Source organism: Anabaena lutea FACHB-196, from assembly GCF_014698305.1.
GTDB classification, from domain to species: Bacteria; Cyanobacteriota; Cyanobacteriia; order Cyanobacteriales; family Nostocaceae; genus Anabaena; species Anabaena lutea.
In genome coordinates, this window is record NZ_JACJST010000027.1 from 1 (window position 1) to 57,671 (window position 57,671).

A 57,671-nucleotide genomic window follows, 5' to 3' on the forward strand; every position below is an offset into this window, starting at 1 on the left:
GGTTTACTACGGTACGAAAGATGAACAGGGTAAATTTAAAATCAAAACAATCCGAACAACTAAAGATGAAGTAATTGGTATTCTGCCAGGAGTGCCATCACGGGAAATTGCAATCCAAATGATAAACATAGTGGCTTTGAAAGAATCGCCGCTGACAACTTTACAGGTCGGGGATGAGGTGGTAATTTTCACTGGGAAGAAGAAAGGACAGAAAGGCGTAGTCGAGCGAATCGACCTCTGCTGTTGGGTGAAGTTTCCGAAGGCAACAGTTGCTATTAGTTTCTACTCTCATCATTTGAGAAAGGTTAGTTAGATGAGCATAGAACAGAGAATCAAAGAAGCTAATGGTAGGTTGAAAGCTAATCATTGTGGGGTAAACATTGAGCAAATAGGAGGTAAATTATATTTACGTGCCGTGCTACCTCCCAAACCGGAATCTAAGCATACAAAGCCTCATCAGCAAAGGATAAGTATTGCACCCGCTAATTTTGAAGGAGTAAAACTGGCGGAACGTGAAGCCAAAAAAATTAGTGTGGACCTTACTGACAATACTTTTAAATGGGGTAATTATCTTGAAGAGGAAATTAAACCACCTGAAACAATTGGTGATTGGATAATAAGATTTGAGGAAGATTATTTTAACAGAAGAGAAAGAACCCTGAAAACAGAAACGACCTGGAAGGTTGAATATAAAACAGTATTCAAAGTCCTTCCCAGGGATGAAATTATTAGTAGTGAAATTTTAAAACAGGCAATTTTAAAAACCAACCCAGACACCAGAACTAGAAAAAGATTCTGCTTAGTAACTGGACTACTTGCTAATTTTGCTGGGTTGGATTTTGAAGCTTCCATTTATTCGGGAAACTATAGCTCTAAGAGAAGGAAACCGCGTGATTTACCAACAGATAAAAAAATTGCCGAATGGTATCTCAAAATTGAAAATCACAAGTGGCGCTGGGTATTTGGGATGCTGGCTACTTACGGGTTGAGAAATCATGAGGTATTTTTCCTGGACCTGGATCAACTAAGAGAAGGCAACCAAGTAGTCACGGTCTTAGACGGTAAAACAGGATATCGGCGCGTGTGGCCTTTTCATCCTGAGTGGTTCACTGAATTTGACTTGGCATCGGTCAAACTTCCCGAAATAAATCTAGACCGGAATAACTCAGCAATTGGCGGGACTGTTAGCCAACATTTCAGACGTAACCAGGAGATACCCTTTAAAGTTTATGATTTGCGCCATTGTTGGGCTATTCGTACCCTGGAATATGGAATTGATATTTCACTGGCAGCGCAACAGATGGGGCATTCTTTAAACGTTCATTCGACGCTTTACCATACCTGGATAACCAGCCGAATTCACCAACAGGCTTTTGATTTGGCCATGAGTAAAAGCGATCGCCCCAAGCCGCCAAAGTTTAACAAGTAATTATTAATTAATAATTCTTAACTCCAGCAAGATGCTTGCTGGCTTTTCTGTTGAAAAAGTAGTGTAAGGATGTCTCTTAATCAATTGGTTGCGGGTTCGATTCCCTCCTCACCCACTAGCTTTCAGGTTTTCTAAATACTGGCTTTGACTAATTCTTGCCTAATTTACAGGAATACCCCCTCATAAATCCTGGATTTACAAGGGCAGTGGAAATTATTATTAGACGGATTTTTAGTCCTATAAGCTTCACGATAAATCAGTCCAGGTTATAGAAAGCGATCGCCGTATCCGACGTGCCATTTCGATAATCACCTTCTTACTGCACGGTATATCCTCCGTCGATCATCATGTTATGCCCCGTAACGAAGGAAGCCGCGTCCGAGCATAACCACACTACAGCTTCTGCGACTTCCTCCGGCTTACCAACACGCCCTATGGGATGCCTTGCCTTGATTTGAGGAAGCATATCTGCGGGAACAGTAGCCAGCATATCGGTCTCAATAAAAGCAGGACTCACAACATTGATACGAAGGCCGAATTGGGCATATTCCAATGCTGCCGCTCGGGTTAAGGCGATGACCCCACCTTTACTAGCACAGTAGCTGGTATAACCGGCGCAACCAACGACACCACCGATGGAAGCCATGTTGACTATTGTGCCGACACCTTGTTTGAGCATTGCTTTGATCTCGTACTTGAGAGAAAGCCACACTCCTTTCAGGTTCACATCGATCATGTAATCCCAGTCCTCTTCCGACATATCACAGAGTGGACTGAAAGTTGCAATTCCAGCGTTGTTGAAAGCGCAGTCAAGACGACCATAAGTATCTATGGCCTTGTTAACCAGCATCTCCATTTCCGCCTCTTTTGACACATCTGTCTTGACGAAAATAGCCTCACCTCCTGCCTCTTGTATATACCGTACCGTCTCCTCGCCTTCAATGACGCGACGGCTGGCAGCTATGACCTTCGCTCCACTACGTGCAAATGCGATCGCTGTTGCCCTACCAATTCCAGAAGAAGCTCCAGTGACAAGTCCGACTTTTCCATCCAATTGCCGTGTCATACGTTTGCTCCCTTTTTTTAACTTTTGAGACTACACCTTGAGGGGGCGTTCTTATATCAAGCCCCTATCTTGAGATATGGGATTCTTTGCCAAACAGTAGCGGGACGGTTGCTAACTCTTTAAGAAGCTCATGTTAAGTTCTCCGTAAACTTCGGGCTTATCAATTAATGTTACTGTGCAGCCGTAAGCTCTATACGAAATGTCTTCAATGATCGCACTGACAAATTATTTTGCCAGCACGGTTTTTCATCTACTGCACGAATATGAGAAAAGCGCCGCAATAACTCAGTGAAAACAATCTCCCCTTCCATGTTGGCAAGGGAAGCTCCTGGACATTTATGGATGTAAAAGCCGAAGGCTAATTGCTTATCGTTATTCCTTGTGATATTAAATGTATCTGGATCGGAAAAGACTTCTGGATCGCGATTGGCCGATCCAATCAGCAGAAAGATCAAATCACCTTTTTTGATTTTTTGGCCTTGAAACTCGATATCTTCAAGCGCCATACGTGATAGTCGTTGGACAGGTGACTCATAACGCAACATTTCCCTCACTGCAAGAGGGATTAGTTTAGGATTTCGTCTGATGTCCTCCATGACATTTTGGTATCGCAAAAGCGTTAAAAGTCCGTTACCTAAAAGGTTCATAGTAGTCTCGAACCCGGCAAAAATTATCATAATACAAGTGGCGAGTATCTCCTCTTCACTCATCATCTGTCCCGCAGTCTCTGCCTTGAGAAATGCACTGAGGAAATCATTCTGAGAGTGGCTTCTCCTACAGTGCAGAATGCCACGCAGGTACTCGGTCATCTCATCAACATGCACTTTAGCATTTTCCAGCCTTTCAATATAGCTATTAGGCGATGTTCCCACAAAGTTGACAATAGCTTCAGCGCAAAGTTTTGCTTTGTACCAACCAACTTCTGGGATACCCAATATCGTCGATACAACATAAAGTGGTAATGGGGAAGCAAGATCAGCCATGAAATCCATGCTCCCCCCATTTTTGTAGTCCTTGAGCATCTCGTCAACCAAGCGAGTAATGCTCGACTGAAAACTAAACACGACACTACTATCCAGCGCAGAACTTACTAATCGTCTGAGTCGAGAGTGTTCAGGTTTGTCCAAAAGCAGCATCCACATTTTCATTCTTTCGGCGAATGTTTTGTAGCGTTTCTGTTCAGCCTCTGGTAGTTGCAGAAAGCGTGGCGTGATTCGATCTGCTGCTATTTGATCAGATGCAAGAGCTTTAGTCACATCATCATATCGTGACACTACCCATGCCTGAAGTTCCTCGCTCCAATACACGGGAGCGTTTTCACGCAACCAACAGTACGTTGGATAAGGATTATTCAAGAACTCTTCAGAAACAAAACTATAGGGCATTATGTTTGGCTTTTGTTGACTAATCTCCATATTTCTTTCCTGTTTAAAAACGAATTTATAAGGCTTATTCTTTTTCGTTCATTAGGCCAATCATCTTGTCAGAAAAACTTACATGATACTGATACAAGGTAAGAACTTCGATTTCCGATATCTTGCTCAAGGAGGTTGCAGAGTATTTTATGACTCAAAGCTTGTAGAAATACTGTAACTCTCTATCCTTCCATTTCTGGCTTTAAATATGCTGCCAAATCAAATAGTTAGTCTGCTGCTTACCTTCTATTAACATTGGCTCTGTACTCAATATCATTTGATTGTCTTGATTAAATTCAAAAAAGCGTTCCTGAGCAGTACCAACCCAATTTGGAAATAAGCTACTTTCGACGTAATGAATAACACTCTTTTCCTTAACTTCGTACTTACTGCAATACGAAAAGTAAGTCTTAGCTGCCCTTACCTGTTCCTCTATAATTCCCCCAAGCAAATCAAAAGCAGTAAAATTGGGGCGGTTAGCTGTTGCTAAACTTGAAGACATATATCCATCTTCGGTATATATCAGCAAGCCGTAAGCATCTTTACCAAAGGGGTAAGCCACATTACCATTTTCATCTCGGATTTCCCAGGATACTAGTTTCCAAGTTCCTAAAAATTTTTCTTTTGTCATAAATTGGGTGGGTATAAAGTACTAAGAGATTGTGAACAAAAGTTATACATAGATCGATACTTTCGCCAAAAACAGGTATAAAAGATAGGGCGCTCCGTAGTAAAGTTATTATCTCTCACAACGATAACTCAAAAGCTACAATTTGCCCATTTTCGACATTTTCTCCATGTATATACAATAAGTAATCAATCTTCTGACTCCTGACCATCTCCAAACCCTTGACGAGCAAAGATTTCAATCATCTCGCTGCGGGTCAGATTATTTGCTTGGGCTAATTCATCCAATTTTGCCCAAGCCGTATCTGTGAGCCGGATAGAACGCAGCTTTTTAGACTCATCACCATAATCAGCCTGAAATCTACCCCCAGTTGTGCGCTTACGTCTGGGTGATTTATGCCTTGTTCCTGAATACTTACCACCATGTATATCTATTTTATTACTAGTGATTAAATTAACTAGATTATCAATCAAGCGATCGCTCTCCATTGGTAAAATCTCACGACCATGCAACATATCCTGAGTAATCGTAAAATACACCAAAGTCCCCAAAAAAACTCGTGCTGCTACTGATGCATCAGGTAATTGCAATTCTGGATGCGCTGCAAAATATTGAGTAATAACATCTAAACTAGTTTTATCTACATTGCGAACAAAAACTTGAGCTAATGACGGAAAACGCCCAGATTCAGCAATAATCAACCGCACAAAACTTAATAACTCCTGTGAACAAGCAATGTTATCTAAAATACTATTGGCGATGCGACGCAGAACTATCTCCGGTTCTCCTGCGAGAAATTGCGGATCTTCAGGATTAAAAATCTCCAAATATTTTTTCTGCGCTAATTTTTCAATCAGTGCAGTGAATAATCCTTCCTTATCCAGAAAGTAGCTGTATACCGTTGTTTTCGATACACCTGCGGCTGCTGTCACCTTATCCATTGTTGTCGCAGCGTAGCCCTGTGCTAAAAATTCTTGCATTGCACCAGCCAAGATAGCATCAACTTTCTCCACTAACAGCGATTGCCTTTGGCACTGCACTCCGCGCGATCGCTCTACCGGACTTTCTTCTACTTCGGTTTTCTTTTTTCGCATATGAATTAATTATTTTTGCAGTAACTCTTGACAAGATTGTAATGGACGGTTTAGTTTAGTTACAACTAAACTAATTAGTTTACTTCCCATCTTAAATCATAGGGGAAAACTTATGGTGCGTGATGTAACAACTAAAAATTCCGCATTTTTAAAACCGACTTCCCGTCAACTGATATTGCTGACAACAGCTTTATTGATGGCAACTCTGGGAATTAAAGGATATAAAATTTTACAAGCTAATTCCAAAACCACTGTAATCCAAGCTGCCCAAATAACTACACCGCAAATCAAGACGGTGACAGCATTAGGGAGAATTGAACCCAAGGGCAAAGTAATTAAACTTTCCGCACCTACATCTAGTCAAGGTAGCCGAGTAGAGACACTTTTGGTTAAAGAAGGGGATAAAGTCAAAACAGGGCAAGTAATAGCCATTTTAGATAATCGTCCCCGTCTCCAAGCCGCTTACCAAGAAGCACAAGCAGCCGTAAAAGTTGCCCAGGTAAACTTAGAGAAAGTACAAGCAGGTGCGAAATTAGGCGAAATAGAAGCACAAAAAGCTGATATTGCCAGAATAGAGGCGCAAAAGCTCGGAGATGAAACCGGACAAAGACAAGCAGTTGCCAGATTAGAAGCGCAATGGCAAGGTGAGACAAGCGCACAACAAGCAACAATTAATAGACTACAAGCCGAACTCAAAAATGCTCAAGTAGAACTGCAACGGTATCAGCAACTTTATCAAGATGGGGCAATTTCTCAGTCTTTATTTGATACAAAACTGCTCAGTTTTGATACCATCACCCAACAGTTAAGTGAAGCTAGAGCAAACCTCAACCGGATTGATAGCACAGGACGCAAGCAAATTAGTGAAGCCAAAACTGCCCTAACCCGGATTAACGCCACTGGTAGCAAACAAGTTACTTCTGCCAAAGCCACCTTAAACCAAATAGCCGAAGTTCGTCCGGTAGACGTAGCAGCAGCCAAAGCCGAAGTCAGCCGTACCATAGCTGCCGCACAACAGGCCAAAGCTAATTTAGACCAAGTTTATGTGAAATCACCCCAAGATGGTGTAATATTTGACATTTATACCCGTTCCGGTGAAGTTGTATCCAATGACGGAATTGTGGAAATTGGGCAAACCAACCAGATGTATGCAGTTCTGGAAGTTTACCAAAATGATGTCAGTAAAATACGTCCCCAACAACAGGTAAAAATATCTAGCAACTCCCTAGCAGGTGAATTACACGGAACAGTAGATTGGGTTGGCTGGAAAGTACAACGGCAAAATGTGATCAACTCTGACCCCAGTGAAAATATTGATTCTAGAGTTGTAGAAGTTCATGTACAGCTAGATAAAGAATCAAGTAATAAAGCCGCAAAATTTACAAATTTACAAATCAAGGCAGTAATTTCACTATGATAGGATTCATTCAAAGACTCCAACGACGCACACCTTTGGGATGGTTGCAACTCAACCACCATAAAAGTCGGCTGTTAGTTGCTTTATCTGGGATTGCTTTTGCTGATGTCCTCATTTTCATGCAGCTTGGCTTTCAGAACGCCTTGTATGACAGCAACACTACCTTAAATCGTGCAGTGCTTGCAGACATCGTTTTGATCAGTCCGCAAAGCCGGAATATGCAAAATATGTCCACCTTTTCCCGAAGACGGCTGTTTCAAGCTGCTGATGTACCCGGTGTGAAATCAGCCCAAGCCATGTATATCGGTTTAGTCACCTGGAAAAATCCCCAAACACGTCGCAAGACTTCAGTACAAGCAATTGGCTTTAATCCTGAGCAACCTGCATTAGATATACCAGAAATCAACGCTCAATTAGATAAACTTAAATTAGCAGATAACTTTCTTTTTGACCGTGGTGCTAGAGGTGAATATGATCAGGTTTTTAGCAAAATTGATGCAGGTCAAAGTGTCCCTACAGAAATAGAAAAACGGACAATTAATATTAGTGGATTATTTAAATTAGGAGCATCCTTTGGGGCTGATGGGACGTTAATTTCTAGCGATGAAAACTTTTTACGCATCTTTCCCAAACGAAAGGTAGGAAGCATCGATCTTGGATTAATTTCCATTCAACCAGGTTATGAACCAGAACAGGTAGCAGCAGCATTAAAATCACACCTTAAAGATAATGAAGATGTGAAAGTTTTCACTAAACAAGAATTTATCAAATTTGAAGAAGATTATTGGAAAAAAGAAAGTCCCATCGGCTTTATATTTACTGTAGGTGTATCTATGGGATTTATTGTCGGTGTGATTATTGTTTATCAAGTTCTTTCCACAGATGTAAATGCCCATATTAAAGAATACGCCACATTTAAAGCAATGGGATATCAGAACGCATACCTATTAGGCGTAATTTTTGAAGAAGCAATTATTTTAGCAGCATTGGGTTTTATTCCTGGATTTATAGTACCTTTAGGACTTTATCAACTGACTAGAAACGCTACAAATTTACCGATATACATGACTTTAACAAGAGCATTGATAGTTTTTCTATTGACAATCATCATGTGTGCAATTTCCGGCACAATAGCAACTAGTAAACTACAATCAGCCGATCCTGCGGATATGTTTTAAATACATCAAAATTACTCTCTGCGCCTCTGCCTGAAAAACCTCTTTTAAACCTTAATTATGCAAACTATTAATTCTCCCAAACCAGTAATATCTATCCAAAACCTTGACCATTATTTTGGAACTGGACAACTCAAAAAACAAGTATTATTTAATATCAACCTCACCATTAACACAGGTGAAATTGTCATTATGACCGGACCATCTGGTTCTGGTAAAACGACATTATTAACCTTAGCTGGTGGGTTACGTTCTGCTCAATCTGGAAGTTTGCAAATATTAGGTAATGAACTCTGTAACGCTAATGCTAAACAACTCACCCAAGCGCGACGAAATAACGGTTATATTTTCCAAGCTCACAATTTACACGGTAGCTTAACTGCAATTCAAAATGTGAGAATGGGTTTAGAATTACATCCGAAAATCTCAACTCAAGAAATGCTCAATCGTTCAAAAGCAATGCTGGAAGAGGTAGGATTAGGAAATCGAATTGATTACTATCCAGATAGTTTATCAGGTGGACAAAAACAACGAGTAGCTATTGCTCGCGCATTAGTCAGTCAACCGAAAATTGTCCTAGCAGATGAACCCACAGCCGCACTGGATAAGCAATCGGGACGGGATGTGGTAGAATTAATGCAGAAATTAGCGAAAGAGCATGGTTGTACAATTCTGCTAGTTACCCACGATAATCGCATTTTAGATATAGCAGACCGCATTGTTTATATGGAAGATGGTCATCTGGTTAGGGATGGTGTAAGTGCTATGACTGCATGAAAGTGAAATTACAAGGATAAAAATTAGGAATTTAATTAATCAGGTAAAAAGTCTTGATTTAGACATTCATCTGTATTAAAAGGAGATTCCACAGGAAAAATATCTAACTCTAAACCAGTTTCTATAGATGCTTGTTGACGTGCATCTTCATAACATTCTGCAAATGTTTCTAAAAAATATTTTTTGAGACTAGGACTATCTTGGAATTGTTTATTTAATCTCCGACGATGTTCAAAAATAGTCGAAAGCCAACTTTTAGAACGTTTTTCTGGCTGATATTTATATTTTAACAGGTGCATTAAAAGCACTACTAAATTACTTTCTAATGCCCTTTTTTCACTTCTTCCCATGCTTTCGATTTCTTCAATCAGATTTTCTAAATCAATTTCTGTAAATTTACCTGCTTTTAGTTGTTTGGCCGTTGTTTCTATCCACAGGTAAAAATCTTGGTTGTAAAGATTGGTGTTAGTGGTTAGTGCTAGTTGAGGTGCTGTCATATAATTATTTAACCTCCTGTTACTCTATGATAACAAATTCATGGAGTTGTAACTTCGTTTACCTGAAATATACTATCAATTTAAGGAAATGGGCGATTTGTATTTTCTCATCTTTCCCGCATTTCATATTCTTTAATATATTGCTGTATAGCTACTTTTTGAGTTTCCGTTAAACCTGCATCTTCTGCTAAATTCCTCACTCTGTTAATAATTTCAGATGCTTCTAAATAAGGTGATAACCACTGAGGATCTAATTTATAAGAACCTTTTATATCTTTAAACAACATATTTTCTAGCAACTCTACTAAATTTTGGTCTTTTTCTATAACTTTTTTTACCCATTCTTTTATTTCTTCTACACCACCTAAATCACGCCAAAAATCTAGTATCTCTTGTAGCTTTGGCACTTTTAATAAATCATACTGTATTTTATCTCGTTGTATTGCAGATTTTCTTATCTTATCTAAGGCTAATCGCTCTAATTCTTCTAGTTGTTGTGCATTCAGTAGTCTTTCTTCTTCTGGTTTACTGCTTGTAGCTTCAGGTTTACTGTGCTGTTGTCTGAGAACAACAATTAGCCAAACTATTGTAAATATTGCTTTTCCATTTTGCATTGTTTCCTGAAGCAGTTTACCCCGGTTTTCTTTTTCTATTCTTTCTAAAATCTTCTCAATTAAAAATTCTATTTCATCTTTAGTACCGATATGAAAAAATGAATTAATTCTATCATTAACTGTTAAAAGCTTATCACCCACTTGAAATAAAGCTTCTAAAATAGAAGATATAACATTTAATGGAATATCCTTTTCATCCAAGGTTCTAAAAAGTTGCAAAAATAGTTTTAATCTACTTGTACCATCAGGGCGGATTTGATTAGAAAGCTCTAATAATTTTTCAGCAAATGCCTGAGAATCATTTGCTAATGCTGATATAGCTTTCATTTCAGCATTTGATATATCACCTTCTGGTATTGCTAGGCGAAAATAACGAGGAAATATTTCTCCAACACATATACGGAGTTGATTTCTATATCTTACTAACCCCTCACTTGTTGTTATCAAATTTTGTTGTCTTATAGCCTTTCTAATTCCAGGAAAAATTAGCATCATTATATTCTTTACTGCTTTTTTATCTTTTTCATCAATTTGCTTAATCCAATCATTATGAAACTGACTCATTTCTTCATCATTCATAAAACTAGCCAGTGTTGGATTAAGCCTATAAGAAGAAAATATCTCAGAATTATGACGAACTACATTGTAGATTAAAGGACAAAATACTCTGATAGTTTCAATCGCAAGAAAATCAACAGAGTTAACTTCTCCCTTAACTGCTGGATATGTCACCATTAAGGTATTTATTAACCTCCGAATACTGCGAGGTGTAGTTATAAAATGTTCTATACCTTGCAAATAAACTTCTCGCCAATGGTCTTTTTGAAATAGCTCTTCTGGAGTATCGGCAAATATTTTCTGTAAGTCTGCCTCAAATAATCTGCGAAGTGACAATTTATCTGGAAGAGGTAACTCAAAAGGAACTTGAACAATTTTTTCAAGGTAGGCTTCCCCATCCATTTCCTGTATACCTTTAAGTGCTTTAACAACAACATCTTTGTCGAATAGCAATAGATAAATAACATTAGGAAAATTAGCAACTGCTTTTATTACTCGAAATAATTGTCTAATCTCCTCAGCCGTCAGTCTATCAATATCATCAATAACAACCAATATCCGTTTGTTTTGGTCTCTCAGTGTTTTCTCAATTTGTTCCTTTAATTTGTATATGTCCTTTGGCTGTCTAAGTGTTTTTACTACTGTTGCGAATATTTTGGCTTTGGCATCGGGAATTGTAGATACTCTATCAGCTAAACTGTCTAACTGCTTTAGAAAAAGATTCCCTTGTGATTTCCATTTTTCATTTACAACACCTCGCAATTGATCAAAAAAGCTTTTAGTGAGGTCTTCTTGTCCTGAAAACCACCAGGGATTAAAAGGTACAACTGTCGGCTGTTCATCTTCTGGCTTTTGTTCAAGGTAGTGAATGATAAAATTCAATAAAGTTGATTTACCTGAACCCCAAGGAGCATAAACCGCCATAACTAAACCGTCTGGAGGAGACATTTTACAAATGCTGTTAGCCAGATTTTCAGCAAAGAAAGCATATCCTAATTTGTCATCTTTCGGATTAGTTAAAGGGTTATCTGCTGACAAAATATTTAAATTTTCAGTTTCCACGTGAGAATGACTCCTTATATTTCTTGATTATTTATCTATATTTTATTTTTATTTGTTAATATAACTTAATTATTTAAAAAATAATCATTCAAAGTCTCATCTAAAGTAAAAGGAGATTCTTTTGGAAAGAAATTCAACTTAATCCCTGTTTCTTCAGATGCTTTTAGACGAGCTTTTTCATAACAGTCTGCAAATACTTCTGTAAGTAAAGGTTGCAAACTAGGACTATCTTCTAATAATACTTCAATACAAATACGTTGTTCTGTAATCGTACTGCGCCAACTTTCACTGCGTTTTTCTGGTTGATATTGCCATTTTATTAATTGCATCAATAGCAGAATTAAACGGCTTTTTAACTCCCGTTTTTCACTTCTAACCATACCTTCAATTTCTTCAATTAAATTAGGTATATCTATTTCATTAAATCTATTTTCTTTCAACTGCTCAACAATTGCTTTTGTCCATAAATAAAAATCTTGATCATAGAGAGTTTGAGTATTGACAAAAGATTGATTTATCATTTATGTCCCTCCTAGTTTTTGATCACTTTCATCCAATAGTGCGTCAAAGTAAAAGCATCAATACCTAATTCTATCCTTTCTCCTGCTGTTAAAATACCCGCTTGCAAATGCCACTAAGTCGCAGTTACCACGACATCTTCAATATTAACTTGTTTATTAACAATTGCCTAAACAACGTAATGCGATCGCTTTTTCTCCCTCTTCTCTACCATAGAAAGCGAATTTATGCTAAAATATAGTCAAAGTGTCTATAATAGTCATTCTATGCAAACCTATACTCTTACAGATGCCCGTAATAAACACGGTGAAGTTTTTGACAAAGCCGCTATTGAACCAGTATTACTAACTAAACAATCACGTCCTAGTCATGTAATTATTTCCGCAGATAGCTACCAAAAATTAATTAATAGATTGCACGAATTAGAAGATATGCAGTTAGTTCAAACTGCTGAAATTGCTTTGAGTCAATCAAAAATGGTGGGTACAGAAGCCTTTACATCAGCACTGGAGCATTTAGCTAATGGCGCGGCTTGATGGTTTAGCAACTGTTCTTGATTTTCTCAATGGTTTACAACCTAAAATAGCCGCCCAAATAGCAAAGAAGGTTTTAGCTTTAAATGTTGAACCTTTACCAAATGATAGTGAACAATTATCTGGTTATCAGGGTTTTTATCGAGTAGATAGTGGTGAATATCGAATTGTTTATAAATACTTTCCAGATCAAGATTTAGTGGAAGTAATTTTAGTTGGTAAGCGCAATGATGATGATGTCTACAAAAGATTAAAACGGTTATTGGGATAAACTGCAAAATAGCCAGCTAGATGCTGGCACTATAAAGGTAATGGAAATTTATTGCTGCTGCAACCACCCTTCCCAATCTGCCACATTGGTAAAATCCAATAGGACATCATATAAATCTTCAATCTGTACCAACAATTTATAAAAAATAGAATCCCGTCGCATTATTAATGAAAATTGTACTGTATTTACTCATTACTTCTACATAATAAATGATAAAGGACTGTTTTTTTTCGGATGATGAGCAAACTATATAGCAATTACAACTTTCATTAAATACTGCGTCAAAGTAAAAGCATCAACACCTAATTCTGTTCTTTCTTCCGCTGCTAAAATACCCGCTTGAGAATGCCACCAAGCCGCAGTTGCTACAACATCTTCAATATTAACTTGTTTATTTGCAACCTGCGCCAATAATCCACCCATTAAACCACTTAACACATCACCGCTACCACCACGGGCTAAAGCTGGCGTACTTTCAGGATTTATCCAAACGACACCTTGAGGGTTAGAAATAGCTGTTCTTGCCCCTTTTAACAACACTACAGCCCCCGTTTGAGAGGCTGCTGTTTGTACAGCTTTCACCCTATCTTTAAAATCAATATCAGGAAATAAACGATGAAATTCACCTGTGTGGGGAGTGAGAACAGTTGTTGTTTTACGTTTTTGTAAAGTGGAAATAGTTCCTAATTGTGCCAAAATATTTAAAGCATCAGCATCAAGAATTAAAGGAACTTCACTATTAATTACCTGTTCTACAATGGGAGTTGCATCTTTAGTTAAACCGGGACCACAAGCAATTACAGTAAATGAACTTAAAGGCGTTTTTCCTGGTAATTGTAGATGAGAAATTGCTCCCGTTTCTGTTTCTGGACAATCGATAATTAAAGCTTCTGGTAAATGCGACACCAACAAAGGTTTAATAGATTCAGGTACAGCAATTGATAACATTCCCACACCAGAAGCACGCGCACCTAAACCAGTTAAAATTGCTCCACCAGCGTAACGTCTTGAACCGCAAATTAATAATAAATGTCCTGATTTATATTTATGTGTAACTGGGGAACGAGGTAAAGGTAAAGTCGCAAGTGCGGTTGTTTTAGTAATGCGGTTTATTTTCGGTGGATTTCCTAAAACATCATGAATATCTGCTAAGGGAATATCAAAATCAATTAATTCAGCTTTACCAATATATTCTAATGCTTGTTCTTGCAATAAACCCTGTTTCCATAAACCCAAGCAAAATGTGTGATTTGCCCGAATTGCAGTTCCTAAAACTGCACCTGTATCTGTGTGCAAACCTGAAGGTAAATCAATACTAAAAATGGGCTGATTCCATTCATTAAAATGATTAATTGCCAAAGCAATAGAATCAGTTATTTCTCTTTCTAAACCAAATCCAAATAATCCATCAACTAAAAAGTCACAACTTGGTAATTCTTCAATTTCTTGATAAACAGGAATTCCCAAACTTTGAGCATATTGGAAATGTTGAGAAGTTAATTCTTTGAGTTTAGAAAAAGGTTGATAAATCCAAACTTGATAACCACGAAAATGTAATTCACGAGCTACTACTAAAGCATCACCACCATTATGACCGGGACCGACTAGAATTCCTACACGCTGTCCTTGGGGAATAATAGCCTGTAAGCGATCGCTAATTAATCTCGCTACTTTTTCCATTAAAGCCGCAACAGGCATCCCAGCGGCAAATATCCGCCCCTCAATATCCCTCATTTGTGCAGCAGTAACGATAACTTGTTCTTTAGTCATTTGGAATAGGGAACAGGGAATGGGGAATAGGGAACAGGGAACAATTTTTCCCAGTTAAGAATTACGTATCCCTAGCGGGACCGGAGGCACTATTACGAATTACGAATTATTTAGTCACTCATTTTCCGTAGTAAACCCTAGCATCACCGTAACCTGACTTTCGTAGATAATTATTCCATTGTTCTGCCATCGAGCGATCGCTAAAAGGTCCTACAGCTATATGCGCTCCTCGTGGTTGATTTCTCTGGAACACATTGCTATTTCGACCTATATTTTTTTGAATTTGTTGGGCAATGTATCGTAAATTATTTTTGTTGCTGGGAATGATCACATAGTAAGCATTAACAGGTTTAGTAATCACAGCATCACTAATAGGAGAGGAAAACGGCACTGCTGCACCCGAATAATAAGATATTGGCTCCGTGTTAGAGAAACTGACAACACGAGCGCCACTAACACCTTTTAACTCCAGTTCTCTCACTCGTTCTTGGGCGTTAGATTGTCGGGTAAAAATACCTGATTGGATAACGTTACGTCCATTGTACTCCCGAATATAAGCACTGCTCTCCACCTGACGGACTTGTTGAAGTGTTTGCATATTACTGCTGTCAACATAGACAAAGTAGCGCTCAAAGTTTTGGTTAGATTGACTAATTTGTGTGGTTGAATAGGAATCAGAATTTTGGTTTGGTTGATTCAACTCCACTGGTTCCATTGGTTGCAACTGTGGTAATGCTGATTGCGCTATTAAAAAACCATTTTTGGATATTTGGGCTTGTGCTGGGTTATGTTGGGGAATTAGCACCAAAAATCCCCCAAAAACTAGAAAAAGTATGGATAGGAAAGTAAATTGACTGGGAATTTTACTAGACATATTTTTTCAACCAAACAATCTGACAGTTACATATTTTTACCAGACATCATTTTAAATAGGCAATGAGGAATTTTCAATACTTGTAACTAAGATAAAAACCGAAGTGCTTTTCTCGCCAAGCTTTACGGAAGTATATGCTACAATTGGAAAGTCTGGCAATTGCCGTGCTGTGCTAGGATGAAAAACCTCTACTAGCAATAAAAATTTAGCACTTTTAAAAGTGTGGTTTATGAAAAAAGTCGTCGTTGGTCTTTCAGGTGGCGTTGACAGTTCTGTAGCTGCCGCTATTCTACATAATCAGGGCTATGATGTAATTGGTTTAACCCTTTGGCTAATGAAAGGCAAAGGGCAATGTTGCTCTGAAGGAATGATCGACGCGGCTCAGATTTGTGAACAACTGGGCCTTCCCCATGAAATTGTCGATATTCGAGATGTCTTTCAAACAGAAATTATTGATTTCGTTGTCACTGGTTACAGTGCGGGAATTACACCGTTGCCTTGTTCCCAATGTAACAAGACGGTGAAGTTTGGCCCAATGGTAAAATATGCCCGTGAAAAATTGGAATGCGATCGCATTGCTACCGGTCATTATGCCCAAATTCGCTACGATGACACCAGCGGACGTTACCAATTGTTACGTGCAGTTGACCGCAACAAAGACCAATCTTACTTCCTCTATGATTTATCCCAAGATTTATTAGCTGCTTCTATATTTCCCTTGGGTGAACTGAATAAAACCGACACCCGACGCATGGCGGCTGAATACAACTTAAAAACAGCTGATAAACCAGAAAGTCAAGATTTATGCTTAGTGGAAAGTAACGGTTCCATGCGGGCATTTTTAGATAAATATCTAGCTCCTAAACCAGGTGATATTGTCGATACCACTGGTAAAATTTTAGGTCAACATGATGGAGTGCATCATTACACCATCGGACAGCGTAAGGGTTTGGGGATTGCTGCACCGGAAGCGCTGTATGTAATCGAACTAGATGCTGCCAATAATCGTGTTGTCGTGGGCGAGCGCACCAAAGGAACTGAGGCAGAATGTACAGTAAACCGAGTAAATTGGGTTTCTATTGCTGAACCCGCAACCCCCATTCGTGCAGAAGTACAAATTCGCTATCGTTCTCAACCTGTACCCGTGACAGTGATTCCTTGTGAAGATTCCCGTGTGCGTTTAGTGTTTGATGAACCTCAATTCAGTATTACCCCAGGACAAGCTGCGGTTTGGTATGAAGGGGATAAGGTTTTAGGTGGAGGGATTATTGAGCAGTTTTAGTTAAGAATAAACCTATACCTACCCCTCCCCGCTCTTTCGTGGAGGGATTTTTTGTTTTTACTGGTAATGACAAATTATGTTTTAAATCAGGACTGATGCCAAACTTGATATAATTCAGTATATCACGCAAATAAATGGTAATTTTAGTCTTTGCAATCAATTTTCTCATCACCAGCCAGTAGTCACCTAAAAATGTCACAATAATAATTGTTAACTTTTTTCAATCCTCATTATGAAAGCTATTTGGAACGGCACAGTTTTAGCCGAAAGCGATAACACCGTAGTCGTCGAAGGAAATCATTACTTCCCTGCTGACGCTATTAACAAACAGTATTTTACCGATAGCAATACCCACACCACTTGTCCTTGGAAAGGAGTTGCTAGTTACTATAGTATTGAAGTTGATGGACAAGTTAACAAAGATGCCGCTTGGTACTATCCCAGCACCAAAGAAAAAGCTAAAAATATAGAAGGTTATATTGCCTTCTGGAAAGGTGTAAAAGTCGAAGCCTAGACTAACATTAAATTACGATAGTTTAGATGAAGAGACGTTCCATGGAACGTCTCTATAAAGGGTTTTCACATCATCAAAAATCACGTTCATACATCAAATCAGCAAGACCAGTTTTTCGTTCCCTTTCCACCTTAACTGACAAGTATTGATATCTGTCTCTATTCTTTAGCAATGACAATATCATTAGATTTAATTACAGCATAAGCTTCTGAACCCTCAACCAATTCTAACTCCTCAGCCGAAACTCTGGTAATCATGGAAGTTAACTCAACCTTGTGAACAATCTCTAAAGTCACTTCAGTATTCACAGTTCCTGTAGTAACTCGTTTCACAACTCCCTTTAGCACATTACGCGAACTCACTTTTAATGGTTTTTTTGAATTAATAATTTCCAACTCATAAGTGTGAGTTTCCACTTTTTCTTGTGGAGTTGGTAACGGTGTTGGCGGTGAAGAGTATTTATTAAGACCACGTACTAATTCCCGCAAAATCTCAGTTTTAGTTCGCTGAGAGTGCTGACAGAATTCCTCTAAAATCTTTTTCTCCTCTTCTGATGTTTGAAATGTCACCCAACCCTGTTCTTTTCTTGGCATAAAATTACTAATTTATTGAGTTAGTATAATCTTGATACAATACTAGCAAGAGTCAATGTTTTTTAACTACTTGTACAATTGAATAGAACATATCAAAGCGACTTATTTTGTGAACTTTTATATCGGATGTGCAGTTTGGGCATATAAGGGTTGGGTGGGTGAACTCTATCCCCCAGGAACTCGCAATGCTGACTTCTTAAATCTTTACAGTCGCCGTTTTACTACTGTAGAAGGAAATACCACATTCTATGCTGTACCTAACCCAGAAATAGTCACCCGTTGGGCTACAGAAACACCACCAGGTTTTGAATTTTGCTTGAAATTACCGCGAGATATCACCCATCAAAAATTATTGCGCCCCCACATCCCTGAAGCTTTACAATTTTTAGAAAAAATGCGCCTTTTAGGTCAACATTTGGGACCGATGTTTGCCCAACTACCGCCCAGTTACTCACCTGCATTTTTGGATGATTTAGCAGCTTTTCTGGAAGCTTGGCCTAGTAAAGATGCACCTCTAGCCCTAGAAGTAAGACATCCTGACTGGTTTCAAGAACCCCATAGGAGTAGTTTGACGACACTGTTAGAGAAATTAGAGGTGGGAAGAGTGTTGTTAGACTCACGCCCTATTTACAGTGGAGATGATGACCCACAATTAGCATCAGAACGGCGTAAACCTCAGCTACCAGTGCAATTTAGTGTTACAGCACCTTTTAGTTTGATTCGCTTTATTTCTCATCCGCAGTTGTCAGTTAATCAGCAGTTTATGGAAGAATGGGTAATACAGATCCAGCAGTGGTTACAAGCAGGAGTACGGATTTATTTCTTTGTCCATTGTCCCACAGAAGATCTGTCTCCTCATAATGCTCGTTATTTCCAACAGCTATTAGAACAAAGCGGTGTAGCAGTTCCCTCTTTGCCTTGGAACAACCTCAATCAGCCACCTAGTCAACTCAATATTTGGTAGCAATTATAGCTATTAACTGTCAGCAAGTTGGCTAACTTTATGTATAAAATATTAAGTGTTATGGATACCAAGTACAAAATATGTTTTATATTAATATATAGATTTTAGGTAAAATTATGGAAGAATTTACACCAAAAGACGGTGAGATGAGTCGGCTTCTATATGAAAGCTCAGTGTCATACAAAGGATATCTGATCATTCCATTTATTTTTGGTAAAGTCGATAATTACGAAATTTTTTCATACAAATTATTGTCAGAAATTGGACGAAAAAGCCATTTTCATAAAGTAGAAAATCCGGCTAAAGTGTATGGAATTAGTATCAGAAATATTGTTGATATTGCCCAAGAACATATTGACATCAATGCAGAGTTTATCAGTTATGAAGATGGCTTTAGATCGCGCTACGTTTATCGCCACAATTTAATAATTGTGTTTAAGGAGAAAAATAAATTTTTTTATGACCATTATCCACCCGAATTTTTAAATAATCTAGCAGCACCCAAATTGTTCTCATCAGAATATGAATGTCTAAGATGGGTTCAAGAAGGACTTGACGGGAGGAATATTAGGAAAAACTTACAATAAATTTATAGTCTATATCTGATTGTAGCTGTGGATAATTAACTGATTAAGGCAACTAGAAATCAGGTAAAATAGATTTACCAAAATCACCCACTGTTTGATTTAAATTCCGTGCCACTTGCATATGTGTTTCATCTTCCTCTACAGATAAAATATCACCTTTTTTAACACCCCCAAGTCTAGATAATGCTAACCAGCCTGGCAATTAATTCCCAGGCTTATACACCTTGTCTGTTAAATCTGAAAATCTCAACTATGAATGCTACCATCAGGCATAATTGCCCCTGTTAAGAAGGTTTCACTCATATCTGTGCCATCTAAATTAGCTCCTGTCAAATTCACCTCACACAAATTTGCTTCACTTAAATCAGCACCAGTTAAATCAGCATTTTGCAAATTCGCTTTCCACATTCTCACACCCCCCATTTTCGCACCACTCAGGTTTGCACCCTGCAAGTTGGCGGCTGAAATTGAGGCCATGTGTAAATTAGCATCGGACAAATTAGCACCAGTTAACAATGCACCGCTGAGGTCTGATTCATTTAAATAAGCAGTTGTCAAAGTAGCTTGGGTTAAATCAGCACCACAGAGAATAACTTCCGATAAATGCGCTCTTTCTAATGTTGCTCCTTGAAGATTGGCTTTACTCAAGTTTGCTCCACTTAAAGAAGCTGCTGTCAGATTTGCTCCTCTTAAATCTGCTCGACCGAAGTCCACACCACCCAAGTTGACTCCTTGAAGATTTGCTCCTGGTAACGCAATGCAGCTAAAGCTTCTCTGACCTGTTGCGTACTTAGCTAAAAGTTCTTGAACATTCATACTTTTTTAGTTCTCGTACTTAGTTGGAACACTGAGTTGATGGTGTTTGCTTCACACCACCTAAAATTAGGGCGATCGCTCCTTCTGTGTGTTTTTCTACCATTTCTGGACTCAGACGATCTATATCTGGTGTCAGATGCTTCCAGTTTTCTTGGACTACAAAATAGAAAATGCAGACACTAATCAAATGAGTCAGGGTTAAAAATGGGTCTAATGGACGAAAACAGCCCTGTTTTATTCCCCTTTCTAGGACTTTTAGCAGTGGTTCGTATAAACTACCAGGGTTGACTTGCTTAAAATACAAACCCTTATTTTGAATTGCTTCTTGAAACCACAGCATCTGGCGATGGGGATAAGTCGCTTCATAAGCCATACCTGCGGTGAGCGTGAAGCTATCGCACACCGAACAATTTCCTTCAACGCCTCTTCTGGGTGTAAATGGTCAAGGTTCATTTGACCTACTACTAATTCTAACTGATTAATCGGACGCTGCAAAACCGCTTTGTACAAACCTTCTTTATTCTCAAAGTAGTAATGTATCATGAACTTATCCCACTAATCCAAAAATGCATATTTTTTTAACTCAGATGTGCTGTAAAAGCTTAATTTTTCGTTCTTTATTTACAACCAAATGAAGATTTTTACCGCAAATCATATTAGTGGGATAGATTTATCGCTGTGGTAATTTTCGCACGATGAGCGATACCTGCGGTGAGCGTTCGCGCAGCGTCTCGAAGAGAAGCTATCGCACTCAACCGCGCCCCCTTTAACCCATGTCTAGCAAACTCTATTTCTGTCGCGTCACCTCCGCATCTCGTCCCTGACGCACAGATTTAGCAACTTCCTCATTCTTAACAAACTTCACCACAGCATTTCCAGACATATTTTGCTTGTTTAGTGTAACAAGAGTTGATAGTTATCTAACTTCCTCGTTAAACTAATTAAAAAATTAGTTAATTAAATCATAGGCTTTTATAATCATGTTACAAGGCTCACCCTGGTTATTGGCTCATTGCTCCATGCTCAAGCCAAATCAGCCTTTTAAAGTTTCTCTATATGGAAAAGACTACGTACTTTGGCTAGATAGTGTTAGTAAAATTAGCTGCTTACCTAACGCCTGTCCTCATTTAGGTGCAATGCTTTCCGAAGGTTGGTGTGCGACAAAACCAGACGGGAGTAGTACCGTAGTTTGTCCATTTCATGCTTTAGAATTTGATAGCAATGGTTGTACAGTATTACCCAATAGCAACAAGCAGACAAAATCTTTAAGTAAACCCTTAGAATTAATTATTCAAGATGATTTTATTTGGACTTATGGCGGATATGAAGCCAAAATTTCTATCCCGACAATTTTCAAAGATTTTGCCAGTGAATATGAATTTATCGGACATAGCAAAAACTTCAGTGTCCAAACTGAACTGTTGACAATGCTACTAAATATGCACGACTATGATCATCAAAATGGCACACACCGTCCTTTATTTGAAATCGCCGAAGTACAATTTAAAAAATTTATTGACAACGGACATCACTCTCATGCTTACTTTGACTTAATTAGAAAACAGCCTAAATTAAATGACTTGCTTAAAAATCCCGGACTGTTAGCTATACCAAACACAATTAACGCCCATTTAGAAAATTTCTTTCCTTTCTGTGTAATTGTACATGGTGAAAGTCCTTTTGCTAGTGTTAAACAAATTCACTTCTTTGTTCCCGAATCACAAACACATACTCGTACCTATGTTTTGGTTTATGGTAAAGCCAAACATCCTATCGCCCATTTAATTAAAAAGAATTTTATCCGGTTAGCAGAAGTAATTGTTGAACAAGATGCTGATATTTTAGGTAAACTCTACACCAACATTCCTCAACATATAAAAATGAGTAACGAAATTGGCATGGATTGGGCAAAACGCAACTTTGCCAATTTTCCCATGATTGTTGAACCTAATCTATCTCGATAAACCATAAATAACTCAAAAATAACGATTTAGAGATGTTTCACGAAACGTCTTTATACTTTCTCAAATACAGGTTGTAATCATGTAAGTTGCTAGTTAGATTAATTAGGGTATATAGGCATCCGATTTGATTCTTGAATAGATCTAAGTATTTGTAGGGTGGGCAATGCCCATCCTACGTATATTTCAAAAATCAAATATTAGTCTTATATCAGACTATAAAAATTAGAACTTTTCCCCTACCTAAAATTATCTTTTCTGACGCACCTTACAGACTACAAAATCTTACAAGATAAAATAAAGGTTTGAATATAATTAAGAACATATTGTGGAGAAATAGATTATGAATATAAAAGAAATAAAAATTAGTAAATATATTACATTAGAAGAATTTTGTACTTGTAGTCAAACCTATCATAAATATGCCCAAAATATCAACCCATATCCGCAAAATTTACCAGAAGTAATTCCGGCATTACAGGATTTAAGTAAATTTATTATTGACCCAATTATAGATTACTTTGGTAGAGAGCAATTTCGCCTTACCTATGGTTTTTGTTCTCCAGACTTAAAAAAATATCTTGAGAAAAAAGACCCAGTGACAGGACAAAAAAATGGTCGTGTAGCCCCTAATCTCGATCAACATATCAGCCATGAAATCAACAAAAAGGGTCAATACTACTGTAAAAGATTAGGGGCTGCTTGTGATTTTATGATTACAAACTTACCCAGTGAACAGGTTGTTGATTGGATTTTACAAAACAAACTACCTTTTGATTCCCTCTATTTTTACAGTAATCAACAACCAATTCACATTAGTTATGGAATTCAACACAAACGGGATATTTGGACATTTAATAATTCAGGAATCCCCACAAAAAAAGGAATTGCAGATTGGATAAAATTAGCAAAAAATATTTAAACAAAATCTCTATTCCTCCTCTCTGTGACTCTGCGCGACGGACACTTTGCACAAGTCGGGAAACCCGCCCAAGCAAGTGTCCTTCTCTGCGTGAGAAACATTCTTCCTTTTTTTTCGAGTATTTACAGCATTTTTTAATAATTTTAATTTATATGGATCAGCGTCTTTACACCAACTTAACCGATAACCATTGACAATAGTACAATTTTCTTTTAAACATTGTTTCCAACCAGAAAGACGACGAATACTGCGCCAATTATCTAAAAGTCCCCAATCTTCTTCTTGACGAGTTAATTTCACAAACTTCTCATATTGGGGATAATCTGGAGTCACTAAAGCATCTATTTGGTGTAATATTAGCGGGTCATCTTCAAGATCATAGTCTTGATAAGTAACGTGCAAATCCCGCAAATCAATTGTCATTTCTTTAGATAAAGCTGGGTGTGGATCAATATCAAAATCAGGATAAAATAAATAGGAAATCTTCGGGTTTTTGATATGGAACTTAATCACATTTGCTTCTTCTAAGCGCCCTATTGTTCTACTAGCACAACCTTCATAAAGACGTAGTAAAGGATCAACAGATTGTAGTGCAGAAATATGAACCCAAAGAGAATTAGGTAATTTTTTCCCGATTTTGCTTTCTTGACAACGTTTAATAATTAATTCTGTATTCCCTAAGCTGCGTAGCATTTGATCAGCATCTATACAAGCTTGTTTATAAGTACTATATAAACCAATTATGTCATCTTGTACCGCTGGGGCTAATTGTCCTAATCTGGGACGACGGCTGAAATTACACAACGCTAGATAAACCATCAAATCTTGACGGCGTTTTTCTGCGATCGCTTCCCATTCTTCAGAATCCGTCGCCTGTATAATTACACTAAAGGCACGTCGTAAACTTCCAAATTCTGTACAAATTTCCGCTTCTTGAGATAATTCCCCCTTACTAGGAAGTCTTCCCCGTTCCGTCATAAAAGCCATCAACGGTGCTAACAGTTCCTGATGTTCTTCAAACCGCTTCACACAAGCACGTATTCTGGGAGTACTAGCACGAGAACGAAAGCGCGAAGATCTAAATAACTGTGCTTCAGCTTCATCTCGAAACACAAAGTAAACACCCAAAGCCACAGGAATTGCATCAACTCCTAACACTTGATCAATGTAAATTTTTAATTCTTCTTGTTCATAATATTTCTGAAATGTGTTGCGATTAGTGATTACCCCATCACCAAAAGCAATTACACCTCTTCTACTATCAGCAATTAAAACTTGGGCAGATACTAACAGCACTTTCTGAGTTAGTTCCCAAGCTTGTATTAAAGCTTCCCGACGTTCACTTTGGTCTTCAATAACATTAATGACAAAGCCAATATTGACAATTTCCCCAGGTGTACGGGGAGTATTTGGAGAGTAATAAGGGTCCCAACCGTTGCTAATGTAACCTTGTTCAGCAATGCGAGTAACATCTCCACCATGTCCACAACCATAATCAAAAAAGTTGGTTTCTGGACTAAATAAGCCTGATTCTAAGGCTAATCTGACTGGACGGGATAAATCAGAACGAATAATTGCTGCTTTGTGTCGCTCGATTTTTGGGGTTAAATTGGCTGTATTGGCGATTTGTCGTTGAATCAGGTTATGTCCCTGTATTTCCACCCCATAAGCTTGTAACCGCTTTTCCCAACCTTCTCGTGTCCCAATCCCTCTGGTATTATGCAATAACCCTAAAGCTTCTTGAGTGCGGGTTAAGGCTGCAAACTGCTCATAAAAGGGATAGTCTGGTGTGACAAAAGTTTCTTTGCGGTGAAGAATGGGAGGATTTGCTGAGTCGCTGTAATCGCGGTAGCCAACTTCACGAGTTTCTAAGTCTACTTGGATACTAGCCCGCAATGCAGGATGGGGGTCAGTATCAAAATCAGGATAAAATAAATAGGAAATTTTGGCTTTATTAGTGCTAAATTTAACTAATGTAGCTCCTTGTACTTGCGGTGCGACACTACGGGCGCGGCTTTCATATTCCTGAAGCCAGGGGTCAAGTATGTGCAGTGCTAACACATGAATGTAAAAGGCATCAGGTAATAACTTACCAAATTTACTGTTTTGGCAATAATCAGCGATACTCAAACTTCCGTCAGATGCGATCGCTGTAGGTATAGCACTTAGTTCAATCGGTTCTACAATTAAGGAAGTTTCTTCAACTATTTTCCAGCTATTGTCAGGTTTAACCATTGCAGTCATTAGTAGAGAACTACTGCTAACAAGAATGTTACTTACCCTGTTTTATTCTTAAAATTCTAAGTCATAAACAGTAATTTATAAATTTTTTAATAAAAAAATTAATCGGTATTAAACAAATTAGCGTTAAGTTATATTTCTAGCACCTAGTCAAAAATCCCTTATTAGTCTCCCACTTCCATAACTATTTTGGTATTAGGGTTTAAATCCCTAAATTCAACTGCTCATAACTGACAGGGCTGGTAATTTGGATATGCGATTTGTATAATAGGAAAATATTAGCTAAATTCAGAATGTTCAATCATTCATTCGGGATCATATCAGGTTAACTTTTGTTAATTCATTGATGTTTTTTACCAATTCTGAATGTTCATAAAGTTATAAATCTGTTTGTTAAGTTTTTAATAACAGTTGTCTCATGTTGTAGCTTTATTTTGTCAACTCATATCGAAATTGTGTAATCTAAAAACAACTAAGCTCAAGATTTAATAGAGGTCTGATGACTCCTACGATTATGCGTCAGCTTTGGTCTATAGTTGAAGCTGCCCAAGCAGTGACTCTCTTGCAGCTTGACGATGCTACCTTGGTACAATGGTTAGTCAAACAAACCACAAAGCAAGCTTCGTTAGATCCAAACGAAACTGACTACCTTTGCGACTACATTCAAGCTAGGTTAAGTCTCATCCGCGATCTTGCGTATGAACGTGAGCAGTCATAATCATCCTGGGGACGGCGGGATGGAGAGACACGGAGATGAGGAGATGGAGAGACGCTCTGACGCTCTGACGCGGAGACACGGAGAGGGGAAGAATAACCTTCTAACTCTTGCCTATTACCTATTCCCTGTCACCAATATGCCTAATGTCCGGCTACCGCCAACACCAATTACCAATGATTACTGACTTCTTTGTGGCAAATAACCCTCAACTAAGCAATCGGAACCGACAACGCGCCAACGAACACGTTCTAGGGATAAAGCCTCAGTCATGGTAGTAAAACCTAAATCGCCTACAGGCGTAGGAGCATTACTACCACCAATGATTTTGGGGGCGATAAAAGCCAGGATTTTTTGTACTGCTCCTTGAGCGATCGCACTTGCTGCTAAAGTACCACCGCATTCCCACAGCACGCTACAAAAACCTCGCTCGTATAAATGAGTCATTACTAATTCGGGCGTTAGTGATGGAAATTCCACCACTTCAACCCCCTTTTTGAGCAGCATTTCTTGAAAATCGCGTGAACTGCCAATTTCAGTCAAAACTAAAGTTGGAGCCTCAGCAACTTCCCATAGATGAGCATTTTCTGGCAAGTTGAGGCTACGACTCATCACCACCCGCAGGGGATTATGCCCACCCACCTGATGGCTGGTTAAATAAGGATTATCTTGTCGTACCGTATTTCCACCAACAATTACAGCATCACAAGCTGCCCGAAGTTGATGTACTTCACTACGTGCATCTTGATTTGTCACCCAAGTACTATGACCAGAACTAGCAGCAATTTTGCCATCCAAGGTCATGGCATATTTCAAAATTCCCAAAGGTTGTTTGTAAAGAATGCGATGTATAAAACCTTCATTTAGCTTTTGACAAGCTGCTTCCTCCACCCCTACAACCACTTCTATTCCCGCTGCACGTAACCGGGCAATCCCCCCTCCAGCTACCAGAGGATTAGGATCAACCATCCCGACTACAACCTTAGACACACCAGCATTTATCAACCCTTCCGAACAGGGTGGAGTTCGTCCGTAGTGGTTACAAGGTTCAAGACTGACATAGATTGTAGCTCCACGAGCGCTATCTCCGGCGGCTTTAAGGGCAAAAACTTCAGCATGAGGTTCCCCAGCACGAGGATGAAACCCTTCTCCTACAATCTCCCCATCTTTGACAACCACCGCCCCCACTAACGGGTTTGGCGAAGTCCGCCCCAAAGCGCGACGGGCTAGTTCTAAACACCGTTGCATCATCCGGGAGTCAAATTCACTACCTACCATTGCTTTGGCTGGGATATCCACGCTGATGACAGATTGTTCTAAAAGTTGATTATCTTGTGTGTTTTTGGGTGAAGATGCATCTGCTGGAGCTACCGCTGGGCAGTTATTCATGTTAACTAACTCTTGAACATATATATCTAAGTACTCAAATAATCTTACGAATTACGAATTAATTTTGTCTGTTGCCACCAGCGATTTAAGGGATAATAAACAACAGGGGCCCACAAGCTACTCAAAATTGCAGATGCTAAAGCAACACGCTGGTAGTATGTCCAAATGTCTTCCACTTTGCGATCGCCTACCAAAGACAACTGCACAGCGAAAATTGTATCTGCCAGCACCGCCATCCCAAAGACAATTAAAGCAATAGAAATAAAGTCTTCTTGAATAAAACGCTGCTTCTGAATTAGACCAGTGAGCATCCCTACTATCCCCAAACTTATAGCATGAGAAGGGTGAGGCGATGTCATCGCATCTTGTAGTAAACCAATCACTACACCTGCCAAGGCACCAACAAATAGCGATCGCTTCACACTCCACGCCACCACCCAAATTAGTACCCAGTTAGGGCCAATACCCAATAATTCCATCCCTGGTAAACGGGTTGGTAACAACATTAGACATAACAGCACAGAGCTAGATGTGACTGCCCAATCGAGCAATTGACGCACCCAAGGATACCAATGCCTCAATTCTGGGATCAAGGATGTGGATTTTCGGTCTGGCGATGGTGCTGTTCTTTGTCTATTGCCAGGAAATCCAGGAATTTTCATGGTTTTGCCAAATTGTCAACTATTTAATTAGACTCTTGTGACTGTTGATTTGTCACATTGGGTTTTTCCGGATCTGTGTTTTCTGGTTTAGGATATACCGTTACCCAATCTAAATATCGAATTGGCGGGAAAAGCTCAACTTTCGCCACTGAAGCTGGGAGTTTCTTTAAATCCAGAGACTTAACTCGTCCTACCGATAAGCCAGCAGGGAATTTCTGACTATAAGTAGAAGTAGAAATCAAATCACCAACTTTAACATTAGGAACTTTTTCGTAAAACTCTAGCACTCCTTCGGCAGAAGAATCACCACGCAAAACTCCCTTGGCCGCTGTGCGGCTGATAGTAACACCTACTTGACTCTTCAGATCGCTAACTAACAACACACGGCTAGTATTGGGAGTGACACTTTCTACCAAACCCACTAATCCACCATCGGCTTTAACAATAAAACCTTCTTGAATACCTGCATTTTTACCCCGGTTGAGAGTCACTTGTTGCCACCAGTGATCAGCACTGCGTCCCACTACCCTCGCTAGAACTGGTTTGGCTGAACCCTGATCTTTCTCTGCGTAACCTAATAAACTTTGGAGTTTTTGATTTTGACTTTCCAGATCAACTATACGTGTTTGTAACTCCATAAACCGAGCGTCACGGATACGTTCTTCAGGACTTATTCCTGGTTGTAATATCTGTAATGGACGGGTAATACCTTGATATATCTCCAGCAGTATTGTTCCTTGAGTCTGTCGCAGTGTCCAAGCACTACCAACTACTACGGCTAACAAACCTATTTGTAAACCCTTATGTTCCCACCAACGGCGTGCAGTAAACATTTATACCTGTATATATTCTATAAACTATTCAGGATATTGGATTCTATAATTCACATATACAGAATCCAGTATCAATCTACTTTTTTGCTACATATTGCGAGAACGGCCGCTAAATACCCGTTCTAGTTGCTTGAAGTTTTCTAACACACGACCAGTCCCCAAGACAACACAACTTAAGGGATCGGCAGCAATATGGGTAACAATACCTGTCTCATGACTAATCAGCGTATCTAAGCCTTTGAGTAATGCACCACCGCCTGCCAACATAATTCCCCGATCAATGATATCCGCCGCTAGTTCTGGGGGTGTGCGTTCCAGTGTCCGCTTGACTGCTTCTATGATCACTGATAACGGTTCCAACATACTTTCCCGAATTTCCGGGCCTTTAATGGTAACAGTTCTAGGTAATCCAGAAAGCAAATGCAAACCTCGGACTTCCATCATAGCATCGCCATCATCATTGGTTGGATAGGCAGAGCCAATCCGAATTTTGATATCTTCAGCTGTTCGTTCACCAATGACTAAGTTATGCACTTTCTTCATGTAGTGAATAATTGCTTCAGTCAACTCATCTCCCGCGATTCGGACTGATTCGCTAATTACTGTACCCTGAAGACTCAGCACCGCTACTTCTGTTGTGCCACCACCAATATCAATGATCATGTTACCAGTGGGTTCAGCAACCGGTAGTCCTGCGCCAATCGCTGCTGCTACTGGCTCATCAATCAAATATACTTCCCTTGCCCCAGCTTGAGTAGCCGCATCCATTACAGCCCGTCTTTCAACTCCTGTTACCCCGCTGGGAATACCAATAACAATCCGAGGTAAAATCAGGGATCTGCCCTCATTTACTCGCTGGATAAAGCTTTTCAGCATTAATTCAGCGGTATCGAAATCAGCAATGACACCATCACGCAGGGGACGAACGGCAATTACATTACCTGGTGTCCGACCCAGCATTTTTTTGGCATCTTCTCCAACTGCCAGCGCTATCTTTTCATTTTTATCAATGGCTACTACTGAAGGTTCTTGGAGTACAATTCCTTTACCTGATACATAAACTAGGGTGTTGGCTGTACCGAGGTCGATACCCATATCCCATGATGAGCGAAAGTTCCTGAAAAGACCCACGCGTCTCTAAGCCCCCTATTTGCGCTACTTATGACTATAATGTCAGAGTTAATTGTGATGGATTCTATTATGTTTTTTCGCCTGACTCCAGTCAAACAGACTATTCTTTCCATAACTTTTGTCAATCTTGATGGAAGTTTCAGGTCTTTTATTTTCTCTATTCCCAAGTCACTCAGTATAACCGTATAATTTTGGCAATGATGCCAAGTAATTTTTGAATCATTGTGTGGAATTAATGATATTGCTAATTACTTAACATATTTTAAATATTTTTACAATTAGATATTATATTATTCACAATAATATAGTACTTTTATACTAAAAGGTAAAACCTATGAGCATTAATGTTGTCACTCTTGTAGGTCGTGTAGGCGGCGACCCGGACATAAAATATTTTGAGTCTGGAACAGTTAAGTGCCGATTAACCCTAGCAGTCAATCGGCGATCGCGTAACAACGATAAGCCAGACTGGTTTAATCTGGAACTTTGGGGAAAAACCGCCGAAGTCGCCGGGAACTATGTACGTAAAGGCAGTCTGATCGGGGTTAAAGGTTCCTTGAAATTTGATTCCTGGAGCGATCGCCAAACCGGAGTCAACCGTTCTAGTCCAGTTATTCATGTAGAACAACTAGAGTTACTAGGTTCTAAACGTGACGGAGAAGGCGGTATGGCTGATATGTCTCCAGATAATTTCTAATGTAGTCAGGAGTCAGGAGTCAGGAGTCAGGAGGAAGAATAGAAGAAAATCAGAATCATCTATAACCTTCCAAATGACCAATGACCAATGACCAATGACCAATGACCAATAACCAATAACCAATAACCAATGACCAATGACTAATAACTAATTTGCAGCGTTACTGATGCTTGTACTTCTTGTTCACCAGCAACTATGGGGGTAGAAGCATCTGCATTAGCTAACTTAGCTTCAGTCCGGTAAAGCATGGGTGGAGGTGGCGCACTTGCACCATTAACTTGAATACCGACTATTTCTTTTTGTTGTAATCCCAAGCTGCTGAAAACAGCTTCAGCTTGCTGTTGAGCATCCTGAGTAGCTTTTTTCAGTGCTTGTTTTTGGGCATTGGCGATCGCATCATCACTAGCCACAAAACTCACACCGCTAATTTGTGTCGCTCCAGTTTTTACAGCTTCGTCTAACAACGTACCAGCTTGATCAACGGGAATACGAAAACTCACCGTATTGGTGGCAGCATAACCCGTAATTTTTTGTACGTTATTAGTGTAGCTATATACTGGGTTTAGGCGAACACCTGTAGTTTCTAATTTTTCTACGTTGCGGCTTTTCAGCAGATTGACTACAGCTGATGACCTGCGGGCTGCTTCTTTTTGTACCTCCTGGGCTGTTTTACCTTGAACCTCTACACCTAAATTCACTTGCGACAAGGTGGTAGGAATTGTTTCCACCCCACGACCACTCACCGTCAAAGTGCGCCAGAGTTTTTCTTTTTCTTGTGCCGATGCAGGTAATGTAAAAATCATAAATAACAGTAAGCTCAAAGACAGTCTTTTCCAAAACTCACCCTGCTGAAAACCAGAACTGGATAAAGTAGCTCTATGCATTAGATGTACACTCCTCGAAAATTTATATCGCTTTTCCAGCTTTTAGGGAACTTTCACACTTGATATGTTCACAACCAAAATCCAGATGTTAATTGCATTTGGATGTTTATACTTTGACATTGCCGCAATCAAAAAGTTGCTTGGTTACATTTTTGGCAACTGAAAAAATCCCACTAAAATTTGTGCAGGTTTGATTATGGCTGATTGGCTGCTAAAAACAGAACCAGAAAATTATTCTTACTTTGATTTAGAACCAGACTGTAGTACAGTATGGGATGGAGTCAACAATTTGATCAGACTTCCAAGACTTTCTGTCGTCCCTGTCTCAAATTTCCATTGGCAGCACTTAAGGAATTTGGCAAAAAACATAAATTAATTTATACCTAGATTATAAAATCTACAGCAGATTGGCGCAAATAAACCTAACTATTTAACGAAAGATTAACGAGGCTCAAATCTTTTTCTCTCATGTATGGCAGCCACATACCTACGAAAAATATTCACGTCTGCCTACTTAATATCTAAAAAAATGATGGTTACTGTAAGTAGCAGGTATATGTCTAGGACTATGACATGGTTTCGATAACAAGGTAAAAATAAAGAGAAGGATATTCACAGAACCAATGCAGTTTTTCAATGCAATTAATTTGACTGTTCCCCTGTTGGCAAGTGCCACAGAAACCGTAGACAGTTCGATGGTAATAGCCTCTGTGCTACTGAGTTTAGTGGTAATTTACTTCGCCAGCAAAGTGGGAGGGGAATTATCAAACAGAGTCGGTTTACCCCCTGTATTAGGTGAACTTGTTGGTGGTGTAATCATCGGTATCTCTGTACTCCATCTGTTAGTATTTCCTGAAGGTGGTACAGACAGTTCTAATTCTTTAATCATGACTTTCCTGCAAATCACTGCTGGTTTAAGTCCAGAAGCCACACCGCAGGTGTTTGCCGCACAGTCAGAAGTCGTTTCTGTTTTAGCAGAACTGGGTGTGATTATCCTGCTATTTGAAATTGGCTTGGAGTCCAATTTAAAAGACTTAATGGATGTCGGTATCCAAGCTGTCGTTGTCGCAGTGGTAGGGGTAGCAGTACCCTTCGCAGCCGGAACTGTAGGGTTAATGGCTTTGTTTGGTATCAGCCCTATACCGGCGATTTTTGCTGGGGCGGCTTTGACTGCTACTAGTATTGGTATTACTTCCAAAGTCCTCTCAGAACTAGGACGGTTGAATTCTAAAGAAGGGCAGATTATTCTAGGTGCGGCTGTAATAGATGACGTACTAGGAATTATCGTCCTGGCTGTAGTTGCCAGTTTAGCGAAAGATGGCGCAGTAGATGTGGGTAATGTCATCTATTTAATTACCAGCGCTACTGGTTTTCTCGTCGGTGCGATTGTTTTAGGTAATGTTTTCAATAAGACCTTCGTGGCGATCGCAGACAAACTCAAAACACGCGGTGAATTGGTCATACCCGCCTTCATTTTCGCCTTTGTTATGGCCTATTTTGCCGCCATTATCCACTTGGAAGCAATTCTCGGCGCTTTCGCAGCAGGTTTAGTTCTAGAAGAAACAGACAAACGCAAAGAACTGCAAAAGCAAGTTATTCCCATCGCTGATATGCTAGTGCCGATCTTCTTCGTCACTGTTGGGGCAAAAACTGATTTTGGAGTATTAAACCCAGCAATCCCCAGCAATCGGGAAGGTTTAATTATGGCAACTTTCCTGATTACAGTCGCCATAATCGGTAAAGTAATCACAGGTTTAGCCGTGTTTGGACAACCTAACATCAATCGTTTGGCTATTGGTGTAGGAATGATTCCTAGAGGTGAGGTTGGCTTAGTGTTTGCTGGTGTGGGGGCTGCTAGTGGTGTTCTCTCAAAACCACTAGGAGCAGCAATTATTATGATGGTAATTCTCACCACTTTTTTAGCTCCCCCTCTGTTAAGATTCGTATTTCCTGAATCAACAACCGCAGCTACTTTAGACGGTTCAGATGATACATCATTAGCAGTAGCAGCAGCCACTCATGCTGGAGCGTTGGAAGATTCCTCAGATTCATAGGAGAGTCTGAATAAGTAGTCGGTTTCTGAGTTGTACTTGTCCATAGTTGATTATGGACAAGTATATTTTGGCTTATATAAAGCTTATTTTCCTACTGCCTTCAGCAAAAGTGCTGTAATAGTTAACGGAAACTTATCTTTCTCAATCGCCGTCTCCTGTGATAATCAATTTTCAGTTGTTTTTGATTCTGACTAGGATGTTGACAAAATTAAAGAATTCAAAATTTAAAATAGCCTAACGGCAAGGCTTGCACCTACAAATGTGCCTACAAAATTTTAAAACCTGAGGAGTAAGACTTTTGATGAATTTTAAAGTTTGACTGATTGTTCATTATTGATTTTGTCTTTGTCTTAGTGCCAGAATCGCAGTTTAAAAACAAATTTTATTGGCTATTTATTATCTTTTTAAAAGAATTTAGGATTGTTATAGTTAGAAATTGTCATCGTGAATCCAAAATTCATTAGATATCTGGAAATGTAAATCAGGAGCAATAACTTTGAAAATATACTCATTACTACCCGGTACTCTTGGAACTATCGTCTTACTAGCTTCGCCAACTTTAGCGGCAAAATTAGAATCTTGGCGATTTGATGCTAATCAAAACCAACTAGAAATTAATACTTCTGGTGCTGTACAACCCCAAGCACAACTAATTTTTAACCCCACTCGCTTGGTAATTGACTTGCCAAATACAAAATTTGGGCGATCTCAATTAACTCAACCAGTAGGTGGTGCTATTCGCTCAATTCGAGTTGGACAGTTTGACCCCCAAACAGCACGCATAGTTGTGGAGTTCAATGCCGGTTATACTTTAAACCCTGATTTAATTAAATTTGTCGGCACAACTGCCAGTCGTTGGAAAGTACAATTACCAAAGCTAGAATTTGAGAAAGTTCCAGTTTCTAGCAACACTAATACTTATGGTTTAGTGACAATAGACTCTCAGGCTCAACCTGAGTTTTCAACAGCCGCCAACACCACAGCCGGAATTACTCAAATTCAGAAAATCCAAGCCACAGGGGATGGTTTTTTTATTCGTACCAGTGGTGGTAATCCCCAGATTAGGATAAATCGTAGCCGTGATAACACTACCATTTTTATGGATATCTCAGGCGCTACTTTATCACCTGGTCTACCACCAGGGAATTTACCAGTAAATCAGCATGGTGTCAGCCGCATCGAATTCACCCAACTGCAAACAAAGCCAACCTCTGTCCGTCTCACCTTGCGAGTAGATAAAAATAGCCCCGACTGGCGGGCTAGTATCAGCAGTGTTGGTGGCTTAGTTCTACTACCGACTAAGGGTGTTGTCCGCTTACCTGGAAATAATAATCAATCAACACCGATTCCATCTACCATTAACCGCCCTGTTAGCGACACCCCGGCTACTATTCAATCTGTAGAACTAGCTGCTAATGGCACACAATTACTAATTAGAGCCGACCAAGCTGTATCGGCTACTGGTGCTTGGGATAGGTCTAGTGGACTATTTCGCATCACAATCCCCAATGCTAAATTAGCTAGTAAGGTACAAGGTCCTACTTTAAATACCAGTAGCTCTGTCCTTCGGGTACGTATGCAACCGCAAGCACCCAACAGTGTAGTTGTTTTTGTTCAGCCAGCATCTGGTGTAAAAATTGGGGCGCTTAATCAAGTTAGCGACCAGATTGTAGCTCTAGAATTGCAACGATATGGTCAAGTACGACCCCCCATTAGCTTACCTCCCTTACCATCAGCCAATAGTGGACAATTACCAGACCCCAATATCAGAACTCCCCAGCCCCGTCCGCGTGCCTCAGTTCCAAAAGGAAAATTATTAGTTATCATTGACCCTGGACACGGTGGTAAAGACTCAGGAGCAGTGGGCATTGGTGGAATACAAGAAAAAAATATCATCTTGCCCATTGGCAAAAGGGTAGCAGAGATTTTACAGCAAAACGGCGTGCAAGCAGTGATGACAAGGGATTCTGATTATTTTGTGAGTCTACCGGGACGAGTCCAAATGGCCGAAAGAGCTAACGCTGATGTATTTGTCAGCATTCATGCTAATTCAGCCGGAGCCAGTCGTCCAGAGGTCAGTGGTTTAGAAACTTATTATTACGACAATGGTTTGACTTTAGCTCGCATTGTCCATAACAGAATTCTTCAAAGTCTCAATGTCAGAGACCGGAAAGTGCGGAAAGCCAGATTTTATGTTCTCAGAAAAAGTTCTATGCCCTCAATTTTAGTAGAAACGGGTTTTGTCACCGGTCAAGAAGATGCTGCCAAACTCAGAACCTCAGCTTATCAAAATCAGATGGCCGAAGCGATCGCTCAAGGCATCCTCCAATATTTAAGGCAAAGATAAGTAATTCACGTTCGTTTGTACCACTGGCCACTTTTGACCATCAACATTTGTTTGAATATTCAATAGTCCCCATCACCAACCTGATTGGATTAGTAGTTCTACTTAGAAAATGGGGATTTTATGATTACGGTTAATTTTGATAGTTATTTTTGGTGTAATCTGATGCTTTGCAGGCTAAATTAATTTACGCTTACAGCATGGCAAAATTAAAAACCTATGCTATAGTGTTACGCCATTAGCTGTGTCTCGATACCAACGCAAAGCTAAAGTTTGGGCGGTAAAGGTGTGAGGATTTGCCAAGATGTTGAGATATTGACGACTCCCATGAATGCGAATCAGGAGAAACGACTGTGAAACTACACTGGTTAATACCCAGCACTTTTGGAACTATCTTCATATTATCGTCGCCTGCAATGGCTGCGAAATTAGAATCTTGGCGCTTTGATACCAATCAAAACCGCTTGGAAATTAACACCTCTGGTTCTGTTCAGCCCCAAGCACAACTAATTTTTAACCCAACTCGGTTAGTAATTGATTTGCCAGGTACTACCTTTGGTCGTCCTCAGTTAACCCAACAGATCGGTGGAGCAATTCGCGCTATCCGCATCGGGCAGTTTGATGAACAAACAACGCGCCTAGTTGTAGAACTTACTCCTGGTTATACACTAGACCCCACCCTAATCAAATTCACGGGAGCTAGTAGCAGCCGCTGGATAGTACAATTACCACAGATAGAAGCTGACGCACTACCATCCTCTGGCTATACAGGAGAGCAAGCCACAGAAACACCCAAATTTATACCCCCTCAATCACCATTCACCCCCACAACTTCCCCTAAAAATACTTACAACATGGTGACAACATCTTCTGTCACCCTTCCTAACCGTGACATAGCAGTCAACACGACCGGGGGAGTAGTTCAAATTGAAAACTTGCGAGTTACAGGGGATGGTTTTTTCGTTGGTACCAGTGGTGGTAATCCCCAGATTCAAGTTAATCGTAGTGAAGATAACCGCCTCATTAATATTGAAATTGCCGGCGCAGCCTTATCACCAAAACTTGGACAAAGGGATTTGTTGATTAATCGCTATGGTATCAGCCGCATCCAATTTACCCAACTGTCAAGTCAAACACCTAGTGTCCGTATGACTTTGCGGGTAGATAGCAACAGCCCGGACTGGCGAGCCACAACTAGCAATACTAACGGTTTTGTTTTACTGCCTAATCGTCTGGTGAGATTGCCAGAAAATCAACCTTCTACAGCAACTGTTCCCAACTCTCCAGCCACAATTGGGTCTGTAGAACTGGCTGGTAATGGTACACAACTATTAATTAGAGCCGACCAATCTGTATCTGCTACTGGTGGCTGGGATAGAACTTCTGGTTTATTTCGTATCATTATTCCCAATGCTAAGTTAGCAAGTAAAGTACAAGGGCCTGCTTTTAATGCTAATAGTCCTGTCCTCAGGGTACGTCTACAACCCCAAGGCAACACTGTAGTCGTCTTTGTTCAACCTGCCTCTGGTGTACAAATTGGGGAACTTAACCAGGTGGGAGAAAAGCTTTTAGCTCTACAGTTAGAACGCTCTCGGCAGGTAACACCCCCAATTAATTTACCTCCTTTACCATCAGTCAATAGCAGACAACTACCAGATCCTATAGATAGTTCTCAAATACGTTCTCAGCCACAACCACGTCTATCTGTTCCTAGAGGAAAACTACTAGTAGTTATTGACCCCGGACATGGCGGTAAAGATTCCGGCGCTCCCGGTTTAGGCGGTTTGTTAGAAAAGGATGTCATTTTGCCAATTGGTAAAAGGGTGGCTGAAATTTTAGAGCAAAATGGCGTACAAGCTGTGATGACGCGAGATGCTGACTTTTTTGTGGAACTACAAGGACGGGTAGATATAGCCAAGCGAGTAAATGCGACTTTGTTTGTCAGCATTCACGCTAATTCAGTAGATAGTCGTCCTGATGTGAATGGGTTAGAGGTATATTATTACGACAGTGGTTATGGTCTGGCAGAAGCTGTTCGCAAAACTATTCTTCAAGATATCAGCACCATCAAAGATAGAGGAACTCGCAAAGCTAGATTCTATGTACTTAGAAAAAATTCTATGCCAGCGATTTTAGTGGAAACAGGCTATATGACTGGTCGTGAGGATAACCCCCGTTTAGGATCACCAGAGTACCAAAATCGCATGGCTGATGCGATCGCTCGTGGTATCCTCAAGTACTTACAACAAAGATGATAATACTTGCTTTAAAATGTAGTCCAAATTACTAATTACGTAGTTGGTAGATAGACTTAATTTTGGTTACGGAATTTAGTGGTCAAGGAGAAAATTGTCTGCTAAATTCTGTATTTTAAATAGCAAAATCTCAATCAATAATTTGCCTGTGTATTCATCTTCCATTTTTGAAGGTAATCTTGACAATTTCTCGGATAAAGAACCTCAACGCGCCCCCATTGGGGTGTTTGACAGTGGAGTAGGTGGGCTGACGGTACTGCGACAAATCTACAAGCAACTTCCCAATGAATCAATTATTTACTTTGGGGATACAGCCCATCTTCCCTACGGCATTCGTTCACAAGCCGAAATTTTACAATATGTTCGGGAAATCCTGGTCTGGATGCAACAGCAACGGGTGAAAATGGTGATTATGGCTTGTAATACCAGTTCTGCCCTGGCTCTAGAAAATGTCCGTCAAGAATTTAGTTTCCCCATTCTCGGAGTCATCCTACCAGGAGCAAAGGCCGCAGTACAGCAAGGTAAGCGTATTGGTGTCATCGCTACCCCAGCAACTGCCAAAAGTAATGCCTATCGTCAGGCTATTGTAGAAATACAACCCGATGTCCAAGTATGGCAAGTCAGTTGTCCAGAATTTGTCCCACTAATTGAGCAAAATCGCATTAACGACCCCTATACCCTAGAAGTGGCTAGATCATATCTGGAGCCTTTAATCAAACAGGAAATTGACACCTTAGTCTATGGCTGTACCCATTATCCCCATTTAGCACCTGTACTGCGATCGCTCCTCCCCGCACAAGTCAAGCTGGTTGATCCAGCCGTTCATGTTGTGGCAGCTTGCACTCAAGAGTTAGACCTATTAACCATCAGAAATACTCACCTACCAATGCCTACTCGCTTTGCTGTCAGCGGTTGTCCGCAACAATTTGCTCAGTCTGGATTACAGTGGTTGGGCTATACTCCTCTGGTAGAACAGGTATTTCTTACTGATGCTACAGTATCTTAGTATCGAATACCGAGTACCGAGTACCGAGTTGAAAGTCAAGGGTCGAGAGTTAATGACAGAGAAGCCATTGCGCTGCTTGGCTTCACCCCGCTTTCCCAACTGGCATAGCGCTCCAGGCGCTCCAGAAAGGAATTAAGAGTGTGGTCTAAATACATGAAACCTGCTATAACTTTTTTACTCAACACTCAACACTCAGTACTCGGTACTTTTTTATTGACTATTGACTACCTCAGTTACTTTTGTCCTTAGTCCTCTTTCCTGATTGTGCTGATCCTGTATAACTGAAGCTCCACTTCTAAGAACACCTTTTTTGCTTGTTCGCTTTGCTAGTGCTAATAATAAGTAGACAGTGAATAAATATCCAGCAGCTAAAATAAATATCAACATAGGCATATTTCCGTAAATCATTGTTCTACCAGCCCTGCTCTCAAGGAAATATAAAATCGCATACAAAAACATTAGAACTTCAGCCAATCAAAAACGTACTTGATTACTGTAGTTGGCTATGAAAAATCGCCCAGTAGAGTGCTAATTCTCTCCGGTTCACGAATTTATGATTTTATTTAATTTTTCGCAGACCACACATCCGACAGTAGTTAATTCGCTAAATAGCAAATTAACTGCGCTCTTCAGCAGTCTACCCAGTCTGCGTTATTTACCCTCACACCAATCGAGTCAGAGCTACACCATGCTCAACGGTCGCTGAATAAGTGTAGTGGCTTCCAATACAGGAGGCACATCATCTAACCTAAAAGGTCTATTGGTCGCACAGCAAAACTTTAGGAATCATTCCCTTAATTCTGTAGGCGACGTGCTATTTTAGACTCACAACACCAATGAGTATAATCACTTAAAGGTGATTTGCTTTTTGGGAGGTGAATATCTGAAAAAATTTAAAATTCCTATACTTTAGCGTAACATAACTAAACTAGATTTTTAGCTAACTTCCAGACTAAATTTCAAATTTTATAGCTGTTTACAGACAAGCTTTATATCAAGCAGTTTGAATGGGAAATAAATTAACAAGGAGAAGAATAAATCCATGTATAAAGCCAGGGGTTTCCATAAATAATTCTTTTTCTGGGAGAAAAGCGATTTGGATAGCACAAGTAGTCCAACATAGCAAACATTTCTTAGATCTTTTTTGCAGATAATTGAGCATCGGATTCCCTGAGGAAAACTTTGCGCTGGCACTGGGTTATCTTAAAATGAGTAAAGGATATGTAAACTTTCGTAACCTAAGTCAGAGTCCACCCATCCATGACCCCAGCCACCTCCCTGTTCACCCCTGTGGAAGCAGACCTGCGGATACTAGCAGATAACCTCACACAGCTAGTTGGAAATCGCCACCCCATCCTCTATGCAGCAGCCGAACATTTGTTTGGAGCCGGGGGTAAGCGTATCAGACCAGCAATTGTGCTGCTAATATCACGGGCAACCATGCTAAAACAAGATATTACGCCCCGTCATCGTCGCCTAGCAGAGATTACGGAAATGATCCACACAGCCAGCTTGGTACACGATGATGTAGTGGATGAGTCCGACGTACGCCGTGGTGTACCTACCGTTCATAGTTTGTTTGGTAATCGCATTGCCGTACTAGCAGGAGATTTTCTCTTTGCTCAGTCGTCCTGGTATTTAGCAAATCTGGATAACTTAGATGTAGTCAAACTGCTTTCAGAAGTGATCATGGATTTTGCATCTGGGGAGATCCAACAAGGGTTAAATCGTTTTGACACTAATCTGGCGACGGAAACTTACCTGAAAAAGAGTTATTACAAAACAGCCTCATTAATTGCTAACAGTTCTAAAGCAGCGGGATTACTTAGCGAAGTTTCCCCTGAGAGTGCCGAAAATTTGTATAACTACGGTAAGCATATTGGTCTGGCATTCCAAATAGTAGATGATATTCTAGATTTCACTAGTTCTACAGATACTTTAGGTAAACCAGCCGGATCGGATCTGAAAAGCGGTAATCTAACTGCACCAGTATTATTTGCCTTAGAGGAACAACCTTATCTAGAAGTGCTGATTGAAAGAGAGTTTGCCCAAGAAGGAGATTTAGAGCAGGCACTAGGGCTGATTTCAGATAGCCAAGGCATACATAGAGCTAGAGAATTAGCTGCTCATCATGCGAAGGTGGCAGCTGAACATATCGCCATCCTAGAACCCTCCGATTCACTACAAGCATTAATTAGTATGACTGATTATGTACTGAGTCGGCTCTATTAGCGACTGGGGAACGGGGACTGGGAAGAAGCATCTTAACCCAATACCCAATACCTTCAAGCAATATCAGGAGGCACCTGCCTATTAGATCTGTTTTGTTGCAAATGCTGCTGAATCAAGTTTTGCAATTCAGTCCTCTCCACTTCATTAGCGTTACTGGTTGTTCCAGGAGTCTCAAAAAAAACTATACTATCTACTGGCTCTAATGCAACCAATTGAAACAAAATGTGAATGACAGGAATGGCTTTAGCTATTGTTTGAGGGTGAAGCCCAACAGATGAGAACAAGGAGACATCCTGTAATCTAGGAAAAGCGTACACCACTCGCTTCTCTAACTCTGGATTTGCCTTGTTACTTAATGTAGTTAAAATCCAACTTTCCTGTAAATTTTGGAGAATATAGTACTGGGGGTAGCGTAACCTTTGAGCGATCGTTCTCAGAGCAGGGGCAATTGTGTCCAAAATTTTTGGTGTCATACCATCCTGAGGTGCATTGTCAATCAGCAATTGAATTTGTGCTTCTAAATCTGTCATGACTTATCAATGGCTCCTGAGTAATCTCCAAAATATTAAATCAGGGAATAGGAAACAGGGACAACTGACAGGCAAAACCTATCAAGCTAACACCCATAACCTTCCCGGTTGTGTTTAAGTATGTTAGGGTCTTTTTAAAATTCAGACTATGAATTCAGCCGCAACCGCAACTACTCAGGGAGACAAGTCTATCGGCGTGGAGGTTATATTTCAATTCCTATTGAAAGAACTACAGCAGTCAACCAAGGCTACAGAAAAAAATTGTCGCAGTGTATCATTACGAATTGCTGGTGAAGTACTGCGAATTTGTAATGAGAGTAAACGCATTCAAGCTTCCGGTGAAATAGAAAGCTCCGCAATGACCCTAGCCCGACATCGTCTGCAACAATGTCTCCGATACTATCAGTTGGGTTCCAATCGGGGCAGAGTAGAGTTACATAGTACTCTCAGTGCAATCATTTATCGCTATATTAATCCTCCTCAGAAGCAATTGAGCTATCAAGGGCGGCTGACTATCATCGAAGATTTTCTTCAGAGTTTTTATCTGGAGGCATTGAATGCTTTCCGCAGGGAGAATCAACAAGAACCTACCTATCGCCCTCAAACCCTCCTAGAATTAGCCGAGTACATGGCCTTTACCGAGCGCTATGGTAAACGCCGTATTCCCTTACCAGGAAGACAACAACAGCTAATTATCTTGCGAGCGCAAACCTTCTCACAACAGCAACCTCCGGAAACTACCGTAGATATAGAAAAAGCTTCTGAAGGCAGTAGTGGTGAATTTGATGGATCTTGGGAAGAGCCAGCCATACAACAATTGCGATCAGCAATGGCAATGCAACCAGAACCAGAATTAGAAGAAGACACTCTGCGTTCAGTTGTGATTACGGAATTAATGGATTATTTAGAGCAACGGCAACAATCAGACTGTGCCGATTATTTCTCCCTCCGTCTCCAGGACTTATCAGCGCCGGAAATAGAATCAATTTTAGGTTTAACCCCGCGTCAGCGGGATTACTTGCAGCAGCGCTTTAAATATCATTTAATTCGTTTTGCACTTTTGCATCGTTGGGAATTAGTTCATGAATGGTTAGAAGCTTCTTTACCCACTAATTTAGGCTTGACTCCTCATCAATGGCAAGTCTACACAGCACAATTGGATGATCAACATCGGTCTTTACTGGATTTGAAGCAACAAGGAGAATCAGACGAAACAATTGCCAAAACCTTAGACTTATCAATGGCACAACTGCAAAAACGATGGTTTAAGATTTTGGAACAAGCTTGGGAAATTCGTAACTCATTAGTGTCCGGATCTAGTGCATCTACCCATGAATAGTGACTCACAACCTTTACAATACGAGTTGCTCGATTAGTTGTTGGCAGATAATGTCAAACCGGCGAGTATCCCTCAGTAGAGTATGAGAAAATTGATGGGTTAGAAGACCCTCTCAAGGAAGCCGCTACATAAAGTGGTGAGCCAGAGTTGGGAGGAAAACCCCAAACCTTTCAACTAGGAGAAATTCCTACTGTGCAAGAACGTTTTCAAGCCGTCCTCAAGCGTCGGTTACAAGTCGAAATCCAAAACCACCCACCTTTATTCCCTTGGGAAAGCCAATTAATAGATTATCCCGAATTTGTGGAAGAGCCATCGATTGCCTTAGTTCCTGCCTGGGGGTGGTTGGCACAGCAATCGAAACTCAATCTGCCAGTTTCTTTACCAGAAAAGATTTTCCAGCAATTGATGGAAAAGTGTCAGTTATTACTGGCATCTTCTCTACCCTTAGGACCTAAACTGGTTCAGGCTGTAGAGAGCTTTTTTCCTGAAGATCATCAGTTAATAAATGATGTGGCTGGCTTGGTACTCAGAAGTGCTTATCGTTCTGTAGATGTTTTAGAGACAATACCCAATATTCAGAGGGATTACTCAGATTTACAACCACGTCAACAAATGGCGTTGTCGTTAATGGCAGCTAAACAACTGCTAGAAAATCTGACTTTGCCTATTTCTTTCACCAATCCGGTGATAGAAAAACAATGGCAAACTACTGCTGGAACTCTAAGTATCAGAGTAGAATTACAGTCTCTGGGTAAGCTCACGAAGTTACGTGTTCACAGTGAATTACCCACTCAAGGGGTTTTGAAGCTTCAGGGCAATGGGACTCAAGCAGTCTCACAATCAGGAGATTCAAATAAAACCAGTGTGGAATTATACTGCAAGCGTACTAGCGGGACTTATACTCTGGAAATTGAATGCCCAGAACTAGAACAACAACCCTTACTATTGGCCATTAATCTCACAATGTAATTTCAATTACCACTGCTAGCACTCTCAATTGATAAACAGCGATCGCAAAAGATTATAATCCTGGTTTTCAAGCTTACTCCTCTTTGTCAACAATAGTAATTAGGGCATCTATTAAGAAGTAACTATGAGCGGGACACTTGCAAAAATACGTAGATTTCCTTAGATGCCCCAGGGGAGTCTAAAGATAGGATAGGGTAGGGCTAAAATTGAAGACAAGGTAATCAGTTTTCGTTTTTAGCATTGTGTCCGTAGCGTCTACATCATAGTTTTACTTACTTAAAAATGTTAAATTTATCCAGGATGAATCGGTTTTGGCGCTTACCTGTGGGTGATTACTGGCGACAAACTAGACGAAGGTCGTCTTTAGCCGAAGTGGAAGATTCAATCCCCTTACGGGTGCTGGTGCTAGCACTGGTAATTTTAGGGACTGTGGCGACGGATATTGCCTCTGAGACTACCTTTAGTTTTTGGGCAGTGCCTCTGAGTATAGTGGGTGCTATTTGGAGTCATTACCGTCGCCGCAATGCTAATATTCCTGTCAAATTCTGTATTGCTATAGGAATGTTGGTGGCACTAGGTGCTTTTTTTGGGCGGTTTATCGGTGAATGGAATGATACAAGGCTAAGTCTTGCAGAATTACTGATTCAACTTCAGGTGCTACACAGCTATGATACTCCTCGCCGCAAGGATTTGGGTTATTCAATAGTTATCGGCTTAATATTATTAGGTGTAGCCGCAACATTAAGTCAAACTATGGTTTTTGCTCCTGTGTTGCTGTTATTTTTAGGCGTGGCTTTGCCAACTTTAGTTCTAGACTACCGCTCACGCTTAGGTTTAAAGCCATCCAAAAAAGAAAAAATTGTTAAGAAGAATTCTTCAAGCTTCAATTTTAAATTTTTAGTTGTAAATTTTTTGGTAATTTTGGGGCTGGGACTGGGAATTTTTGCTGTTTTACCAAGGGTTCCTGGTTATCAGCTACGTTCGTTTCCTGTAAGTGCGCCCATTGAATTAAAAGGGCCATTTACAGGGCGCAATATCAATAATCCCGGTTATGTTCGCCAAGGTAATAGTCAAGGTAATGGTAGCGGCACGGGAGAAGGAAGAAATGGTGAAGCAGGAAAGATAGATAATAATTTTTATTACGGTTTTAATAGTCAGATGAACCAAAACCTACGGGGAGAAATGAAACCCAAGGTGGTGATGCGGGTTAGATCCCAAGCTGAAGGTTTTTGGCGAGTTCTGGCTTTTGATCGCTATACAGGCAAGGGATGGGAGATTTCTCGTAATGAGCGAGTTACTACTCTTAAGCAATTGCCTTGGTCTTACAAAATTTCCCTTGATCTGCCAATCATTAGAACTCCAACCAAAGAAGTAGTACAAACTTATAACGTAGTATCAGATTTACCTAACCTGATTCCCACTCTGTCTTATCCCAAAGAAATGTATTTTCCGGGGCCTGTGATCGCAGTTGATACCGAAGGGGGTTTGCGATCGCCTGTGCAATTATCAGAAGGGATGACATACACGGTACTTTCAGAAGTACCCTACCGCGATCGCACTTTGTTAGGTAAAGCCTCGACTAAATATCCCCGCAGTATAAAGAATTATTACCTGCAAATTCCCCCAGAAATTAGCGATAAAGTCCGACAAAAAACTGAAGAAATTCTGGCTAACTATAATCGTGAACGGGTTTCTCGAACTGAAGACACTAGAACCCTAAATTCAGCTTACGAAAAAGCACTTTACCTAGCTCAATACCTCAAGCAAAATTACTCTGTCCCTGAAAATCCCTTCGGACTACCTTATTTAGAGAAAAAAGATGACCTGGTAGAATCGTTTTTGTTCAAAAATCAAGGAGGCTATCCAGACCACTTTTCTACTGTACTGACTGTGATGTTGCGTTCTATAGGCATTCCCGCACGATTAGTAGCAGGATTTGCTCCAGGAGAGTTTAATCCATTTACAGGAATGTATGTTGTCCGTAACACGGATGCTTATGCCATGACGGAAGTTTATTTTCCTAAATATGGCTGGTTCAGTTTTGACCCAATTCCCAATCATCCGTTAATTCCTCCGTCAATTGAGGAAGATCGGACTTTTAGCGTCCTACGTCAGTTTTGGAATTGGGTAGCTGGTTGGCTACCTTCACCCGTTACAGGGTTACTGAATAATGTATTTGGGACAATATTTAGCTGGTTCGTTAGAGCGATCGCTTGGTTTTTAGCTTTATTTTCTCAAGGTTGGTTAGGGGTATTCACTGGCTTAATTGTAGGGACAACCACAGCGTTTTTAGGTTGGCTGGGTTGGGTACAGTGGCGAAAATGGCTTAATCTTCGTTGGTTAAAAAAATTGCCCCCAATGGAAAGCCTGTATCAACAAATGCTACAATGGACAGCCGAAAAGGGTTTGGCTAAACATCCAGCCCAGACACCTCTGGAATACGCCCAAGTGTCATATCAACAACATCCTAGAGAAACTGCTCAGGTGATAGATGAAATTTGTCAAGCGTATGTTAGTTGGCGTTACGGTGGTCATACTCCTAACTGGAAACAATTACAACAAAGATGGCAAGAATTGAACAAGACGAAGAGCGCTAGGTGATTTAGTTTTCAGGCAGATTTCTATTAGAGTGTTCCAAACAATAAATGATCCATAACTTGTAATTAGGAGTTGCTGAATAAAACCAAGACCCCTATAAATCAAAGGTTTGAGGCTGATAAACAGGAAAAAAAGTGCAAAGATATAGTGTCTACAGGATGAAAAACCTTGCACTTTTGTGGAGTTCAAGAGATGGAAAAGAAGTTTTCATATCGCCTCCAGCATAGCTGCCTTCTGCCTCCTGCCTCCAAGCCCATGACTTACGTCACGCTGCGCGAACACGAGAAGACTTTCTCAGCAAGCCCTAATTAGCCTACGGCAAGGCTACACCTACGCAATGACAATTGGGCATTTTTTTAGTTGGAATACTCTTATGTTTAATATGGAAAACTACCACTTGACCTTCCCACAGTTTTGCACAGCATGTTCAACTTGATATTCTTTTAATCTTTGCTTGCCGGTTTCATCTAAATAACGTGCTTTAAAATTAATAACTATAGCATCACCAGAATTAAATCCAAATATACGATCTAAAAAGTCAGGTGGAGGCAGATCGTAAACCCCACCAGGATTGATAGAGCAGCAGTCGGGATTTTCTTTAATATATTCATCAAAGTCTTTATACCTGATGTAATCATAAAACTTTTCTTTTTGTCCTGGAATTGTTGCAAATATTTTGTTTCGGTGATTTTGAAAATCGAAAGCTCCTTGGATTTTCTCGTAATCACTTAAGTAGGGTTTGCTGAAAAAGTCTTTTCGTGTTCGCGTAGCGTGACGTAAGTCATGGGCTAGGAGTCAGGAGTCAGGAGTCAGGAGGAAGAATAAGAAGGAGGTAAGAATAGTCTCGAATCTGTAAAAGTGATAGGTAAATGAACGATTTCAACGCCTATTCCTGGCACCTGATTCATCCTTTTGAACCCTGAAAGTGATAGGTAAATGAACGATTTCAACGCCTATTCCTGGCACCTGATTCATCCTTTTGAACCCTGAAAGTGTTAATATATAAAGGTTTTTGGTTTATATGCCTAACGGCACGCTCCGCGAACAGCAAGCCCTAAGTATCGCATCTTGGCAAAGCATAACCCTGAATAATTAAACCCAAAGTATGCGACTAAAACGGTTAAGGGCATTCCGATGAAAAGGAAAATCCATACTGGAAAAGTACGGTATATCATTGTATTTTTAGGAATTTACATGAATTTTAGTCAATGCATTTTCAAGTCAAATCTAGCTACTATCTAAAACATTTAGATGAGTTGATAATTGCCCATACAAATAAAATTGGTGAGGTCATTTTTTGTTAAATTTGCCATTGTAAATCTCCAATATTTTTATTTTTGAGACAGATTCGGCTAGATCATGGGATAATTCAGAGTCAGTAAGTGCGCTCATCGCACCATAGAGTATAGTTCCCCGTTCCACGAGCAAATGAGCGTAGCGATACTTATTTATCTACGTGAGAGAGTATCAAAGCAATATTCTATTATCTCCCATGAGTATAATTTCGCATATATCTTTAGAAGGATTTTTAGGAAAATTAGCTGATAAATAGCTAAAAAAAAGCAGTTGTTATTAAAAAACTTAATTTATCAAGACTTTAAGCGTTGTAACTACGATTCTTTAGGTATAACATTGAAATAAGTTTCTAATAAGCTTTTTCTAGCGCATTTAGCGTCAGTTTTTTATGGACATTCAATTAATCAACATAGGTTTTGGCAACATCGTGTCCGCCAATCGAGTAGTTGCCATTGTCAGTCCAGAGTCTGCCCCAATTAAGCGGATTATTACCGATGCCAGAGATAGAGGTCAATTGGTTGACGCAACCTATGGTCGCCGGACTAGGGCTGTAATTATAACTGATTCCAGTCACGTAATTTTATCAGCGATTCAGCCGGAAACGGTAGCAAATCGCTTTGTTATTTCCCGTGACCATCAGACTGTAGATAATTAACATTAGGTGGGTAATCAACCCACCTCTATTTGCACTATATTGGCCGTACCATGTGAATTAGACAAATTTTCTGTCACCAGTGCTACACATTTCTTAGTCCCAGCTTGCCCTCGCAAGTAACACAAGACTAATTAATAACATCTATTGATTAATTCACAAGTTGAACGGATAATGCAAGTCTTACCAATACATAGTGGTGCTACTACCAAAGAATGCCAGCCTCCAGGCAAGCTGATTGTTTTGACAGGCCCTAGTGGAGTTGGCAAAGGTACTTTAATGCAAACGCTCCTCCAGCGTCATCCAGAACTGTATTATTCAGTATCTGTAACGACTCGTTCTCCGCGCCCTGGAGAAACAAACGGTAAAAACTATTACTTTATTAGCCGCAGCAAGTTTGAACAATTAGTTGCTCAAGGGGAATTCTTGGAATGGGCAGAATTTGCTGGTAACTATTATGGCACTCCTCGTGCCACAGTGCTTGACCACATTCAATCTGGTAAGTTAGTAGTGCTAGAAATTGAGCTAGAAGGGGCAAGACAAATTCGTGCTTCCTTTCCTAGCGCCCTCAGCATTTTTATTTTGCCACCGACATTTTCAGAATTGGAGAAACGAATACGTGGACGGGGACAAGATTCAGAAGAATCTATAGTTCGTCGTCTGCACCGCGCCCAAACAGAAATTAAAGCCGCAGATGAATTTGATATTCAAATCGTCAATAACGACTTTGAAACCGCTGTAAATCAAATTGAAGCGGTCTTATTTGGATAATTAGCAGTTTAACAACACACCTATTTTTTATTTATGGGTAATAGGTAAAAGCAACAAATAACGGAACAATTACCTATTACCCATGATTCAGAAATCAAACTAACCGACTAGACCTTGAATGATGCCCAAGTTGCCAGTTAAAAAGTAAGCAACGACTGCACCACCAATACCACCAATTAAGAAAGCACTAGCAAAATTATTCCAGCTTTCCTTAGAATTAAAAGCATCTACAGGAGGGTTGGGAACAGTAACGCTGGCAAGTGCTTTAGCCGGATTGCTATTGGCATACAAGGATAGACAGGCTGTGAGAATTACAACCAAGCCAATACTACCCAGTAAACCCGCTAAGTTAGCATTCGGAGCATCCCGCAGTGGACCCAATTTAGCAAATGGACCAAACAGCAAGTAACCATGAGCCATGCCAACTTCTAGTCCCCGTCTAAAAGGAGTTAGACCTAGACGATAAGCAGGCAAATTGTTGATAAACCACTTCACCAAAGGAGAAGAATTAATTGGGGTTTCTAGGTTTCCATCCTGTGGATCACGTCCAGCAGGTCTAACTGTCTCCCGGTTTCTAGGATCACTGGGGAGATTTTTTGATGCGTTTACTGCTTGTGCCATGTTTTATGTTGCCTCTAAATGAGAATCGTGGCATTTATTTTAGTTGTCAGTAAACAGTTATTCAGTTAGCAGAGTATTTACTGATAACTGTTTACTGATTTAAATCACATTTTCACCCTATGGTAGGGGGTGGAAAAGTAAGTCAGGGAAAAAGCGGTTAAATTCAATCAAAATGCCTGCTGTGATTGTCAGCCAAATGGTTGCTGCCACAGGTGCTGTAGAGAGAAATTTAACGAAGTAGCTTGATTGATCGCTTTTTTCAGCCATGAATTTAGTCTCCAAAACAAGTAAATGAGTACAGATGAATTAGCGGGGAGAAACAGTAATTTCTGAATCCTTAGCTGTTAGTTCACCTGAGAGAAATTCTTTAAGTGCAGCTGCTGGCCAAGCAAAGCCCGAAGAAATAATGGGTAGTGCGATGCCAAGATCGATTTGAATTTCCTTTTGTTCAGAATCAGATCCCTTGCTGACCGCTTGCAAATAGGCGCGACCAACCCAACCTATCCAACCAGCAATATAGAGGAAAAGGATACTGGGGATCAAAAAGTCGCCAGCACGATCAAGGCGGCCATCGACAATCAAGTGAGGATAACCCTCAGGTCCACACAGGGCTTGAGAATAGCGCTCAAACCGCTTTTTCCCTGATTCAGGGTCAGCAGTGGTGTTACGGGCATTTTGTGCTAGTGCTTGAAATGCGGGAGAGTCTTTACAAGGGACAAGGTTAGCTCCCAGGGCTTGGGCTTGAGGAGCAAAATTGAACCAAAGACCAATCGCTAAAATCAAAGCAAACAATCGTCGCATGGAGTTGTTTCCTTTTATTACAAAACAAGAAGTTCTTTGTACAAAACGAAGCGGCTTGTACAGTGTTTAATTTGGATAACTAGCAAGTCATCATACTCTTGGCCGGGAACCGAGTAAAGTTTAAGTAAATAAAAGTTAAAGCTTCTCAACGAAAAGATAGGGAACAGGCAACAGGCAAGAGTTACAATATATTACTTTTTACCACTCCCTAGTCCCCAGTCCCTATGCCAACCGTTTTAGCAATCGAAACTAGTTGTGATGAAACTGCCGTCGCCATTGTGAACAATCGTCAGGTGTACAGCAGTATCATAGCCTCGCAAATTCCCGTCCATCAGCAGTATGGTGGAGTTGTGCCAGAGGTAGCATCCCGCCAGCATTTAGAAACGCTCAATCAAGAAATAGCGCAAGCCATGGAGCAAAGCCATAGAGATTGGGGGCAAATTGATGGCATCGCTGCCACTTGTGCGCCTGGTCTTGTAGGAGCGCTGTTGGTGGGGTTAACAGCGGCCAAAACTCTGGCGATGGTACATAAAAAACCATTTTTGGGGGTTCATCACCTCGAAGGCCATATCTACGCGACTTACTTGAGCGAGTCAACTTTAGACCCCCCATTTCTTAGCTTACTCGTTTCAGGCGGACATACAAGCTTGATTTATGTAAAGGATTGTGGTAGTTACGAAACGCTGGGAGAAACCCGTGATGATGCTGCGGGTGAAGCCTTTGATAAAGTGGCACGATTGTTAAAGTTGGGTTATCCCGGCGGTCCAGTAATTGACAAACTCGCCCAAACAGGAGATCCCCAAGCCTTTGCACTACCAGAAGGGAAAATTTCTCTACCGGGTGGGGGTTATCATCCCTATGATGGGAGTTTTAGTGGTTTAAAGACAGCAGTGTTGCGGTTAGTGCAGCAGTTAGAGAAAGAGGGGAGAGAAGTACCGTTGGCAGATGTAGCGGCCAGCTTTCAGGAAACTATAGCGCGATCGCTAACCAAAAGAGCGCTCGCTTGCGCCCGTGACTATGGTCTAAGTACGATTGCAGTGGGTGGTGGCGTAGCTGCAAATAGTGGGCTAAGAAAATACTTACAAGCTGCCGCTGCCGAGCATAATATCCGCGTCCTTTTCCCCCCCTTGAAATATTGTACAGACAACGCCGCCATGATAGGATGCGCCGCATCTGATCATCTATCTCGTGGTCACACCTCTGCCCTCACATTAGGGGTTCATTCTCGCCTACCCCTAAGCCAAGTTATGAATTTATATGAACATTAATTACAATGAAATGAAGACGCAAAGATGGGGAGACGAGGAGACACGAGGACGCGGGGACGGAGCGGAATGACCAATCAGCCATTACCCATTACCAATGACCGGATATGATGGGCAACTGCATCCGGCTGCTCTAACATTGCCAGGTGTCCACAATCAGGAATTTCAATCACATTATCGCCAACGTATTGAAAAAGTGGATGAAAACTCGCTAAATGGCGTACATACTTGGGTTCCATCACCTTGTCATCAGCACCAGCTAAAAAATAAACCGGCTGTTTTAGTTGTGACACTAACTGTGGTAAACGGTTAACTTCTTCCTCAGTAGTAGATTCTAAAAGTGTTCCCAGAGAAGCTTCTGGATCAGCTACAAGGAAATCAATTACCCGCTGTCGCGCCCAAAAGCGCTCCAAAGGACGTGCTACACTCGCTCTCGTAAACAGTAAATCAATCAAAGGAACTTGGGAGAGCCAACGTGGGCGGACTTGTAAAAATTTCTGACCAGCGGATCGGAATTGCTCAAATGCCTCTTTAAGATAAATTCCACCACCAGCATTAATACAAATGACTCCCTGCACACAATCAGGTAGTTGAGCGGCTGTCCATAGGGCAATAGTGCCTCCCAAAGAATGACCAATTAGCCAAACACTGGAAATATTCAGTTGTTCCAGAAGAACTGCTAAATCCTGAGCATAAGCAGAGGGAGAATATAAAAAATCGAAAGGAGAGCTAATCACACTAGGATCGCTGGAATTGAGGTTCAAATCAGTTTCTGCGCGATTCAAATCTAATTTCGCCTGAGACGATGATTCTCCAAACCCCCGCAAATCATAAGACAAGCACTGCAAATCAACTGATAGGCGAGAAATCACAGGTTGCCAGTATCCACGGCTATTTAGCCAACCGTGGATAAACACTAAAGCATGGGGGCAAGAGGTGGGAGCCGTTAGCTCGTATGCGTGTGGAACGCCTAAGATTTCTATTGTTGCCATACCTATATCGTACCCCTAAGAGCGGGTGCGACTAAATACGGAGAGGGAAAGACAAATTCAAAGTCAAAATTTTGAATTTTGAATTTTGAATTTGCTCTACTCATCGACCGAGTAACCTCTGTCGCACTCCTTCAGCAATTTTGTTACCCAGATATTCAGGAATCAGGCTTTCATTAGGCCCCAACAAGTAGAGTATCAGCCTTGTCCGTCCGCGCCAAACCAGCAAATTGGCATTGACTACCAGCAAGTCTTCTTGCCAGATACCGTACATGACCTTATAAAATAATCCTGGTTGATTATCGGCTTCAATGACTAGGGCGGGAAGATGAAAAACTGGATCAACATAGAACTCGGTTTGTACCTGTTCTAAACCGGCATTTAGGTTAAATTCTACCGCCAGCATTTCTTCGACCTCAAACCGACTTCCCAAAGCCTCACGAATGGCACGGCAAACATTCTCTGCTGTTTTTTCAGTCAAGGCTTTGCTGCCACGGGACACTAGCAGTTTGATAAACACTAACATGGGTGGTCGGATCTGACCATATAAACTCAGACCGTGGATAGTCAACCCATAGGCAGCCAGCACACCAAAAATATCGCTGAGGAGAAATGACTGATTCCGATACGCGAAATGCAGGGCGCTTTTATTACCCTCCGGCTTCATCTCTATAACTGCGCGTCTAGTTTTATATAAACGATATGCAAGGCGCAAATTTTGCAGTTGAATTTCACTACTAACAAATTGCTCATAAAATTGGGGAAACGCTCGGTTGAAGCGCTTTAGGAGTTCCAGTGTCGAGGATTTTAAACCAGAAGTCATTTTTGGCGGTAAGACTTACGTGCTTTCTTAAAACTAAAGCTAAAAACTGTATGATTTACTACTTCTGTCTCATATCCTTCCGTTTTGACGGCTTGAACATAAGCTTTACATAATAACCGGAATAGTGGATGAAGTTAGGTATCATACCAGCTACAACCGAAAAATCTACATATTTACATAATTGATGTAAGCATTCTACATTCTTTAAAAATCCTCGTTTCTTAGGAGCAACTGCACTGGCTGCACTTCCACCCGCAATGAATGAAAGAAACAAAATCTTTTTGAGTACATTACTCCCAACTTTACACCTCCATACTCGGTACTCGGTACTGTTTCTTGAAAGCAGGGGGTGTCAAAATGTAGTATCTTGATTTTAGTGGATCAAGAAATCAACCACATAAAAAAACCAGTAGCCGAGAGGCAGTGCATCTTCAAGAAAAATCTCCAGTGCTTTAGCTAGGGGAGTGTGAAAACAAAATGCTAAAGTTAAAAATGATTGGTGTGAAACATACAATAAGTGGCTGTTAACATTTCTAATGCCCGAAACGCTCAAAAAATTTTCAGTGTATGGGAATAAGGTAGTAACGGTTGTGTTAGGTGTGAATCAACACTCTCAATAAGTGGAAACCAATTCAGTCATCTTAACCGAACCACGTTGGCATGGGTTTTTGGAAAACTTGGTTTAGTGCTTCTGAATCTGTAGCGACAAATAAAACAACTGCATTTGAAGAGAATACATCTGAAAATGGAGGCAACTCCAGCGCAGGTAACGATAATATCGTTTTCAGCACCGAGCGAGATATTGACCTGTATGAACTAGAAGAACTCTGTGATGCAGTTGGTTGGTCGCGTCGCCCTCTGAGAAAAGTAAAAAAAGCCATTGAACATAGTTTCCTCGTCGCTTCCATGTGGCAAGTGCGAGGAAATAAAAGAAGGTTGATTGGTTTTGCTCGTGCTACCTCAGATCACGCTTTTAATGCCACTATCTGGGATGTGGTAGTTCACCCAGACTTCCAAGGTCAAGGGCTGGGCAAGACATTGATGAAATATGTCCTCAAAAAATTGAGAAGTGAAGAGATTAGCAATGTTACTCTCTTCGCTGACCCCCATGTGGTAGATTTTTACCGAACAATGGGGTTTATGCCTGATCCAGAAGGTATTAAAGGGATGTTTTGGTATCCTCGCTAATCCTTAATTGGAAAGAAAACTGCTTGCGACTGTAAAATTCAGCTATGATGTCTAAGATGTGATACTATAGATTAGCTGAGTCGAAAACCAGTCGTATAGCTGGTGCAAATGAAAACTCTTATTTAGGAACTAATATTATTTTTCCTGGGTAAGAGGGTTTGCAATAAGTTTGAAGTATGATATGATGATAGAAGTGCTTGAGTTAAACATAATGAAAGTTGTGTGATGCAAAAGTGACTTTTCCGGGATGTAGCGCAGCTTGGTAGCGCGCCTGCTTTGGGAGCAGGATGCCGCAGGTTCAAATCCTGTCATCCCGATTTGTAAGCACATATTTTAGCAGTGGCATTTTTTACTTTGTATGTATTAGGATTTAGGCAGATGAAAAAATATCCTACTTGATATAAAGTAATAATGCCTAATTTTCGTATACCTGGAAGCGATCGCAATTGGAACGATTTATTTATTCATAGCGTCACCAATAAGTGAGAAAAACAATAAAATAGCATTGTTCTGATCAAGAGTCCGGGATATAACACCCCGCTTGAGAAGAAATATAATAGGCGAATACAGCATTTCGTAGTGAATGGCAAGGCAATAAAAAAATTAGCTAAATCTACTAGTTATTTACCTATAAAATAGCTTGATAGATAACTGAGACTATTTGTTGCTGTATAAATTCCCACATTTTTGGGCTTGTCTAAGTTAATTCAACTATTGATATTGAAGTGAGGAGTAATTATGAAATCATTAGTTCGCTGGGGAGCAACCTTAGGTTTAGTAGGGAGTACATTTTTCTTAAGTGTTGTTGGCCTCAGTCTTCCTGTGCAGGCATTATCAGAACAACAAATAAAAGACAAATTAGACTCAGTACCTGTTTACTTAATTACCAATGATAAAGGTCTACCCCTGAGCCGTAATTTACCCGATGGTCAGAATGGTCAAAAAGGTGGCTCAGTAACGGGTGTATATATGAGCCGACAAGAAGCTTTGGCTTTTATCAAAGAACTGCGGAATGCCAAAAATAAAGACCCTAAACTGGAGGACATGGCAAAGAAACTACAAGTCACAGCTGTTCCTTTAGGTGTAATTTATCAACAATTGCAACAAAGCAAAAACCAGCCAAATCGCCTTTTATTTGCTTTTAAGCCTGTAGATCAAGAACTGAAAGGGGCTTTAGACTTGCTACGTGCCAGTGGTCAAAAAATAGATCAGTTTAAGAGCGTACCAGTTTTCGCAGTCAGATTTGCACCGGATAAAGGGTATGTACCTATTCAACTGGGTACTGAGAAACAGCAAACTATTCCTCTATTCTTGAGTAAACAAGATGCACAAGGTTTATTGAACCAAGTGAAGCCAAAGTTTCCTACGGCTGATATTCAAGTTATAGATGTAGATGGGGTGATTAAAACTTTAAAAGATAAAAACGATTCGTGGTTAAACCAAGTGGTCTTGGTTCCATCTCCAGAATCTAGAGAATATATCAAGACTTTGCCCAGAGATAATGCTCCCAAGCCGAAAACTTTACCTTCCAAGCAGCCATAAGAAGGATGGAGAACCAACAGCCAAAGGTCATTTCTGGTGTAGAAATTTGGCAATGGCGCAATATTGCAATTCAGACTGCGATCGCTCATGATGTCTCACCGCTAGAAGTAGATTGGCTGTTACAGGAAATAGCTGGATTAGACCGTTTGGCACTGCGTTTGGAGTCTTTCAAAGCATGGAATCACATCCAGATGCAGTTGTCTTTGGAAGAGTTAGACCAGTTGTGGCAAAGACGCTTATATGATCGCTTGCCAGTACAGTATATTGCTGGCGTTACACCTTGGCGACTGTTTAAACTCGCAGTGTCAAGTGCGGTTTTAATTCCTAGACCAGAAACAGAGATGTTGATTGATTTGGCTGTGGCCGCTGCTAACCAATGTAAAGACGTTCCATGGAACGTCTCTACACAGCAACATTGGGCGGATTTGGGTACTGGTAGTGGTGCGATCGCGCTGGGACTAGCTGAGGTATTGACAAATGCCACAATTCATGCAGTTGATTTGAGT

The 57,671-nt window shown here is 40.3% G+C and carries 57 protein-coding genes and 1 tRNA gene (1 of these 58 running past the window's edge); 31 read left to right on the forward strand and 27 right to left on the reverse strand.

Annotated elements, in window-relative coordinates; all coding sequences use genetic code 11:
* The coding region (locus tag H6G59_RS22615; RefSeq protein ID WP_190718786.1) for a hypothetical protein at window positions 1-313 on the forward strand (313 nt) is incomplete at its 5' end.
* Window positions 314-1,429, forward strand: a complete 1,116-nt coding sequence (locus tag H6G59_RS22620; protein WP_190718789.1) for a site-specific integrase — start codon at window positions 314-316, stop codon at window positions 1,427-1,429. It begins immediately after the preceding gene.
* Window positions 1,430-1,745: 316 nt separating this feature from the next.
* On the opposite strand, the gene H6G59_RS22625 is transcribed toward H6G59_RS22620, so the two are convergent.
* The 4 genes from H6G59_RS22625 to H6G59_RS22640 all read right to left on the reverse strand — a co-directional run bounded on the left by H6G59_RS22625 (window position 1,746) and on the right by H6G59_RS22640 (window position 5,632).
* Entirely contained in the window at window positions 1,746-2,495 is a 750-nt protein-coding gene (locus tag H6G59_RS22625; protein ID WP_190718791.1) for an SDR family oxidoreductase, read from the reverse strand.
* 170 nt (window positions 2,496-2,665) lie between these two features.
* Window positions 2,666-3,910 carry a cytochrome P450 gene (locus H6G59_RS22630; protein WP_190718794.1) on the reverse strand — a complete coding sequence of 415 codons (1,245 nt, stop codon included), beginning with the start codon at window positions 3,908-3,910 and terminating at the stop codon, window positions 2,666-2,668.
* Between the two features lie 202 nt (window positions 3,911-4,112).
* Window positions 4,113-4,541: a lipocalin-like domain-containing protein gene (locus H6G59_RS22635; RefSeq protein ID WP_190718797.1), complete on the reverse strand. Its 429-nt coding sequence runs from the start codon at window positions 4,539-4,541 to the stop codon at window positions 4,113-4,115.
* Between the two features lie 185 nt (window positions 4,542-4,726).
* On the reverse strand, window positions 4,727-5,632 hold the full coding sequence (locus H6G59_RS22640; protein ID WP_190718800.1) for a TetR/AcrR family transcriptional regulator: 906 nt from the start codon (window positions 5,630-5,632) through the stop codon (window positions 4,727-4,729).
* 112 nt (window positions 5,633-5,744) lie between these two features.
* Between H6G59_RS22640 and H6G59_RS22645 the strand changes: the two genes are divergently transcribed.
* From H6G59_RS22645 to H6G59_RS22655, 3 genes are read left to right on the forward strand one after another with little or no spacing between them, the layout of a single operon-like run.
* Window positions 5,745-7,049, forward strand: a complete 1,305-nt coding sequence (locus H6G59_RS22645) for an ABC exporter membrane fusion protein (RefSeq protein WP_190718803.1) — start codon at window positions 5,745-5,747, stop codon at window positions 7,047-7,049.
* Window positions 7,046-8,227, forward strand: a complete 1,182-nt coding sequence (gene devC / locus H6G59_RS22650; RefSeq protein WP_190718806.1) for an ABC transporter permease DevC — start codon at window positions 7,046-7,048, stop codon at window positions 8,225-8,227. The genes H6G59_RS22645 and devC overlap by 4 nt, the downstream gene beginning before the upstream one ends.
* A 57-nt stretch (window positions 8,228-8,284) precedes the next feature.
* Window positions 8,285-9,001, forward strand: a complete 717-nt coding sequence (locus H6G59_RS22655; protein WP_190718809.1) for a DevA family ABC transporter ATP-binding protein — start codon at window positions 8,285-8,287, stop codon at window positions 8,999-9,001.
* A gap of 35 nt (window positions 9,002-9,036) precedes the next feature.
* On the opposite strand, the gene H6G59_RS22660 is transcribed toward H6G59_RS22655, so the two are convergent.
* The 3 genes from H6G59_RS22660 to H6G59_RS22670 form a co-directional block, all read right to left on the reverse strand.
* Window positions 9,037-9,498, reverse strand: a complete 462-nt coding sequence (locus tag H6G59_RS22660; protein WP_190718812.1) for a DUF29 domain-containing protein — start codon at window positions 9,496-9,498, stop codon at window positions 9,037-9,039.
* Between the two features lie 107 nt (window positions 9,499-9,605).
* Window positions 9,606-11,732 (reverse strand): P-loop NTPase fold protein, encoded by a 2,127-nt coding sequence (locus tag H6G59_RS22665; protein ID WP_190718815.1) that lies wholly within the window; start codon window positions 11,730-11,732, stop codon window positions 9,606-9,608.
* 65 nt (window positions 11,733-11,797) lie between these two features.
* Window positions 11,798-12,253: a DUF29 domain-containing protein gene (locus tag H6G59_RS22670; protein ID WP_190718818.1), complete on the reverse strand. Its 456-nt coding sequence runs from the start codon at window positions 12,251-12,253 to the stop codon at window positions 11,798-11,800.
* 225 nt (window positions 12,254-12,478) lie between these two features.
* Here H6G59_RS22670 and H6G59_RS22675 point away from each other — a divergent pair, with 225 nt between their 5' ends.
* On the forward strand, window positions 12,479-12,787 hold the full coding sequence (locus tag H6G59_RS22675) for a type II toxin-antitoxin system Phd/YefM family antitoxin (RefSeq protein WP_242038955.1): 309 nt from the start codon (window positions 12,479-12,481) through the stop codon (window positions 12,785-12,787).
* Window positions 12,774-13,055, forward strand: coding sequence for a type II toxin-antitoxin system RelE family toxin (locus tag H6G59_RS22680; protein ID WP_027404042.1), 282 nt, complete (start codon window positions 12,774-12,776; stop codon window positions 13,053-13,055). The genes H6G59_RS22675 and H6G59_RS22680 overlap by 14 nt, the downstream gene beginning before the upstream one ends.
* Before the next feature lie 48 nt (window positions 13,056-13,103).
* Here H6G59_RS22680 and H6G59_RS27475 read toward each other — a convergent pair whose 3' ends face one another.
* The 3 genes from H6G59_RS27475 to H6G59_RS22690 all read right to left on the reverse strand — a co-directional run bounded on the left by H6G59_RS27475 (window position 13,104) and on the right by H6G59_RS22690 (window position 15,699).
* On the reverse strand, window positions 13,104-13,217 hold the full coding sequence (locus tag H6G59_RS27475; RefSeq protein ID WP_242038956.1) for a DUF4351 domain-containing protein: 114 nt from the start codon (window positions 13,215-13,217) through the stop codon (window positions 13,104-13,106).
* A gap of 84 nt (window positions 13,218-13,301) precedes the next feature.
* Window positions 13,302-14,825 carry an NAD(P)H-hydrate dehydratase gene (locus H6G59_RS22685; RefSeq protein ID WP_190718822.1) on the reverse strand — a complete coding sequence of 508 codons (1,524 nt, stop codon included), beginning with the start codon at window positions 14,823-14,825 and terminating at the stop codon, window positions 13,302-13,304.
* Between the two features lie 118 nt (window positions 14,826-14,943).
* Complete coding sequence (locus tag H6G59_RS22690) at window positions 14,944-15,699, reverse strand: hypothetical protein (RefSeq protein WP_190718825.1); 756 nt, start codon at window positions 15,697-15,699, stop codon at window positions 14,944-14,946.
* Window positions 15,700-15,928: 229 nt separating this feature from the next.
* Here H6G59_RS22690 and mnmA point away from each other — a divergent pair, with 229 nt between their 5' ends.
* Together mnmA and H6G59_RS22700 are read left to right on the forward strand one after the other, a co-directional pair.
* A complete protein-coding gene (gene mnmA, locus H6G59_RS22695; RefSeq protein ID WP_190718828.1) occupies window positions 15,929-16,981 on the forward strand; it encodes a tRNA 2-thiouridine(34) synthase MnmA in 1,053 nt (350 codons plus the stop codon).
* 229 nt (window positions 16,982-17,210) lie between these two features.
* A complete protein-coding gene (locus H6G59_RS22700; protein WP_190718967.1) occupies window positions 17,211-17,495 on the forward strand; it encodes a DUF427 domain-containing protein in 285 nt (94 codons plus the stop codon).
* A 158-nt stretch (window positions 17,496-17,653) separates the two neighbouring features.
* On the opposite strand, the gene H6G59_RS22705 is transcribed toward H6G59_RS22700, so the two are convergent.
* On the reverse strand, window positions 17,654-18,088 hold the full coding sequence (locus H6G59_RS22705) for a TOBE domain-containing protein (RefSeq protein WP_190718832.1): 435 nt from the start codon (window positions 18,086-18,088) through the stop codon (window positions 17,654-17,656).
* 109 nt (window positions 18,089-18,197) lie between these two features.
* Here H6G59_RS22705 and H6G59_RS22710 point away from each other — a divergent pair, with 109 nt between their 5' ends.
* A complete protein-coding gene (locus H6G59_RS22710) occupies window positions 18,198-19,052 on the forward strand; it encodes a DUF72 domain-containing protein (RefSeq protein WP_190718835.1) in 855 nt (284 codons plus the stop codon).
* Between the two features lie 146 nt (window positions 19,053-19,198).
* Window positions 19,199-19,639, forward strand: a complete 441-nt coding sequence (locus tag H6G59_RS22715; protein WP_190718970.1) for a hypothetical protein — start codon at window positions 19,199-19,201, stop codon at window positions 19,637-19,639.
* A gap of 52 nt (window positions 19,640-19,691) precedes the next feature.
* Here H6G59_RS22715 and H6G59_RS22720 read toward each other — a convergent pair whose 3' ends face one another.
* Genes H6G59_RS22720 through H6G59_RS27480 form a run of 3 tightly spaced genes read right to left on the reverse strand, consistent with a single transcriptional unit; the run spans window position 19,692 to window position 20,858 of the window.
* A complete protein-coding gene (locus H6G59_RS22720) occupies window positions 19,692-19,841 on the reverse strand; it encodes a hypothetical protein (protein WP_190718838.1) in 150 nt (49 codons plus the stop codon).
* A gap of 44 nt (window positions 19,842-19,885) precedes the next feature.
* Window positions 19,886-20,455: a pentapeptide repeat-containing protein gene (locus H6G59_RS22725; RefSeq protein WP_190718841.1), complete on the reverse strand. Its 570-nt coding sequence runs from the start codon at window positions 20,453-20,455 to the stop codon at window positions 19,886-19,888.
* Between the two features lie 19 nt (window positions 20,456-20,474).
* A complete protein-coding gene (locus tag H6G59_RS27480) occupies window positions 20,475-20,858 on the reverse strand; it encodes a hypothetical protein (protein ID WP_339327998.1) in 384 nt (127 codons plus the stop codon).
* A 577-nt stretch (window positions 20,859-21,435) separates the two neighbouring features.
* Between H6G59_RS27480 and H6G59_RS22735 the strand changes: the two genes are divergently transcribed.
* Window positions 21,436-22,419, forward strand: coding sequence for a Rieske 2Fe-2S domain-containing protein (locus tag H6G59_RS22735; RefSeq protein ID WP_190718843.1), 984 nt, complete (start codon window positions 21,436-21,438; stop codon window positions 22,417-22,419).
* 340 nt (window positions 22,420-22,759) lie between these two features.
* Entirely contained in the window at window positions 22,760-23,338 is a 579-nt protein-coding gene (locus H6G59_RS22740; protein WP_190718846.1) for a hypothetical protein, read from the forward strand.
* Between the two features lie 9 nt (window positions 23,339-23,347).
* Here the strand turns inward: H6G59_RS22740 and H6G59_RS22745 are convergent, their stop codons facing one another.
* Window positions 23,348-25,573 carry a DNA phosphorothioation-associated putative methyltransferase gene (locus tag H6G59_RS22745; protein WP_242038957.1) on the reverse strand — a complete coding sequence of 742 codons (2,226 nt, stop codon included), beginning with the start codon at window positions 25,571-25,573 and terminating at the stop codon, window positions 23,348-23,350.
* 505 nt (window positions 25,574-26,078) lie between these two features.
* Here H6G59_RS22745 and H6G59_RS22750 point away from each other — a divergent pair.
* On the forward strand, window positions 26,079-26,297 hold the full coding sequence (locus H6G59_RS22750; protein WP_190718849.1) for a hypothetical protein: 219 nt from the start codon (window positions 26,079-26,081) through the stop codon (window positions 26,295-26,297).
* A 177-nt stretch (window positions 26,298-26,474) separates the two neighbouring features.
* On the opposite strand, the gene ribD is transcribed toward H6G59_RS22750, so the two are convergent.
* From ribD to H6G59_RS22770, 4 genes are all read right to left on the reverse strand, one after another.
* On the reverse strand, window positions 26,475-27,683 hold the full coding sequence (gene ribD, locus H6G59_RS22755) for a bifunctional diaminohydroxyphosphoribosylaminopyrimidine deaminase/5-amino-6-(5-phosphoribosylamino)uracil reductase RibD (RefSeq protein WP_190718852.1): 1,209 nt from the start codon (window positions 27,681-27,683) through the stop codon (window positions 26,475-26,477).
* A gap of 44 nt (window positions 27,684-27,727) precedes the next feature.
* The gene (mreD, locus tag H6G59_RS22760; RefSeq protein ID WP_190718855.1) at window positions 27,728-28,345 is read right to left on the reverse strand and encodes a rod shape-determining protein MreD; all 618 of its coding nucleotides are present in this window, start codon (window positions 28,343-28,345) and stop codon (window positions 27,728-27,730) included.
* A 23-nt stretch (window positions 28,346-28,368) separates the two neighbouring features.
* Complete coding sequence (mreC, locus tag H6G59_RS22765; RefSeq protein ID WP_190718858.1) at window positions 28,369-29,178, reverse strand: rod shape-determining protein MreC; 810 nt, start codon at window positions 29,176-29,178, stop codon at window positions 28,369-28,371.
* Window positions 29,179-29,265: 87 nt separating this feature from the next.
* Window positions 29,266-30,273 carry a rod shape-determining protein gene (locus tag H6G59_RS22770; protein ID WP_190718861.1) on the reverse strand — a complete coding sequence of 336 codons (1,008 nt, stop codon included), beginning with the start codon at window positions 30,271-30,273 and terminating at the stop codon, window positions 29,266-29,268.
* Window positions 30,274-30,643: 370 nt separating this feature from the next.
* Here H6G59_RS22770 and H6G59_RS22775 point away from each other — a divergent pair, with 370 nt between their 5' ends.
* On the forward strand, window positions 30,644-31,006 hold the full coding sequence (locus H6G59_RS22775) for a single-stranded DNA-binding protein (protein WP_190718864.1): 363 nt from the start codon (window positions 30,644-30,646) through the stop codon (window positions 31,004-31,006).
* Between the two features lie 140 nt (window positions 31,007-31,146).
* On the opposite strand, the gene H6G59_RS22780 is transcribed toward H6G59_RS22775, so the two are convergent.
* Window positions 31,147-31,890, reverse strand: a complete 744-nt coding sequence (locus H6G59_RS22780) for an SIMPL domain-containing protein (RefSeq protein ID WP_190718867.1) — start codon at window positions 31,888-31,890, stop codon at window positions 31,147-31,149.
* A 196-nt stretch (window positions 31,891-32,086) separates the two neighbouring features.
* Between H6G59_RS22780 and H6G59_RS22785 the strand changes: the two genes are divergently transcribed.
* The 5 genes from H6G59_RS22785 (at window position 32,087) to murI (ending at window position 39,549) form a co-directional block, all read left to right on the forward strand.
* Window positions 32,087-32,266 (forward strand): EVE domain-containing protein, encoded by a 180-nt coding sequence (locus H6G59_RS22785; protein WP_190718869.1) that lies wholly within the window; start codon window positions 32,087-32,089, stop codon window positions 32,264-32,266.
* Window positions 32,267-32,513: 247 nt separating this feature from the next.
* On the forward strand, window positions 32,514-33,944 hold the full coding sequence (locus H6G59_RS22790) for a cation:proton antiporter (RefSeq protein WP_190718872.1): 1,431 nt from the start codon (window positions 32,514-32,516) through the stop codon (window positions 33,942-33,944).
* Between the two features lie 496 nt (window positions 33,945-34,440).
* The gene (locus tag H6G59_RS22795) at window positions 34,441-36,291 is read left to right on the forward strand and encodes an N-acetylmuramoyl-L-alanine amidase (protein WP_190718875.1); all 1,851 of its coding nucleotides are present in this window, start codon (window positions 34,441-34,443) and stop codon (window positions 36,289-36,291) included.
* Window positions 36,292-36,641: 350 nt separating this feature from the next.
* Entirely contained in the window at window positions 36,642-38,543 is a 1,902-nt protein-coding gene (locus H6G59_RS22800; RefSeq protein WP_190718878.1) for an N-acetylmuramoyl-L-alanine amidase, read from the forward strand.
* Window positions 38,544-38,691: 148 nt separating this feature from the next.
* Window positions 38,692-39,549, forward strand: coding sequence for a glutamate racemase (gene murI, locus H6G59_RS22805; protein WP_190718882.1), 858 nt, complete (start codon window positions 38,692-38,694; stop codon window positions 39,547-39,549).
* Between the two features lie 210 nt (window positions 39,550-39,759).
* On the opposite strand, the gene H6G59_RS27485 is transcribed toward murI, so the two are convergent.
* Window positions 39,760-39,957 (reverse strand): hypothetical protein, encoded by a 198-nt coding sequence (locus H6G59_RS27485; RefSeq protein ID WP_242038959.1) that lies wholly within the window; start codon window positions 39,955-39,957, stop codon window positions 39,760-39,762.
* A gap of 852 nt (window positions 39,958-40,809) precedes the next feature.
* Here H6G59_RS27485 and sds point away from each other — a divergent pair.
* The gene (sds, locus tag H6G59_RS22810) at window positions 40,810-41,781 is read left to right on the forward strand and encodes a solanesyl diphosphate synthase (RefSeq protein ID WP_190718884.1); all 972 of its coding nucleotides are present in this window, start codon (window positions 40,810-40,812) and stop codon (window positions 41,779-41,781) included.
* Between the two features lie 53 nt (window positions 41,782-41,834).
* On the opposite strand, the gene H6G59_RS22815 is transcribed toward sds, so the two are convergent.
* Window positions 41,835-42,311, reverse strand: coding sequence for a hypothetical protein (locus tag H6G59_RS22815; RefSeq protein ID WP_190718887.1), 477 nt, complete (start codon window positions 42,309-42,311; stop codon window positions 41,835-41,837).
* Between the two features lie 148 nt (window positions 42,312-42,459).
* On the opposite strand from H6G59_RS22815, the gene hetZ reads away from it, so the two are divergent.
* From hetZ to gmk, 5 genes are all read left to right on the forward strand, one after another.
* Window positions 42,460-43,650 (forward strand): heterocyst differentiation protein HetZ, encoded by a 1,191-nt coding sequence (hetZ, locus tag H6G59_RS22820; RefSeq protein WP_190718890.1) that lies wholly within the window; start codon window positions 42,460-42,462, stop codon window positions 43,648-43,650.
* A gap of 147 nt (window positions 43,651-43,797) precedes the next feature.
* Window positions 43,798-44,619 carry a PatU gene (locus tag H6G59_RS22825; protein WP_190718894.1) on the forward strand — a complete coding sequence of 274 codons (822 nt, stop codon included), beginning with the start codon at window positions 43,798-43,800 and terminating at the stop codon, window positions 44,617-44,619.
* 300 nt (window positions 44,620-44,919) lie between these two features.
* On the forward strand, window positions 44,920-47,220 hold the full coding sequence (locus H6G59_RS22830) for a transglutaminase TgpA family protein (RefSeq protein WP_190718896.1): 2,301 nt from the start codon (window positions 44,920-44,922) through the stop codon (window positions 47,218-47,220).
* 1,681 nt (window positions 47,221-48,901) lie between these two features.
* Window positions 48,902-49,168: an extracellular matrix/biofilm regulator RemA gene (gene remA / locus H6G59_RS22835; protein ID WP_016949896.1), complete on the forward strand. Its 267-nt coding sequence runs from the start codon at window positions 48,902-48,904 to the stop codon at window positions 49,166-49,168.
* Window positions 49,169-49,339: 171 nt separating this feature from the next.
* Window positions 49,340-49,936 (forward strand): guanylate kinase, encoded by a 597-nt coding sequence (gene gmk, locus H6G59_RS22840; RefSeq protein WP_190718899.1) that lies wholly within the window; start codon window positions 49,340-49,342, stop codon window positions 49,934-49,936.
* Window positions 49,937-50,035: 99 nt separating this feature from the next.
* Here the strand turns inward: gmk and H6G59_RS22845 are convergent, their stop codons facing one another.
* The 3 genes from H6G59_RS22845 to H6G59_RS22855 all read right to left on the reverse strand — a co-directional run bounded on the left by H6G59_RS22845 (window position 50,036) and on the right by H6G59_RS22855 (window position 51,358).
* Window positions 50,036-50,557 carry a photosystem I reaction center protein subunit XI gene (locus H6G59_RS22845; protein ID WP_190718902.1) on the reverse strand — a complete coding sequence of 174 codons (522 nt, stop codon included), beginning with the start codon at window positions 50,555-50,557 and terminating at the stop codon, window positions 50,036-50,038.
* A 117-nt stretch (window positions 50,558-50,674) separates the two neighbouring features.
* Window positions 50,675-50,824, reverse strand: coding sequence for a photosystem I reaction center subunit IX (gene psaJ / locus H6G59_RS22850; protein ID WP_127055184.1), 150 nt, complete (start codon window positions 50,822-50,824; stop codon window positions 50,675-50,677).
* Window positions 50,825-50,863: 39 nt separating this feature from the next.
* The gene (locus H6G59_RS22855) at window positions 50,864-51,358 is read right to left on the reverse strand and encodes a photosystem I reaction center subunit III (protein ID WP_016949892.1); all 495 of its coding nucleotides are present in this window, start codon (window positions 51,356-51,358) and stop codon (window positions 50,864-50,866) included.
* Between the two features lie 224 nt (window positions 51,359-51,582).
* Here H6G59_RS22855 and tsaD point away from each other — a divergent pair, with 224 nt between their 5' ends.
* Window positions 51,583-52,626: a tRNA (adenosine(37)-N6)-threonylcarbamoyltransferase complex transferase subunit TsaD gene (gene tsaD / locus H6G59_RS22860; protein WP_190718904.1), complete on the forward strand. Its 1,044-nt coding sequence runs from the start codon at window positions 51,583-51,585 to the stop codon at window positions 52,624-52,626.
* 74 nt (window positions 52,627-52,700) lie between these two features.
* Here the strand turns inward: tsaD and H6G59_RS22865 are convergent, their stop codons facing one another.
* Both H6G59_RS22865 and H6G59_RS22870 read right to left on the reverse strand, forming a co-directional pair.
* Window positions 52,701-53,615, reverse strand: coding sequence for an alpha/beta fold hydrolase (locus H6G59_RS22865; RefSeq protein ID WP_190718906.1), 915 nt, complete (start codon window positions 53,613-53,615; stop codon window positions 52,701-52,703).
* Between the two features lie 100 nt (window positions 53,616-53,715).
* Window positions 53,716-54,435: a hypothetical protein gene (locus H6G59_RS22870; protein ID WP_016949888.1), complete on the reverse strand. Its 720-nt coding sequence runs from the start codon at window positions 54,433-54,435 to the stop codon at window positions 53,716-53,718.
* Between the two features lie 660 nt (window positions 54,436-55,095).
* On the opposite strand from H6G59_RS22870, the gene H6G59_RS22875 reads away from it, so the two are divergent.
* The 4 genes from H6G59_RS22875 to prmC all read left to right on the forward strand — a co-directional run.
* Window positions 55,096-55,623 (forward strand): GNAT family N-acetyltransferase, encoded by a 528-nt coding sequence (locus H6G59_RS22875; protein WP_190718909.1) that lies wholly within the window; start codon window positions 55,096-55,098, stop codon window positions 55,621-55,623.
* Window positions 55,624-55,866: 243 nt separating this feature from the next.
* Window positions 55,867-55,940, forward strand: a tRNA-Pro gene (locus H6G59_RS22880).
* Window positions 55,941-56,361: 421 nt separating this feature from the next.
* Entirely contained in the window at window positions 56,362-57,165 is an 804-nt protein-coding gene (locus H6G59_RS22885; RefSeq protein ID WP_190718912.1) for a Tic22 family protein, read from the forward strand.
* A 5-nt stretch (window positions 57,166-57,170) separates the two neighbouring features.
* A protein-coding gene (prmC, locus tag H6G59_RS22890) for a peptide chain release factor N(5)-glutamine methyltransferase (RefSeq protein WP_190718915.1) crosses the window boundary here: on the forward strand, window positions 57,171-57,671 show its 5' portion. It continues 465 nt past the right edge of the window; the window shows 501 of its 966 coding nt (coding positions 1-501); it begins with the start codon at window positions 57,171-57,173; its stop codon lies off the right edge, out of view.

What these genes read in the sequence shown, in the direction of transcription:
- H6G59_RS22620 (WP_190718789.1), top strand. Translation starts at nt 314, where the DNA reads ATGAGCATAGAACAGAGAATCAAAGAAGCTAATGGTAGGTTGAAAGCT.
- H6G59_RS22625 (WP_190718791.1), bottom strand. Translation starts at nt 2,495, where the DNA reads ATGACACGGCAATTGGATGGAAAAGTCGGACTTGTCACTGGAGCTTCT.
- H6G59_RS22630 (WP_190718794.1), bottom strand. Translation starts at nt 3,910, where the DNA reads ATGGAGATTAGTCAACAAAAGCCAAACATAATGCCCTATAGTTTTGTT.
- H6G59_RS22635 (WP_190718797.1), bottom strand. Translation starts at nt 4,541, where the DNA reads ATGACAAAAGAAAAATTTTTAGGAACTTGGAAACTAGTATCCTGGGAA.
- H6G59_RS22640 (WP_190718800.1), bottom strand. Translation starts at nt 5,632, where the DNA reads ATGCGAAAAAAGAAAACCGAAGTAGAAGAAAGTCCGGTAGAGCGATCG.
- H6G59_RS22645 (WP_190718803.1), top strand. Translation starts at nt 5,745, where the DNA reads ATGGTGCGTGATGTAACAACTAAAAATTCCGCATTTTTAAAACCGACT.
- devC (WP_190718806.1), top strand. Translation starts at nt 7,046, where the DNA reads ATGATAGGATTCATTCAAAGACTCCAACGACGCACACCTTTGGGATGG.
- H6G59_RS22655 (WP_190718809.1), top strand. Translation starts at nt 8,285, where the DNA reads ATGCAAACTATTAATTCTCCCAAACCAGTAATATCTATCCAAAACCTT.
- H6G59_RS22660 (WP_190718812.1), bottom strand. Translation starts at nt 9,498, where the DNA reads ATGACAGCACCTCAACTAGCACTAACCACTAACACCAATCTTTACAAC.
- H6G59_RS22670 (WP_190718818.1), bottom strand. Translation starts at nt 12,253, where the DNA reads ATGATAAATCAATCTTTTGTCAATACTCAAACTCTCTATGATCAAGAT.
- H6G59_RS22675 (WP_242038955.1), top strand. Translation starts at nt 12,479, where the DNA reads ATGCTAAAATATAGTCAAAGTGTCTATAATAGTCATTCTATGCAAACC.
- H6G59_RS22680 (WP_027404042.1), top strand. Translation starts at nt 12,774, where the DNA reads ATGGCGCGGCTTGATGGTTTAGCAACTGTTCTTGATTTTCTCAATGGT.
- H6G59_RS27475 (WP_242038956.1), bottom strand. Translation starts at nt 13,217, where the DNA reads ATGCGACGGGATTCTATTTTTTATAAATTGTTGGTACAGATTGAAGAT.
- H6G59_RS22685 (WP_190718822.1), bottom strand. Translation starts at nt 14,825, where the DNA reads ATGACTAAAGAACAAGTTATCGTTACTGCTGCACAAATGAGGGATATT.
- H6G59_RS22690 (WP_190718825.1), bottom strand. Translation starts at nt 15,699, where the DNA reads ATGTCTAGTAAAATTCCCAGTCAATTTACTTTCCTATCCATACTTTTT.
- mnmA (WP_190718828.1), top strand. Translation starts at nt 15,929, where the DNA reads ATGAAAAAAGTCGTCGTTGGTCTTTCAGGTGGCGTTGACAGTTCTGTA.
- H6G59_RS22705 (WP_190718832.1), bottom strand. Translation starts at nt 18,088, where the DNA reads ATGCCAAGAAAAGAACAGGGTTGGGTGACATTTCAAACATCAGAAGAG.
- H6G59_RS22715 (WP_190718970.1), top strand. Translation starts at nt 19,199, where the DNA reads ATGAGTCGGCTTCTATATGAAAGCTCAGTGTCATACAAAGGATATCTG.
- H6G59_RS22725 (WP_190718841.1), bottom strand. Translation starts at nt 20,455, where the DNA reads ATGAATGTTCAAGAACTTTTAGCTAAGTACGCAACAGGTCAGAGAAGC.
- H6G59_RS22735 (WP_190718843.1), top strand. Translation starts at nt 21,436, where the DNA reads ATGTTACAAGGCTCACCCTGGTTATTGGCTCATTGCTCCATGCTCAAG.
- H6G59_RS22740 (WP_190718846.1), top strand. Translation starts at nt 22,760, where the DNA reads ATGAATATAAAAGAAATAAAAATTAGTAAATATATTACATTAGAAGAA.
- H6G59_RS22745 (WP_242038957.1), bottom strand. Translation starts at nt 25,573, where the DNA reads ATGGTTAAACCTGACAATAGCTGGAAAATAGTTGAAGAAACTTCCTTA.
- H6G59_RS22750 (WP_190718849.1), top strand. Translation starts at nt 26,079, where the DNA reads ATGACTCCTACGATTATGCGTCAGCTTTGGTCTATAGTTGAAGCTGCC.
- ribD (WP_190718852.1), bottom strand. Translation starts at nt 27,683, where the DNA reads ATGAATAACTGCCCAGCGGTAGCTCCAGCAGATGCATCTTCACCCAAA.
- mreD (WP_190718855.1), bottom strand. Translation starts at nt 28,345, where the DNA reads ATGAAAATTCCTGGATTTCCTGGCAATAGACAAAGAACAGCACCATCG.
- mreC (WP_190718858.1), bottom strand. Translation starts at nt 29,178, where the DNA reads ATGTTTACTGCACGCCGTTGGTGGGAACATAAGGGTTTACAAATAGGT.
- H6G59_RS22770 (WP_190718861.1), bottom strand. Translation starts at nt 30,273, where the DNA reads ATGGGTATCGACCTCGGTACAGCCAACACCCTAGTTTATGTATCAGGT.
- H6G59_RS22775 (WP_190718864.1), top strand. Translation starts at nt 30,644, where the DNA reads ATGAGCATTAATGTTGTCACTCTTGTAGGTCGTGTAGGCGGCGACCCG.
- H6G59_RS22780 (WP_190718867.1), bottom strand. Translation starts at nt 31,890, where the DNA reads ATGCATAGAGCTACTTTATCCAGTTCTGGTTTTCAGCAGGGTGAGTTT.
- H6G59_RS22785 (WP_190718869.1), top strand. Translation starts at nt 32,087, where the DNA reads ATGGCTGATTGGCTGCTAAAAACAGAACCAGAAAATTATTCTTACTTT.
- H6G59_RS22790 (WP_190718872.1), top strand. Translation starts at nt 32,514, where the DNA reads ATGCAGTTTTTCAATGCAATTAATTTGACTGTTCCCCTGTTGGCAAGT.
- H6G59_RS27485 (WP_242038959.1), bottom strand. Translation starts at nt 39,957, where the DNA reads ATGATTTACGGAAATATGCCTATGTTGATATTTATTTTAGCTGCTGGA.
- sds (WP_190718884.1), top strand. Translation starts at nt 40,810, where the DNA reads ATGACCCCAGCCACCTCCCTGTTCACCCCTGTGGAAGCAGACCTGCGG.
- H6G59_RS22815 (WP_190718887.1), bottom strand. Translation starts at nt 42,311, where the DNA reads ATGACAGATTTAGAAGCACAAATTCAATTGCTGATTGACAATGCACCT.
- hetZ (WP_190718890.1), top strand. Translation starts at nt 42,460, where the DNA reads ATGAATTCAGCCGCAACCGCAACTACTCAGGGAGACAAGTCTATCGGC.
- H6G59_RS22830 (WP_190718896.1), top strand. Translation starts at nt 44,920, where the DNA reads ATGAATCGGTTTTGGCGCTTACCTGTGGGTGATTACTGGCGACAAACT.
- remA (WP_016949896.1), top strand. Translation starts at nt 48,902, where the DNA reads ATGGACATTCAATTAATCAACATAGGTTTTGGCAACATCGTGTCCGCC.
- gmk (WP_190718899.1), top strand. Translation starts at nt 49,340, where the DNA reads ATGCAAGTCTTACCAATACATAGTGGTGCTACTACCAAAGAATGCCAG.
- H6G59_RS22845 (WP_190718902.1), bottom strand. Translation starts at nt 50,557, where the DNA reads ATGGCACAAGCAGTAAACGCATCAAAAAATCTCCCCAGTGATCCTAGA.
- psaJ (WP_127055184.1), bottom strand. Translation starts at nt 50,824, where the DNA reads ATGGCTGAAAAAAGCGATCAATCAAGCTACTTCGTTAAATTTCTCTCT.
- H6G59_RS22855 (WP_016949892.1), bottom strand. Translation starts at nt 51,358, where the DNA reads ATGCGACGATTGTTTGCTTTGATTTTAGCGATTGGTCTTTGGTTCAAT.
- tsaD (WP_190718904.1), top strand. Translation starts at nt 51,583, where the DNA reads ATGCCAACCGTTTTAGCAATCGAAACTAGTTGTGATGAAACTGCCGTC.
- H6G59_RS22865 (WP_190718906.1), bottom strand. Translation starts at nt 53,615, where the DNA reads ATGGCAACAATAGAAATCTTAGGCGTTCCACACGCATACGAGCTAACG.
- H6G59_RS22870 (WP_016949888.1), bottom strand. Translation starts at nt 54,435, where the DNA reads ATGACTTCTGGTTTAAAATCCTCGACACTGGAACTCCTAAAGCGCTTC.
- H6G59_RS22875 (WP_190718909.1), top strand. Translation starts at nt 55,096, where the DNA reads ATGGGTTTTTGGAAAACTTGGTTTAGTGCTTCTGAATCTGTAGCGACA.
- H6G59_RS22885 (WP_190718912.1), top strand. Translation starts at nt 56,362, where the DNA reads ATGAAATCATTAGTTCGCTGGGGAGCAACCTTAGGTTTAGTAGGGAGT.